We start from the raw sequence: 56,821 nt of genomic DNA on the forward strand, positions 1-56,821 counted from the left end.
AGATGAGGCCGCAGGTGATGAGGCTGCCTACGCGCGCGAGCATCATCGGCTCCCAGATGCCGAGCGAGTTCGCCATACGCAGCGCCACGAAATAGATGCCGAAGCCCGCGCCGCCGAGCAGCGCGAAGGGCATGGTGCCGGGGGAGTCCTTGTGGCCGCTCGCGGCGATCATCCAGATAGCGGCGGCGGCGAGCAGAAAGCCGACAACGCGGACGAGGCCTGGCTTGCCGTCGACGAACACGGAGACGACCGCGGGCAGCGCTGCCGCGAGAACGCCGCTCACGGCGGCCGAGGGGCCCATCGACCCGCGCGCCAGGGCCATGTAGAACGCCGTGACGGCAATGCCTGCCGTGACGCCGGCGCCGAGTCCCCACCAGAGCGGTGCGCCGGAGGGCATGGGCGCGGCGGTGAAGAGCGACATACCGCAAAGGAAGAGGAAACTCATGCCGCTGCCGAGCATGATGATGCGCAGCGCCGCGGCCGTGGATCCGCCGGAGGCCTTGGTGCCCATGCCGCCGGAAAAATCGCCTCCGCCCCAAGAAATAGCGGCCGCCAGGGCGACCGCCATCTGTGTCAGATTCGTGCGAAACACTACGGCTTTACCGCCGCGGGTGCAGGCGTTGGCGTGGGAGCCGGGCGATCGCTCGGCGAAGGATAGTAGCCTTCCTTCGCGATCACGGTCAGGCCGCCGCGCGCCACGCGGACTTCCACTTTGCGGTACTTGCCGTCGAGGATCGGCTCATGCGAGTAGTAGCCGACGGTGTACTGCGTGCGGACTTCCTCGGTGATCTTGGCAAAGCTCTGCTGAATGCCGCGCGGACGGAACTCGGGATCGACCTGCCCACCGGTGGCCGCTGCATATTGCGGCAGGATGTCGTTGCGCATCGTCATCGGAAGGTGAATGCGGTCCAGGAAGCCGACGCCGGGGATCGAGGTGTCGCCAACGATGGTGGCGTAAACAGCGACCTTGTTCGTCTGCAGGTAACGGATGACGTCCTTCATCTTCGCGGTCGAGCCAGACTCCTTGCCGTCGGAGATGACGAAGACGACGCGACGGCGACCACGTCCCGCCTTGGCGGTCTCGCGGGCGGCGGTCAGGATGGCGTCATTGAGGGTGTGGAACTCACGCTCCGGCTTGTCAAAGCCGTGCTTGCCCGCGTAGCTGGCGGTGTTGGGGTCCACGTTCATGTTGTTCTTGAAGTTGGTCTGGGCCAGCGGTCCACCGAGCGGCATCAGCGGCTCACGGCCCGGGCTCTTGGCCTGCTCGAGCTCCTGCGTGAGGCGTGAGCTCTGCGCAGCGGTGAACTGGCCGTTGCCGATCATCTTCACGCTGTTGTTGTAGGTGAAGACGGCGACTTCGTCGTACGGCGTGAATGCTCCCTGCAGGGCGCGGAGCGAATCGTTGATCTTCTCCATCGTCTGGAAGGGCACGCTTTGATCAATGACGATCGCGACCGAAAGCGGGAAGGGGTCGGTGGTGAAGACAACCGGCTTCTGGCGCAGGTTGTTCTCATACACGCTGACATCGCGACCCGTAATGCCCGGGACGAGCGCGCCGTGCGAGTCCTTCACCGTGAAGGGTACTTCGACGAAGTTCACCTGGACGCGCAGGGGCGTCAGCATCGCTTCGGCCTCACCCGCAGCGGGGGTGGGGATGGAATCATCGGTGGCCTGCTGTGCCTGCGGCGTGGGGCTGGGCGTGGACGGCAGCGAAGACGGTACGGAGTCTGCGGTGGTGGCGGGAGCAGCGGGCGCAGGTGCGCTGGGCGCAGCCGGAGCAACGGGGGTGATCGTGTTCAGCGTGGGAAGCGTCTGCGGCTTGGGGCCGTCGGGCAACGCCGTCTGCGAAGACGTGGTCGTCTTCTGGTCCTGCTGCTGTGCCACCGCCATCACGCCGACGGCCATTGCCGCGGCGGCGACCGCTACGCGAACACCCTTGTTGCCTGTGCCAAACTGCATTCGAGTTCCTCTTCTTCTCGGGGAAGTGGCGCCACGGCGCGCAGATATCCCCACAATGAGACTACCAGCGGGTCCACATCTGCCGCTACCACGGAGCGGGCAAAGTGCTGGAAACGGGAAGCCTCACTCCTTCAGACGCAGAGCCCCCCTGTTTCGTTGTGCTGTTCGCAGGCGGTGGCCATTGTCCGTCGCCTAAATCGTCGGCTGTATCGTCTAATCAGATATGCGCCTCCGCCGCTTCCTGCTCGCTTCAGCTCTTGCTGTCTCTGTGATGCCCCTCGCATTTGCGCAGGAGGCCACCTCCACCGATGCTCCTCCGCCGAAGTCCAAGGTGGCTCCACCTCCGCAGGAGGAACTCGACCAGGCGGCGACGCTGCAGGTGAACGTCAACCTCGTGAACGTGTACTTTTCGGTGCGCGACAAGAGCGGCTTCGTCAGCGGTTTGACCATCAACGACTGCCAGCTTGCCGAGAACAACGATCCGCAGACGCTGAAGCGCCTGACGCAGGAAAAGAACCTGCCGCTGACGATCGGCATTCTGCTCGACACCTCTGGCTCGCAGGAGCACGTGCTGCCGCTCGAGCAGGAGTCCGGCGGCCGCTTTCTGCGCGAAGTGCTGCAGAAAAAGGACGAGGCGTTCCTCATCTCCTTCGACGTGAACGTGGACCTGCTCTCCGACTACACGAACAGCCCCAACGAACTGACACGTGCGATCAATAAGGCGAGCATCAACGCAGCTTCCTCGTCGGCGGGTATTCCGGGCATCGGCGGTGGACCGCTGCCGACGAGCAATCCGCGTGGCACGCTGCTTTACGACGCGGTCTATCTGGCCGCGCATGACAAACTGCAGTCGCAAACCGGCCGCAAGATTCTGGTGATCCTGACCGACGGTCAGGACCAGGGTTCGCAGGAGACGATCAAGAGCGCCATCGAAGCGGCGCAGAAGGCGAACACGATCGTCTATCCGATTCTGATTGCCGATCGCGCGGGGTATTTGTCGGCGGGCATGATCTACACGGGCAGCTCGCAGATGCAGCAACTCGCCGAGCAGACCGGTGGCCGCGTGATCAACGTCGGCAACTCCGGCCGCAAGCTCGAGGATGCGTTCGACCAGATCCAGGACGAACTCCGCACGCAATACCTCGCCAGCTACACGCCGAAGAACAAGACGGCGGATGGTAAGTTCCGCAAGATCGACATGGACTGCGGCAAGGGCATGAAGGTGCAGGCGCGCAAGGGCTACTATGCGCTGTCCGGCGATCAGCCGCAGGATTAGCCTTCTGCACGAGTAGAAAAGCCTCGGCCATCGCCGAGGCTTTTCTATTTCCGCATCAGGAACTACTTCACATCCACGGGCTCCATCTTCGCGTCTGTCAGTTTCACCCCCAGAAGCTCTGCGAGCGTCGGAGCGATCTGGCGCATGTCGATCACGCCGACATCTTTGCCAGCCTTCACTCCTTCACCCTTCACCATGAAGGTCGAGCGCATCGCAGGCCGCGTCGGCAGATATCCATGCATGCCGGTGTGCGGCGCGGGGACGACGGACTTACCGGTGAACTCATAGCCCATATCCCAGCCGTCCTTGAAGTCCACCACGAAGGTCGCGTGCGGGAACCCGCCCATCGCCACAGCCTGATCATGCGTCAGCAGGTTGTCGAGGCCAAGCGCGGGGTCAGACTTCCACTTCAGCAGCAGCGCGTGCACCTTCTCCACCATCGCCTTGTCGTTGGGGTTGCGAAGAACGATGGCTACTGATCCGCCTGCGGGCCATGCCTGCGCCTGCCAGCTGGTGATCGTCGGCTTCTTCGAGCCGGGCTTCGGCGCGCCGAGCGTAATCAGGCCCGCATCCACGAAGAGCTTGTTGAGGTTCGTATGTTGATCGACCGGCAGGAAGCCGTGGTCGCTGACGATCGCGATACGCGTGCGCGGATCGGCTGCGTGCGCGGCGTCTTCGATGCGCTTCACCTCGGCATCGATCTTCAGCAGGGCCTCATCGGCTTCTTTGCTGAACGGGCCGTAGCCATGCTGGAAGTGATCGAGTGAAACCAGGTGCACGAGCAGCAGGCCGGGCTTCCACTTCTTCAGGATCGCGATGGACTGCGCGGTCTTGGTCTCATCGCCATTCATCGTCAGGTCCTCGGCGTCCTTCGGAGTGGGAAAGCCGAGCTGCGCGAGGATGTTCGGTGGGTTGTAGCCGGGAATCTTCGAGGCGTCCGTGCGCTCGGACTGGGCGCCCTCTGCAATGTTGTAATCGATCGGCGCGCCGACGGTGACGGGCCAGCTCACCGCGCCGGTCTTGATGCCAGCCTTATCCGCGGCCTGATAGAGCGTCTGTGCCTTCACATAACGGAACTCCCAGTACCACTGGCCCGGGTGCTCGTTCATGGGGTCGAAGGTGGTGTTGTCCTCGACGCCATGCACGAGCGGCGAAACACCGGTGACGAGCGTCGTGTGGCTCGGGTAAGTGACGGTGGGCAGCACGCCTTGCACGCCTTCTGCGTAGGTGCCCTGCGCGAGGAAGCTCTCGAGCTCGGGAAGTTTGAGGCCGTGTTCCTTGGCCCGGGTGACATACTCCGGCTTCATGCCGTCGATCGAAATCAGCACTAACGGCGCGGGCTTTTGCGCCACCGCGGCCACGCCGCAACTCACCAACACACATGCCAAACCACGAAGCTTGTTCATGTGATTATGGTCGCACGCGGGATGCGAGCGAATGTGATCGCACGATTACAGAGCATGATGCAAACGCACGAAAGCCTCAGCAGTGCGCCGAGGCTTTGATGAAAAGTACGTGTGAGCTAAGCCTGCATCGCGCCTGAATACACAGCCATCCCCGCAACAGCATCCACGCCCATCGTATCGAGCTCATCCACCTCGGACTGCTCCTTGATGCCGCCGGCAACGATGAGCTGCTTCGCAGTGGTCGAGCGCAGAATCGCGGCGACCTCGATCGGGAAGCCCTGCATCGTGCCTTCGGTGTCTACGTGTGTGTAGAGGAACGATGAGCAGGAATCTTCGAGCCACGTCACGGCTTCTTCCGGCGTCAGCGAAACGGTGTCCTTCCAGCCCTTCACCGCGACGTTGCCGCCCTTGGTGTCGACCGAGAAGCAGAGCGCGTCTTCGCCGAGCTCTTTCTTCAGGCTCTCTGCAAACTCCAGCTTGATCAGCTTGTGGCGACGCTTCTCGCCTTCTTCTGCGGTGCCGAAGAGCGACGAGCCAAAGATCACGCGTTTGGCGCCGGCATCGAGTAGGCGCTTCGCATCCTCTACGGTGCGGAGACCGCCGCCGACCTGCACCGGCAAGCGCTTGGCGATCATCTCCACGAGCTCGCGGTTGTCGCCCTGGCGCATCGCCGCATCGAGGTCAATCAACTGCACGAGCGGATACTTCGAGAAGCGCTCGATCCAATAATCAAAGTCATCAAACGACAGCTTGAGCTTTTCGCCCTGCACCAACTGGACGATCTTTCCGCCCATCAAATCAATCGAAGGAATCAGCATGTAGGTAGTATCGCAGGAACACCAGAGTGGCGAGAACTACTCTTCCGCAACACGCCACAGCGTGCTTGCCTCTGCCGCGAGGCTTTCCACCGGCAGGCCCTCCAGCACAACGCGCAGATCACGCTTCGCCTCTGCACTGATGGCTCCAGAGGTCTTCATCTCTTCGAGCAGCGTGCAGATCTCGTCCTCATGCTGCGCGAGTTCGCGGATCGTCATGAGCAATGCATGAAGGTGGTAGTACGCGGGTGTCATTCCCTGCGCTACGTTCGTTTCTTCGCAAGCTTTCGCCATCGGTGCCTCCGCAAACTTGGATGCAGAAACGCGAAGGAGGAACACGTGATGTGTTCCTCCTTCGCTTACTTCGTTTGGATCGCTAGCAGGGCAGCCGCATGGCGACGCCGCTACGCGCGACCTCGGCCTTCAAGGCGCGCGAATCCGTCACGCCGAAGTGGAAGATGCTCGCGGCAAGCGCTGCATCAGCCTTTCCACGCGTGTAGACCTCGGCGAAGTGCGCTGCCGAACCCGCGCCGCCCGAGGCGATCACAGGAATCTGCACGGCTTCACTGACCGCCGCCGTGAGTTCGCAATCGAAGCCGTTGCGCATGCCGTCGGTATCCATGCTGGTCAGCAGAATCTCGCCTGCACCGCGCTGCTCGGCTTCCTTCGCCCACTCCACAACGCGTCGACCTGTCGGCTTGCGTCCGCCGCTGACGAAGACTTCTGCTTCACGCGGGTCTTTGCCTTCACGGCGCGCATCGATCGCCACGATCACCGCTTGCGCGCCGAAGTTGCCGCCGATTTCGCCAATCAACTCCGGGCGAACGATCGCGCTGGAGTTGATCGAAACCTTGTCCGCGCCCGCGTCGAAGACAGCTGCTGCATCTTCAGCGGAGCGAATGCCCCCGCCAACGGTGAAGGGCACAAAGAGCTTCTCTGCCGTGCGCTTCACGGTGTCGAGCAGCGTGCCGCGACCTTCGTGCGTCGCGGTGATGTCGAGCAGCACAATCTCATCGGCACCTGCAGCCGCATGGCGATGCGCCAGCTCCGCAGGATCACCCGCGTCGATGATGTCCAAAAACTGAATGCCCTTCACGACGCGGCCCCCGCGCACATCCAGACAAGCGATCACTCTCTTCGTCAGCATTAGAGCTCCAAAAAATTCTTGAGGATGCGCAGGCCAGTCTCAGCGGACTTCTCGGGGTGGAACTGCACGCCCATCACGTTGTCGCGTTCGACCGCAGCGGTGAACTCGCCGCCATAGATCGTTGCGGCAGCGGTGTCGGCGCTCAGCGGCGCGCGCCACGAGTGCGTGTAGTAAACGAAGCTGCCCGGTTCGACACCGCGCATCAGTTTCGAGTCTGCGCGCAGGTTTTCGAGCGAGTTCCAACCGACGTGCGGCGACTTCAACTCTCCGCCTTCGTGCTGGCCAGGGAAGTGCTCGCACATGCCCGCGAAGTGTCCGAAACCCAGTGTCCCGTGCGCTTCCGTGGAGCCTTCATAGAGCCACTGCAGCCCAACACAGATGCCGAAAAACGGCGTACCCTTCACGACGGCTTCGCGTGCGGCGTCGGTGAGGCCGAGGTCGGTGAGCAGTTGCGTGGACTGGAAGTGTCCCACGCCCGGCAGCACAATCTTGTCGGCGCGGAGCACATCCGCGCGATCTTGCGTGACGACGATGTCGTCCGCGCCGAGATGCTTCAGCGCCTTCACGACGCTGGTCAGATTGCCCGCTTTGTAGTCGATGACTGCGATCATGCGCGTTGGGGTCCCTTGGTCCAGTCTTCCAGTTTCAAGTTCTCGATGTTTGCAAACGCCGCGTCATTTGTGACCAGGACGAGGTCGTTTGCTAATGCGTGCGCTGCAATCATCGTGTCAAAGATGCTTAGAGGCTTCCCTTTGCGCTGTTGCTGAGCGTGAAGGGAGGCGTACTGCACCGCGCAGGATGAAGTCCAGGCCAGGATGTCGATGCGCTGGAAAAACTGCTTCACGAGCAGATGAAGTTTTGCCTCGTCCGGCAAGCGTGCCAAGCCGTAGCGCATTTCAGCTTCGGTGATCACCGAGACGACACTGCTCGATTCAAACTGACGAAAGCGATGATCAAGAGCCGTTGAAGAACCCTTGATGAGAAAGCTCGCGATGTTGGTGTCGAGTAAGAATTGCGCCATCTAGAAGAGGTCTCGTTCAGGTGGAAGCGAACGATCACGCTCTGCCATGAAGTCTTCCGCGACGGGGCCGAGCTCATCACGCAGCTGAAAGAACGCGTCCCAGTCGTGTGCCTTGCGTGAAAGCACCACGTCTCCCGTTGCTTCATCTTTGCGAATGAAGACTTCCTCGCCCTCAAAACGAAACTCGCTGGGTAGCCGAACGGCCTGACTGCGGCCGTTTTTGAAGAGCTTTGCGGTCTGAGCCATCGTACGCCTCCATAGATGGTATATACCGGAGTAAATACTCCTACAGCAAGCCTTTCGTGCTGGGCAGCAGGTCCTTCATGCGCTCGTCCTTGGAGCAGGCGCCGCGCATCGCGCGAGCGAAGGCCTTGAAGATCGCCTCGATCTTGTGATGGTTGTTGCGGCCATACATTGTCTTGATGTGGACGTTGGCCTTAGCACCACGCGCGAAGCCGTCGAAGAAGTCGGGCACGAGTTCGGTGACGAGGTCGCCGACGACCGGCGCGGTGAGTTGATCGTCCACCACGCAAGCGACGCGGCCGGAGAGATCGACCGCAGCAACGGCGAGCGTCTCATCCATCGTCATGACGAAGTAGCCTGCGCGCAGGATGCCGCGCTTGTCGCCGAGTGCTTCAGCGAAGGCCTCGCCGAGTGCGATGCCGACGTCTTCAACGGTGTGATGCTGGTCCACGTCGAGGTCGCCGATGCACTTGAGTTCGAGGTCGAAACCGCCGTGCTTGGCGAAGCTCTCGAGCATGTGGTCGAAGAAGCGGATGCCGGTCGAAACCTTGTAAGTGCCCATGCCGTCGACGTTCAGGCGGAGGTTGATGTCCGTCTCGAGGGTCTTGCGATTGACTGTGCCGACGCGCTCCGTGGGCTGCGTGGTGCCGAGTTCTTCGAGCATGTCGCTCATCGTTGTACGTCCTTTGCTTGTCGCTCTTGAGCGACAGCTTTCTTGATTTCGATCCCAGCCATCACTAGAAGTGAAAGCTGTGCGGCGAGCGGGGCGATTATTCGAAACTTGTGGCCTGGCAACAAGATCGGCCAACCCGCAAAGCACGCGGTTAGGGCGCAGTATATTGACGCTTTGCGCCTATGCGGATTGAGCTTTCGCTTATTCATACTCACGCTCTTCGCCGCTGGAGCGGCCCTGCGCGCTGATGCTTTCGGCTGGCGTCCACTGCATTTCGTCGAAGACCGCGCGCAGAGCGTCGAGGCCCTTGGTCACTTGATCGGCCACGCCGACGGTGATGCGCACGTAGCCATCGCAGCCAGGATCGGCTGAGCGATCGCGCAGCAGTACGCCGTGCTCGCGCATGCGCGTGACGAGTTCCTTGTGGCGCGGACCGATGTCCATCAGCACGAAGTTCGACGCGCTGGGCCAGGTGCGGACGCCCCAGGACTTCAGCGACTGCTGAATGCGCTCGCGGCCTTCGTGGATCGCTTTCACATACCCATTGAGATACTCTTCGTCGGCAAGCGCTTCGGGAAGCACCTCGAGCGCAACGCCGTTGACGTTGTAGGGCGAGGCGACCTTTTTCAGGAAGTTGATGAGGCGCGCGTTGCCGGCCAACATGCCGAGGCGAAGGTTCGCAAGGCCATAGGCCTTGGAGAAGGTGCGGCCGATGATGATGTTCTTCACCGCAGGAATGTCGCGCATCACGGTCTCGCCGAAGAAGTGGAAGTACGCTTCATCGACGAAGATGACGGCCTGCGGCGCGGCGGCGGCGATGGCAAGAATGTGCTCTCGGCTCACGGTCGCGCCGGTGGGGTTGTTCGGCGTGGCGAGCAGCACCATCTTCGTCTGCGGCGTCAGCGAGGCCATCATGCGCTCGAAGGGGAAGCTGAGGTCGTCGCCCGACTGCACGCGCACGATCTTTTGCGTCTGCATGCTGCAGCTCACGTCGTACATGAAGAAGCTCGGCGTGTTGATGACGACTTCGTCATGCGCATCGAGGAACGCGCACGCGAGCAGGTGAATGCCTTCGTCCACGCCGTTGGTCAGCAGCACTTCATCAGGCTCGAGGCCGAAGTACGCTGCTGCTGCGGCATCGCCATGTCCGCGCTCGGGGTAGATGGTGAGGCCTTCCGCGGTAAGCGATTGCAGCTTCGCGAGCACGCGCGGGCTCGGCGCAACGGTGTTCTCGTTGAAGTCGAGACGCAGCAGATCGCGGCTCGCGAGCGGCGGATGATACTCAGGCATCGCGAGCACGGAGGCACGCGGCTGCACCTCGAGCGCGCGCGGCAGGTGGCTCAGGCTGTGTGCGAGTTCTGCGGCATCGTGTCCGCCCTGAGCTTGTAGTTCATCGAGCAACGACTGCGGGATGCCTCCCGCGAGCTTGGCTGCAACGCTCATCGCATCTTCACGCGCACGCTTTCGGCGTGTCCTTTCAAGCCTTCTGCTTCGGCCAGCGCGATGGTGTGCGGGCCGACTTCCTGCAACGCAGCCTTGGTGTACTGCTGCACGGTGATGACCTTGACGAAGTCCACCACACTGAGGCCGCCGCGCAGACGACCGTTGCGGCCGGTGGGCAACACGTGGTTCGGGCCGGAGACGTAGTCGCCCATGGACTGCGGCGTGAAGTGGCCGATGAAGACTGAGCCAGCGTTCTTCACCCAGCGCAGATCGCTGCCGCTATCGACGGTGAGGTGCTCGGGCGCGAGGCGGTTGGTGAGTGCCTGCGCTTCTTCGACGGTCTCGGTGACGAAGGCGTAGCCTTGCGCGGCGAGCGAGATGAGTGCGAGTTCGTTGCCCTCGGCCTGGCGCTGCGCTTCGGCGACGACCTGCTCGGCGAGATCGAGCTTCGAGGTGATGAAGATAGGAAGAGCTTCGGGATCGTGCTCGGCCTGCGCGACGAGGTCTGCGCCGATGCCGACTGGGTCGCCGACTTCGCTGGTCACGACGATTTCGGTGGGGCCTGCGGGCATGTCGATGCCGGTGTCTTCGCGTGAGACAGCTTGCTTCGCCGCGGTGACGTAGAGATTGCCGGGGCCGACGATCTTATCGACCGGCGCGATGGTCTCGGTGCCGTAAGCCATCGCGGCGATCGCCTGCGCGCCGCCGACGCGGTAGAACTCGGTGACGCCGGCAAGGTACGCGGCGGCGAGTGTTTCGGTCGCGGGCTTTGGCGAGCAGACGACGATGCGCTCAACGCCTGCAACCTGTGCGGGTGTGGCGGTCATGAAGAGTGTCGAAGGCAGTGGATAGCGTCCGCCGGGGACGTAGCAGCCGACGGCGCTGAGCGGACGAATGATCTGCCCGACCTCCATGCCTTCGGTGGGGCGGAAGCTCCACGACTTGGGCAACTGGCGCTCGGCGAAGCTGCGAATGTTCGCCTGCGCGATGCGCATGGCGGCCTTCAACTCTTCGCTGATGGCTTCCCACGCGGCGGCCATCTCTTCGCGCGTGACCAGCAGCGGCTGGTCCTCGCGAAGACCATCGAACTTGGCGGAAAACTCACGCAGAGCGGCGTCGCCGCGTGTGCGAACGGCGTCGAGGATCTCGCGCACTACGCCGTCGACCTTGGCGGTGTTGGTTGCGCCGCGCATTTCAAGCTCGCGAAGGACGGCTTCGGTTGCTGCTGCGGATTCGCCGGTTGTCTTCAGAATCTTCATCGTTGCTTCCTTGCTGCTGTACTTAGAAACGCTTCGGACGCTTGTTCATGCCCGGAGGCATGTAGCCGCTGGGCATCTGTGCACCGGTGCCGCGACCGGGGTTGCGCATCTGCGCATCCATCGCACGGCGTTCGACGCGGGAGCCTGTGAGCACAGCGCGCTTGGCCGACTCTGCGCTGGCGGGATAGACGCGCTTCGGGTCCTTCGGGTCGATCACGACGGGGATGCGTGCGCCGGGATTCATGTTGGAGCGTGCATCGATGCGTGTGCGCAACGAGACTTCGCGAGCCGCGGTTTCACCGGGCTCCTGCAGACGCAGCGTCACCTTGTTGAGATCGCCTTGCACCTTGCCGAACATCTTCACCGGCTCGACGGAGACGAGCGTCGCGTAGACGACGGTGCCGGTCGCATCGACCTGCTTTTGGCGACGGCGTTCCAGAAAGAAACGTACCACCGTGACGATCGCCACCGCCAGAATGACGTAACCGAGAATTGCGAATGTTAGCTTCATGGAATGACCTCAACTGCTGGGAGAGATCAGAGATAAGAGATCAGAGATTGGCGTGATGCCACAGCTCTTGCGAATCTCTTATCTCTGTTCTCTTATCTCTTGCTTCTTTACAGCACTACCTTGCTTAGCGGGAACTCGACGATACCCGTTCCGCCAGCGGCCTTCAGCTTCGGCACGATATCGCGCACGGTGTGCTGCTCGAGGATCGTGTTCACCGCGACCCAGTTCTTGTCACGCAGTTCGGAGACCGTCGGTGAGTTCAGCGCGGGCAGCACGTCGAGCACGGCGTCGAGGTTCGTCTTCTCCACGTTGAGCATCAGGCCTATCTGGCTCTGTGCGGCCATCGCGCCGTTGAGCATGAGCGAGAGCGTCTCGATCTTCTTACGCTTGAACTCGTCCTGCCATGCCGCCTTGTTCGCGATGAGTTGCGTTTCCGACTCCATCAGCACTTCGATGATGCGCAGGCGGTTCGCGCGTAGCGAACTGCCGGTCTCGGTCACTTCGACGATCGCATCGGCGAGCATCGGCGGCTTCACTTCGGTCGCGCCCCAGCTGAACTCCACCTTCACCGGGATGTTGCGCTCGGCGAAGAAGCGCTTCGAGTACTCCACGAGTTCGGTCGCGATGGTCTTTCCGGCAAGGTCTTCGGCCTTCTGATAGGGCGAGTCTTCGGGCACGGCGAGCACCCACTTCACCTTGGTGCGGCTGGCCTTCGAGTAGGTGAGCGAGGTAACGCGCTCGACGTCAGCGAGGTTCTCGAGGATCCAGTCATTGCCGGTGAGCCCTGCATCCAGAGCGCCGGTCTCGACGTAGCGGGCCATCTCCTGTGCGCGGACGAGCATGCACTCGATCTCGGTGTCGTCGATCGACGGGAAGTACGAGCGGCCGCTCGCGTAGATGTTCCAGCCTGCGCGCGCGAACAGCGCGATCGTTGCGTCCTGCAGACTGCCCTTTGGAATGCCCAGCTTCAGCTTCTTGCTCATGGTGTCCTTTCAAGGGGCGAGCGATTAGAGATAAGAGATCAGAGATTTTCTGATCGTGCCCCTAACGCCTCGCCTTGTTGCTTATCTCTGATCTCTACGCTTTACGCGATCGGCTTCGTGAAGCAGCTCACCGTGCCTTCGTGGCAGACAAGGCCATCGCCTTCGACCTCTACCTTGAAAAGCAGCGCGTCGTTGTCGCAGTCGGTGGCGGTGGAGACGATCTTCAGGCGGTTGCCGCTGGTCTCGCCCTTCATCCAGAGCTTGGAGCGGGTGCGCGACCAGAAGGTGACGAAGCCGGTCTCGAGCGTCTTCTGCCAGCTCACATCGTTGAGGAAGCCGAGCATGAGCACTTCGCCGGTCTTGGCGTCCTGCACGATGCCGGCCACAAGGCCGCCGGCCTTTTCAAAGTCAATCTTCACTGCGGTGTCTACTGCGGTCATCGTCTTTGTCCTTATTCGCTGCGTGGCTTGAGGTGGATGCTTCCGTTTTCAGTCGCCGCGCAGCAAAAAGCCCGCTCGCTGAAAGAATTCGCGGAGGCGGGCTGCTCGGTGTGTGTTGCTAAACCTGTCTGGAGTCTTGAGGCATTTACTTCGCCAGGCCGGACAGTACCGATCGCCCACTCGCGTGGTGATGATGGTGGTGTCCGTGATGGTGGAGGCCAAGGCTCATGACTTACCACTCTAGGCTAGAGCGGATGCGCCCGCGATGTCAATGTCGCCGGTGCGAACTTTTTCCTTGAGAACCGAACTCTGCGTCGAATGCGGATCTCTCGTTGGCGAAACTTCGCTCGGGGGAACTCCGTTGGCCGAGCGTACTGTTCTTTGCACCCTCCCTGGGTGGAGGCATCGGATGCCTGCGATTGAACTTCGCGATGTCTCAGCAGGCAACGTGTTTGCGCGTCAAAAAAAAACGCGCCGGTGGCGGTGAGGTGAAAGCGATCGCGCTCATTCGCGACTCGTACGCTTGCCGGGCGCAAACATTTGCATCTCTCTTCATGAGCGGCCACTGCCGCAGGGAGATTCGGGATGAGCGACTATCGTGTGAGCGCAGGACAGGCGAAGGAAGATCAAGTAACTGCAGCGATTGAAAGCTACACCTCGCAGGTGCCGTCCAGTGCGTACCTCGGCCTGGCGATTGCATCGATCGGTGCGAGCGTGAGCCTGAAGATCGCCAAGAAGGACACGGCTGCCTTGTTCGTCGGTCAGTGGGTGGCTCCATTCTTGCTGCTGGGCATTTACAACAAGCTTGTAAAGCAGCACGGTTCGGACGCAGACAAGCGTTAGTCGGCGATGAGACAAAGAAGCGGGGCGCTTGGATGCGCCCCGCTTTTCTATGCGGTTTTCGTCGCGAGGAATCTTCGACTGAGATAACGGCGAACCGGCTCGTCGAAGAACTTGAGGCAGAGATAAGCGATAGTCATCGCGGCTACGAAGGTCAACGCGGCTACTTCAACCGAGTGAGCGAGCGTCGGCTTCTTTTCGACGACCCACGCCGTGTAGAGGTAAATCAGCGGATAGTGCGTCACGTAGAGCGGGTACGAAAGATCGCCGAAGAAGCGCGCGATGCGGATGGACGAACCGTCGGCGCGTTGGTCACTCGCGCCGATCAGCACGATGATCGGGAAGAGCACGATGATGCACACGGCTTCGTAAAGACCGTTGATCCAGAGATGCGATGTGCCACCGAAGCGCGGCAGCGCTAGTGCAATGACGAGCAGGATGCTGCTTACCGCGAAGGCGTTCGGTGTAGCGATGCGTTTGCCTATGCGCATGAGCAGCACACCTGCGAAGAACGGGAAGAGCACGCGCGCGAAGCCGATGTGAAGTTGCGGCGTGGCGAGCGCCCATCCACCGATGACATCGCCTTCCACGCCGAAGATCGCCAGATGCGCCAGCAAGAGCGCGGCGACGAAGGTGAGCAAGCCGAGCACGCGATTCGATGCCCGGCGCAGACCGAAGGCGTAGAGGATGTTCGCGATGTACTCGAAGAAGAGCGACCACTGCGGGCCGTTGAGCGGATACGTCTCCTGCCATCCGCGAATGTCCATCGAGGTCGGCACGGGGATCATGGTCATGCCGATGAACATGATCAGCAGCGTCATCCACACGGGCGTCTGCGCGATGTGGGGGAAGGTCGTGCCGGCGCCGAAGTAGAAGAACAGTGCGCCGATGATGCTGGCGAGGATCACCATCGGTTGCAGGCGGATGAGGCGGCGCTTGAAGAAACTGCCGACGGTCATGCGCTGCCAGCGGTCGTCGTATGCGTAGGCGATGACGAAGCCCGAGAGCATGAAGAAGAAATCCACCGCCATGTAGCCATGGTTGATGATCTGCTTGAAGCGGCTGCCGCCGTTGTTGGCCTCGCAGAGATGGAAGAGAATCACCACGATCGAGGCCACGCCGCGCAGACCGTCGAGCACGACGTAGTGCGCTTTGCGTGGAGCGATGGCTGTGGTCGAAGTCGCGGCGGAAGCGTTGTCCAAGAAGACCTCAATGCGGAGAAACTGTGGTTCAACGAACCGCGTACTAGCTTAGTGGGCGCAAGACACGAGTGTCATCAACGCGAAGAAAGGCGGCCCGAGAAGAGTCTCGGGCCGCAGGATAGATAAGGCGATTGCGGTGTTTACCAGAGCACGCCGTGAATCGGTTTCTCGGGTGCGGGCACATCGGTTTCGCCGAGGAGCTGGCGCAGGTTGATCTCGATCGTCTTGCAGATCGCGGTCATCGGCACATCGAAGATGGAGTTATCGAAGGGGTCTTCGAGGTCGCGGCCGATCTTGTCGAGCGCGAGGAACATGAAGCCCACCAGCGTCGAGCCGAGCGGCGTGAACCAGCCAAGTTGCTGCACCATGCCCATCGGCAGCACAAGGCAGTAAAGCTGCACGAACAACTGAGGGAAGTAGTCGTACTGCTTGGGTAATGGAGTGTTCTTGATGCGCTCCAGGCCGCCCTGCGCATCGGCAAGGTCGTCGAGGTTGCGGTCCATCGCCTGCCACGCGAGGTGCGAGGTCCAGCCTTTGTCCTTGGCTTCAAGCAACATGCGGCCCATGCGGAGTTGCAGCTCGAGCGGCACGTTGTTGCGCGTCTTCAGATACTCGATCTCATCCTTCGGCAGGATGCGAGCGAGCTCCTCCCACGGCGGAAGCTGGCGGAGATGCTGACGCAGAGCATGCACGTAAGCGATCTGATGATGCGTCAGCGAAACCTGCAGGGCTTCTACTTCAGGAACCTCGTCGGGGTTATTGGCGCGGATGGCCGAGACCACCTGGCGTGCAAACGAGCGTGAGTTATTCACGACCGCGCCCCACAGCGTGCGGCCCTCCCACCAGCGTCCGTAGGCTGAGTTGTTGCGGAAGCCCACGATGACACCGATGGCAGAACCGTACAGGCCGAGCGGCACATGCGGTGAGCCGAGCCAGGTCCAGTGCATCACCTTGAAGCCGAAGACGACCACGAGGTCGTACAGCGCCATCAGCAATACCGGAAGACCCACGTAGGCGACCATGCGCCGCAGTTGCGGCTCACGAGGAACGATCACGCGGTGGCTCCTACTGCTTCGAAGACGCTCGAGCCATCTTCGGCGATGCGGACTTCGCCGGTGCCGAGGTCATAGACCCAGCCGGAGACGGTCAGCTTTTCCTGTGCGAGCGCGCCTGCGACGGACGGATGCGTCTTCAGGTGCTGAAGCTGCAGCAGAACGTTGCGCTCGGTGAGGCGGCGAAGCTTGTCGTGCGCAGTCTCATCGTCCTTCGCCATCATTTCGGCGACGACCGACGCGGCCTGCGCATTACGCAGCCACTGCTTCACGGTCGGCAGCGAGTCGAGCGACGACGGGTTACGCAGAGCCTTCATCGCGCCGCAATCCGAGTGGCCGCAAACGACGATATGCTGCACACCGAGCGCGTTCACCGCGTACTCGATCACCGCCGAGACGCCACCGAGCATTTCGCCATAGGCCGGCACGAGGTTGCCAACGTTGCGCGTGGTGAAGAGCTCGCCGGGAGCGGCGCTGGTGACGGTTTCGATGTCGATGCGCGAATCAGCGCAGGTGATCATCAGCGTGTGCGGCTTCTGCGGAGTGGTCGCGGCGGTCTTGTACTTTTCTGCGTTCTCCGCGTAGGGGCCGCTTTGGAAGCGGCGAATTCCATCCTTCAAACGATCCAGAGCATTTGGCATGGGGGGGAAGCTATCTCCTGGTCTGTGCCACAAAAGTGTGGGCAATTGTTGCAAACGTGGCGCGCAAACCTGCTGCGCAATTCAGCGCGCCAGACAGCGGCGTGCCTTACATAAGGATGCAGCGAGGCCCTGTTTTGTGAGCAAAGCGTGTGGCAATCTTTCTACCGCAACAAAAGATAGGCAGCAATGGGAAAAGATCGCTTTTCAAGCCTTCCACTTAATGCTGCATCCCAAACTGGCACGCTGATCTTCGCTGGGCTTCTCGCCTGCGAGCACTTCGTCCATGGCGCGACGCAGATCTTCGCCGGTCACCAGCACGTTGTTGCCCGAGCCGTCTGCGCGACGAGGGCGGCTGCCGTCCATCTGTCCGCGATAGACGAGCTCCATGTCGGAGTTGAAGAGGAAGAAGTCAGGCGTACATTCGGCACCGTAGCTGCGGGCCACTTCCTGAGCTTCGTCGAGCAGGTAGGGGAAGTTCCAGCCGAGTCGCTGGGCCTGCTCGCGCATGCCGTCCGGGCCATCAGCGGGATACTGCTCCACGTCATTTGGCTGGATGGCGGCGATGGCGATCTTGCCTGCATAGTCACGACCAATGTTGCCGATTTCGACCTCGAGGTGCTTCACGTAGGGGCAGTGCGCGCATACGAACATCACCAACAGTCCGGCATGTAACCCGGGGGTAGCCTTGGACTCGTCCCACGTCGCAGTGAACACGTCATCGCGACTGAGGGCCTTGCCCGAAATCACGTCCACCAGTTCGAAGGCGGGTGCGAGTGTTCCCAGTTGCACCATTTTTGATTCAACCCTTGCCATTGCTTTTGCGTCCTCCGAAAAAGATCATAACTACCTTGTATGAGAGTGATTGCAGCGTGGTCGCGGTTGCCGTACTCTCAGCACAACGTATCTCCTTGCAACCTCGAGGCATTCATGTCGATCCATTCTCTCGTTCGTAGAGCGTCTTTGCTATTTGTTTCCCTTGCAGCGACCGCGGGCCTTGCAGCACAGACCACCGCCTCGTCACTGCTGAAGCCCGTGGCACAGGTTAATCGCGTGGCGGCCAACGCGGACTTCTCCGCGCATGTGCAGATGCAAAACCAGCTGCCCAAGTGGGTCGCGGCAACGTCGCAGACCACCAGTGGCGTAGACCTCTCCGAGCCGATGTCCGTAACGATCGCCCTGCAGCGCTCGGACGCAGCGGAAGCGGCTTTCGAGCAGATGCTGAGCGATCAGCAGAACGCAGCGTCGCCGCTTTACCACCACTGGCTTACGGGTAATGAGATTGGCAAGCTTTACGGCCCGACGGACAGCGATATCGCTGCCGTGGAAGCCTGGGCCGCCTCCGAAGGACTGACAGTCACCTCGGTCGCATCGTCGCGTATCTCCATCGAAGTGACTGGCCGCATGAGCGCCGTCGCGTCGGCGTTCCGCACCTCGTTTGCGAACTTCAACCAGACCAACGGCGCGACGCGCCTCTCGGCTGTTTCGGAGCCTTCGATTCCCGCAGCGCTCTCCGGCGTGATCAGCCACATCAATGGCCTGACCCAGACCGTGCACCACACCTCGCTGCAGAGCCGCCTCGTGCAGGCCACATCGGCCAACACCGGAAGCAACACCACGGTGCAGCCCAACCTGACCTCGTCCAGCGGATCGCACTACGTGACGCCGTCTGACTTCAACACGATTTACGACATTGCGAGCGTTTTGAGCGGGGGTAACACCGGCTCGAAGATCGGTTCCACCACGCAGCGCCTGGCCATCATCGGTCGTTCGCGCGTAGCTACCACCGACATCCAGAACTTCGACAACCTGACCGGCCTGACGTACGTTGCACCCAACGTCATCCTCGCAGGCACCGACCCCGGCACCACGAATGATGGCAACCAGGACGAAGCCACACTCGACGTCAACCGCGTACAGGGCACAGCGACCGGTGTGCAGACGGACCTCGTCATCGCCAAGAGCACGAATACGCAGGACGGTGTATACATCGCTTCCAACTATGTCGTGAACACGCTGAATGCCAGCACGCTGACCGATCAGATCATGAGTCTGTCCTTCGGCCTCTGCGAACTCGAAGGCGGCTCCAGCGATACCGCAACCTATAACAACCTGTTCAAGACGGCGGCAGCGGAAGGTGTTTCGGTGTTCGTTTCCTCCGGCGACTCCGGCGCCAACGGCTGCTACTCGGCTGGCCAGGCTGCGGTGAACGCTTCGGCATCATCGAACGACCTTTGCGGACAATACGTTACCTGCGTCGGTGGTACTCAGTTTGTCGAAGGTAGCGGAACCTCCTACTGGTCGTCGAGCAACACATCGTCGTTGGGTTCGGCCCAGAGCTACATCCCGGAAGGCGTGTGGAACGAGCCGACCTCCACCTCGAACGGCAAGACGAGCTATGTGATGGCAGCGGGGGGCGGTGCGCCATCGATCTACCTAGCCAAACCCTCCTGGCAAACAGGGACGGGCGTTTCATCAAGCCAGCTCTATCGCATGACGCCTGACGTTTCCTTCACCTCGGCGGGCCACGACGGTTACCTCGGTTGCGTTGCGTACGCGTACCCCACCTACAACATCTGCAACGCCTCGCAGGGAACGTACTACTACCTCATCTTCTCGGGTACTTCAGCCGCCGCTCCGTCGATGGCCGCCATCTCGGCGCTCCTCAATACGAAGATGGGCAGCGCGCAGGGCCTGTTGAATCCGATGCTCTACACCGTGGCCAATGGCAGCTACGCCAGCACGGCTGTGCATGATGTGACGCCGACCACTTCGGGTGTCGGCAGCTCCTGCACCGTGAACACGGTTTCCAACTGCAACAACTCCACCCCCTCGAGCTCCGGTCTCACGGTGAGCGCGACCTCCGGCGTGGTGGGTTATGCCGTCACCACCGGCTATGACATGGCGACGGGCATCGGCTCGCTCGATGTGGCGAACTTCCTCACGGCAGCCGTCGCAACGCAGACCATCAGCACCACGCTGAAGGTGACCGCTGCGCCGACGTCGGTGGCCCTTGGTTCGTCGACGACCGTCACGGCGACGTTGACCCCGTCCTCGACCAACAGCACCGCCGCTACGGGCACGGTGACCTTCTCGGCCACGCCCTCCGGCTCCACCACGGCAACGACCATCGGCACGGCCAGCATCTCGTCGAACGCTGCCAAGCTGGTCTGGACGCCGACCGCAGCCGGAACCTACACCGTCACGGCGACCTACGCTGGTGACAGCAACTACAGCACGTCCACCGATTCCACTGGAACGCAGGTCGTGGTCGCCAACGCCTTCACGATTACCGCGGCTGCTACCAGCTTGCCTGCTTCGGGCACGCTGGTTTCGGGCACGTCTGTAACGGACGCGATCACCGTCACCTCGGTCAACTCCTTCGCGGGCACCGTAGCCCTTACCTGCAAGGTCACTGCGGCTTCCACCTCCACGGCTGACACCGCCGCCGCCGCGGGTGCAGGCTGCTCGCTCACGCCGGCTTCGGCTGCGATCACCGGCAGCACCACCGGCGCGTCGGTGCTCACGATCACGAGCACAGCTGGCACCTCCGGCAGCATCAATGTCGTAGTCAGCGGCACGAGCGGAACCAGCACAGGCTCTTCGCCCACCATCACGGTCAAGCTGACCCCGCCAAGCTTCACGGTCACCTCGTCGCCGACCTCGGTAACGGTGATCAGCGGCACGAGCGGAACCTCCACGCTCACGCTCACCTCGGTGAACGGGTTTGCCGGAGCTGTTGGAAGCTTCAGCTGCACCGCGACGAACTCCAGCGGAACGGCTGCGGGCACCTGCTCGGTTTCGCCGAGCTCGGTCACCCTGGCTTCCGGCGGCACAGGCGTAGCGACGGTAACGGTTTCGCCGACGGCTGGCACGACGGGCGCGCTGAACATCGCACTCTCGGCGACGGGAACGACGACCGGCGCATCCACCTCGTACACGGGAACCTGCCTGAGCGCGGGCAACTACTGCCTCACCGTCACGGTGAGCCCGACGCTGACGATCGCTGCTAACCCGACCTCGCTCGCCTTCACCTCAGGAGCGACCTCAGGTAACACGAGCCTCATCACTCTGCAGACTGCAACCGGCGTGAGTGGAACGGCCTCGGTGAGCTGCACGCTCAGCGGCTCTTCACCTGCATATCCTCCGACCTGCTCGCTCTCGTCCACTTCGGTGACGCTGGCCTCGGCAGGCTCGGGAACGACGACCCTCACGATCGGTTCTACGACCGCTGTGACAGCTGCTTCGAAGTCACTCGCTGGCTTCAGCGGCTGGCGCGTAGGAGCGCTGGCCTTCGGCCTGGCAACGCTGTTTGCCTTCCGTCGCCGTCGCTCGGTCGCATCGCTCGCAGCGTTCGGTCTGCTGTTGCTCGGTCTCACCACGATGACGGGATGCGGTGGAGACACCGCGCCGAAGTCCACGAAGTCCTCGTCGGGAAGCTACACCGCAACCGTAACGGCGACGCTGAACGGACAGTCCGTGAGCACCACGGTCGCGGTCACGATCAACTAACCCTTCAACCCCACATTGATCAAGGCCGGCGCTGATACAGCGCCGGTCTTGATCGTTTATGGCAGCATTTTCCGGTGGTTTCGGCATCCAAATGCGTAGGGAGTTCCGTCATGCGCATACTCACTTCATTCTTTCTCGCGGCTCTTACCGCTTCGGTCGCGGTTGCTCAACAGCAACAGCCCGCACAACCACCACCGCCGCCTGCTCAGCCCGCAGCACCCAACACGGGCCGTAGCCCTGGGGGCGACGTGGGCTCCGGCGCAGGCGACGTCGGCAAAGGCACGGCTGCGGGCGCTGGACGCGTCGGCGAAGGCGTGGGCAAGGGAGCGGGCGATCTGGTCACCTTGCATCCCGTGGCGGGGGCCGAGAACGTGGGCAAAGGCGCCGCAGTGGGAGGCAAGGACATCGGCGTCGGGGCCGCGAAGGGTACCGGCAAGATGGCCAAAGGTGCGGGGCGCGGTATCGGCAAAGGCGTGAAAAAGATCTTCTGATCGGATTTGTTTTGTGCAGCTTAGGGTGGATGTTTTCAGATTTCCGCGGCGGCGCAGCAACATTTCGCGTGACACCGGTGTCTCAGAAAACGTGCTGGCGTTCCCATAACGCAGCAGAAGGAGATGCACCATGAAGAAGACGTTTCTCGCTACCGTTCTCGGAGTCGGTTTGCTCGCGGGTGGCACGCTTGCTGCCGATGCGCAGATCGCTGTTCGTATCGGACCGCCGCCACCTCGTCGTGAAGTGATCCCTCCGCCGCGCCCGGGCTACGTCTGGCACCCCGGCTATCACCGTTGGGACGGTGGCCGCTATGTCTGGGTCCCGGGTGAATATGCCGTTCCGCCGCGCCCCGGCGCCTACTGGGTTCCGGGTCACTGGGCGCATCGCCCCGGCGGTTACGTCTGGATCGAAGGCCACTATCGCTAGACTCCAGTGCGGTACAGTACGAAGGCCGCAGAGCACCCTGCTCTGCGGCTTTCGTTTGCGTTGAGGCTGCATATCGCGAAACACTGGAGGCGATATGAGTGAACTGACCGCACAAGACCGCGCTCGCCGCATCAAGGTACTGCTTTTCGACGTCGATGGCGTCCTCACCAACGGCGACATTACGATCGTCCCCTCGCCGGACGGCGACCGCTCCAAGGCGGTCGAGGTCAAAGGCTTCTCCGCGCATGACGGCATGGGCATCTCCATCGCCCGGCTCGCTGGGCTGAAGGTTGGCTTCGTCACCAAGCGCGAGTCGCAGGTGGTGGCCATCCGCGCCAAGGACCTCAAGATCGACCATCTGTATCAGGGCCAGTCGAACAAGCGCGAAGCTTTCGACAAGGTACTTGCAGACGAGGGCGTGACGGCGGATGAAGTCGCCTTCGTCGGCGACGACATCATCGACCTGCCCGCGCTGCGCGTTGCCGGACTGGCGATCGCCGTTGCCAATGCGCGTCCGCAGGTGAAGGCGATGGCGCACTGGACGACGACGCAGGTCGGCGGACAGGGTGCTGGCCGCGATGCCATCGACTTCATCCTCGAGGCCCAGGGCGTGCTGGATTCGACGATCGAGGCATACCTTGATCCGAGCAATCCTGCGGCGAAAAAAGCGGATATCGGCACAGGGAAAATGTAGCTCGCGCGGCGCAGGTGGTTTCTGCTGAAACACTTGCGCCGCATCAAATCTTCAGGCGAAGACCAGGCGAATCCTGCGCTAGAATGAGCCATGATTTCCGGGCCCACTCCGAGCACTGATGCGCCGCTGACGCACGCCGATCTCGCGTGGGCGCATCCGCTCGTGCAGGAGTGGTTTCTCGGCCGCTTCGGCTCGCCGACCGAGCCGCAGATTGCGGGCTGGCCGGCAATCCTGCGCGGCGAAGCGACGCTGATCTCTGCGCCGACGGGCTCGGGTAAGACGCTCGCTGCATTCCTTGTGTGTATCGACAAGCTGCTGCGCCTCGCCCTCGAAGGAGCGCTGACGCCGCACACGCATGTCGTGTATGTGTCGCCGCTCAAGGCGCTCTCCAACGACGTGCAGAAGAACCTCGACGGACCGCTCGCGGAGATTCGCGAGCTTGCGCTGCAGCGCGGCTATCTCTGTCCGGAGATCCGCACCGGTGTGCGCACCGGCGACACGCTGCAGAAGGAACGCACGGCGATGCTCAAGCAGCCGCCGCACATTCTCGTTACCACCCCGGAGTCGCTGTACATCCTGCTCACGGCAGGCAAGCCGCGCGAGAATCTGCGCCGCGTGCAGACGGTCATCGTCGATGAAATTCATGCGATCGCGGACGACAAGCGCGGTGCGCATCTGGCGCTGACGCTGGAGCGCCTCGACGCGCTCGTGTGCGGAGAGAACCGGCTCGCGCCCGGCGCGATGCTCACCGGCATGAGCACAGCCCCGCAGCGCATCGGGCTAAGCGCCACGCAGAACCCCATTGAACTCGTTGCTGACTTCCTCGTAGGCGGATGCGACGATCACGCACCGCGTGCGCGCGCGACGATTGTGCAGGTAGGGCAGCGCCGCAAGCTCGATCTTGCGATTGAAGTGCCGAGCGATGAACTCGGCTCAATCACCTCGACCGCGATGCGTGAGGAGATGTTCTCGAAGCTTGCGGAGTTTGCAATGGCGCACCGCTCGACGCTCGTCTTCGTCAACACGCGTGCCCTTGTCGAGAAGATCAGCTTTGAACTCGCCGAACGCCTCGGCGCGGACGCTGTCGCCGCGCATCATGGCTCACTGTCACGCGCGCTGCGTCTTGATGCCGAGCAGCGGTTGAAGAATGGTGAGATTCGCATTCTTGTCGCGACGGCATCGCTCGAACTCGGCATCGACATTGGCAACGTTGACCTCGTCTGCCAGATTGCGACGACTCGTTCGGTCGCCGTGGCGATGCAGCGCGTTGGCCGCGCGGGGCATTGGCGCGGCGCGGTGCCGAAGGGCCGTTTTTTTGCGCTCACTCGCGACGATCTGATGGAGCAGGCCGCTCTGCTGCGCAAAATGGTTGCTGGCGAGCTTGATCTGCTTGAAGTGCCTCCTGCGCCGGTCGATGTGTTGATGCAGCAACTCGTCGCGATGTGCGGCGCGGAGAGCTGGAACGAAGATCAACTCTTCGACATCGTGCGTCGTGCGCATCCGTATCGCAACCTCACGCTCGGTGAGTTCGATGAGCTGCTCGCGCTGCTGCATAACGGCATCGAAAACTCGCGTGGCCGCTACGGTGCCTACGTGTTGCGCGATCGCGTACAAGGCCAGGTGCATGCACGCCGTGGATCGCGCATGATTGCGATCTCCAACGGTGGCGCGATCCCCGATACCTCGCTTTTCAGCGTGATGCTGCAGCCGGAGAATGTGCAGATCGCTACGCTCGACGAGCACTTTGCCGTGGACTCTTCGCCGGGCGACGTCGTGCTGCTCGGCAACACGAGCTGGCGCATTCAGCGCATCGATCCTGCGGGCAAGGTGCTGGTCGAAGACGCGCACGGCGCACCGCCCAGCATCCCTTTCTGGGAAGGCGAAGCCCCACAGCGCACCGGCGTACTGAGCGATGCGGTGAGCGATCTGCGCGAGGAGATCGACCAGCGGACACGCAATACGAAGCCAAGTGAAGTGAGTGCCTCTCACGAAGAAGTGGCCGCGTGCATCGCGTGGATGAAGGAGCAATGCTTCGTCAACGATTCCGCTGCGCTGCAGCTCATCAGCTACGTTGTGGCTGGTCGCGCGGTGCTGGGTGCCGTGCCGACGAAGAAGCGCATCATCGCGGAGCGCTTCTTCGATGAAGGCGGCGGGCAACAGCTTATTCTGCATGCGCCTTTCGGCGGACGCTTGAATAAGGCGTGGGGGCTCGCGCTGCGCAAGCGCTTCTGTCGCGGCTTCAACTTCGAGTTGCAGGCTGCGGCGACCGACAACGGCATCAACATCTCGCTTGCCGAGCAGCATAGTTTTCCGCTGGCAGAGGTCTTTCAGTTTCTCTCGACCAACACCGCGCGAGGTCTGCTGGAGCAAGCGGCGATTCCTTCGCCGCTCTTTAAGAACCGTTGGCGCTGGGCGGCGGGGCGTTCGCTGCAACTGCTGCGCATGCAGAAGGGCAAGCGCGTTGCGCCGCAGATTCAGCGCTCGCGTTCGGATGATCTGCTCGCGTCGGTGTTCCCACATGCTTCTGCGTGTCCGGAGACGATGACCGGCGACATTGAAATTCCTGATCATCCGCTGGTCAACGAAGTGATGCGCGACACGCTCTGCGAAGGCATGGACATCTATGGCCTTGAGGAGTTGTTGCAGGCGATTGCGGCAGGCGAGATCGAGTGCCTTGCCGTGGACACGCCTGTGCCGTCGCAGTTTGCGCATGAGCTGGTGAACGCGATGCCGTATGCGTTCCTTGATCCTGAGGATGCGGCGGCGCGTCGTACGCGTGCTGTGTCGCTGCGGCGTTCGTTGCCCGACTCTGTGTCCGATGGTGCAGGCAGGCTCGACCAGGCGGCGATTGATGCTGTGCGCGCGCAGCTTTGGCCGGATGTTCGCAACGAGCACGAGTTGCATGACCTGCTGCTGCAGCTTGTGGCATTACCGGTTGCGTTCCTCGCCGAGCATTGTGACGACAAAGCCAGAGCGATGCAGCATTGGCCGCTGCATTTTGCAAAGCTACATCAGGCAGGCCGCGCGTTTGAGCTTGAGGTTGCGGGCGAGCGCATGTGGTTTGCGGCCGAGCGGCTCGATGACGCGCGCACGCTGTGGCCCGAGGCTGCGTTCCCGGAAGTGAGCGTCGATGTCAGCAAGCGTGAGTTTGTGATCGGCGGCACGGAAGATCGTCCGGCGCAAACGCTCTCGGCGCGCGATGCTGCCACGCTTGCGCTCACGCAGGGATGGTTGCAGATGCTTGGTCCGGTCACGGCATCATCGCTCGGCGCGAGGCTCCATCTCGCGCCGCGATCACTGCATCAGGCTTTCCTCGCGATGGAACTGCAGGGGCTGGCGATGCGCGGCGTCTTCGAGCATCCGCGACCGAGCGACGAGGAGCCGATGCGCATCGAGTGGTGCGAACGACGCATCCTGCAGCGCATTCATCGCCTTACGTTGCGCTCATTGCGGGAGCAGATTGAGCCTGTAACGGCGCAGGTTTTCATGCGCTGGTTATTGGACTGGCAGCACATCGCATCGGAGGAACAACTCAGCGGTGAAGAGGGTGTGCTCGCTGTGCTCGAACAGCTTGAGGGCTTTGAAGCGCCGGCCTGCGAGTGGGAGCGCAACATTCTGCCGCGCCGTGTGAAGGATTATGATCCTCGCTTTCTCGACAATCTTTGCCTCGCAGGGATTGTGGGCTGGGGGCGTTTCTCGCCGCATCCTGCGTGGACGGAAGAGGCTGGCAACGCGCCGCGTCGCGTCATTCCCACCTCGGCTGCGCCCATCACGTTTTATCTGCGCGAGTCTGCGGAGTGGCTGCCGGAGGCGCTTGCGGCAAAGTCAATTAATGAAGAATTGCTCGCGCGTTCGCTCTCTGCGGAGGCGCAGCAGATGCGTGCACTGCTAGCCGAGCGCGGCGCGGCGTTCAGCGCTGATCTGCAGCAGGCAAGCGGCCTCACGAAACAGCAGGTGATGAGCGGGCTGTGGGAGCTGGCGACCGCGGGGCTTGCGTCAGCCGATGGATTCGATCCGCTGCGTGCAATGATGGATCCGCGTCGCAAGTCGATGGCCGTGGAGCAGAAGTCCGCGGTGAGTTTGCGCAAGCGTGCGGCTGCGCGCACGACGACGGGGCGCTGGTCGTTGCTCTTTGCGCCTGTGGTGGAAGTGATGAAGGCAACGCGACGTTCGCTTGAAGCCGCGGACGATGAGCAGCGCGCCACGATGATTGCGAAGGCGAAGCAGCATGAGGCAGCACTTGATGCGCAGGCGCGCATTCTGCTCTGCCGCTATGGCGTGCTCTTCCGCGACCTGCTCGCGCGCGAATCGAATGCGCCGAAGTGGCGCGATCTTGTGCCGGTGTTGCGGCGGCTTGAAGCGCGTGGGGAGATCCGTGGCGGGCGCTTTGTTTCGGGCGCATTTGGTGAACAGTTTGCGTTGCCGGAGGCGGTCGATGCGTTGCGTGCAGCGCGTCGCAAGCATGAGGCGCGTAAGGATGAAGAGGCGATGACGATCTGCGCAGCTGATCCGCTGAATCTCGTAGACGTGATCGTGCCCGGCGTGCGCGAAGCGGCGATCCCTGGGCGCGAAGTGTCATTGCAGAACGGCATGCCACCGCAGCCCGAAGTGGAGGCGGTGGCTATCGCAAAGCCGCGGCGGAGATCGCTCGTAGATGTGGTGCGTGCTGACCTGAACAAAATGCCGATGCCGCGCAGCGAACCGCAAACCAATCTGGGGCTCTTCTCATGAGCGATGAGTTGAAGCCCGCCGCAGCCGCAGAGCCGATGGAGATCGAAGACGGTGACATCTACTTCGAGAACGGCTTCATGGTCTTCACGGAGCAGTATCATCTGCGCCGTGGGTACTGCTGCGGATCGGGATGCAGGCACTGCCCATATCGCGAAGATGAAAGTGAAACCGGGCTCTAAGAGCCCGGTGTGTTTGCGGTGGGTGTTGGCTGAGTTGCAGGCGCTGGCGCGCTTGGCAACGTTGGTGATGCGACAACGCGCAAAGCCATGCGCGGGAAGCTGAAGCTGCCCCCGGCGTCATCGACGACGTTGACCTGGCAGATGTAGTTGCCGGGCTTCAGTTGCGTTGCGGGCACATCGAACTGAAACGCGACGGCGTTGCGTTCCGGGATGTTGACGCGCTCGGCGGTGACTGTGGGTGTCTCAAAGACCTTCGCGCCATTCGACAGGAACTCGATCGATGTGAGCAGCTTCGTCGCGCCACCGTCGTGGCTCTTCATGCCTGCGGGCAGAGGAGCCTGTTTCGCATCTTTCGGCGCGGTGGGGTCATACACCTCATAGAGGAAGTAGAGGTGCTGGTCCTGCCGCACGATGTGCGACACATTGGGCACCCACTCGACGCCGTCACGCACCAGCAGGCTCTGTGTGTGACGCTGCGTGTTGGGCTGGTGCTGCGTGCTGAAGATCACGGAACTCAGCTTCAGCGGGGTGCGCTTCAAATCCGGCACGTTGAGGTCGGTCTCAAACGATCCCATGCTGCCCGTCTCGTTTTCACGGACGACGAACTTCACGTGATAGTGACCGGGCGCGAGCAGGAAACCTGTCGAGTACTGGATATTCTTGCGCGCGGCCTGTTGGTCCTGGTTCACGGCAAGCTTCACGGTGTCGCGCACGTTGCCGAAGTCCACGCCAGAGGCGGAGCCTTCGCTCGCCTTCACCTGACCCATGATGTCGATGCTCGCCTTGTCCGCGTTGCCGTTTTTCACGAAGGGAATGGCTGAGCCCGGCACGAGCAACGTGACCGGAACGTAGAAGTGACCGTCCTGTTCGCGGAGATACGCGGCCTGCAGATATACCGGCAGGTCTGTGGCGGGCAGGTCGCTGCGCATCGCTTCCTTCAGCGCGAGCTCACGGTCTTCCGTGCGTTGATGTGTGAAGTCAGACGGCGCATAGTAGCCGGGGCGATACTCCAGCTTCACGCCTTTGCGGTTGACCGTGACGGTCAGGTGGCGATAGGTGCCGTCCTGTTTCTGGTTGGTCGCGCGGAAGCCCAGGATGTAATACGCCTCGGTGTCGTGCTGCACTTGTTGGAAGGCCGGCGCGAAGTTGTTGGAGTCGAAGAACGCCTTGCCGCCTGTGTCGGTGCTGAGATTGCTCAGCGTGTCCTGCGACGCGAAGTTCGCATTGAACTGGCTGCGAACGGCGGAACCGGTATAAGCCGCAGTGCCGCGCAAGCTGCCCTTGGTGGCATCGCCAACGGGCGGCAACGCCTGCAGGCCGCGAGCGTCGACGCTGTAGATGGCCATGTTCGAGCGTGCGGCGGCGTTTGTGGCAGCGCGCAGACTTGCCTGGTTTTCGATGCCGTTACGTGTGATGCCGCCGGAGAAGAAGAGCATCGACTTGCGCTGCTCGACGCGCTCGAGACTCTTGGCAATCGTGCGAATGGCGAAGAGTTCGCGGTCGGTGTTCAGCGAGTTGAACTCGCTGTCGTCGGCGGCGAAGGAGGAGCCATCATCGCTGGTGCCATCGGTGGAACCCGTGGTGCCGTTCGCAAAACCCTGGTCTTCGCTGCCGTCGTACTTCGAAAGGACACGCAGCAGCGCCTCCTTGTTGCTCGTGAAGTCCTGATCCATCGAGAGCGACGTGGAGAGCGAGACCATGGCGACGAGGTCGGCGGGCTGCATCTGCTTGTTCACGTAGTCACGCGCGGAGGCGACAGCGCGATCAATGTCGTCGTCCTGCATGGTGCTCATGTCGAAGAACATGACGATGAGACGATGGTCCTTGAGCGCCTTTGCGTCCGCGCCGAGATCGTTGTTGAGCAGGTCGGCGATCTTCGCTTGTCCGCTCACCGTCGACGCTTCGTTGAGGATGGCTGCAGCGTCGACGTTCTGGAAGTCGAAGCTCGAGATCTTCTGCGGCTTCTTGTCTTCGCTGATGGTGAAGTCGGCGGCGGTAAGGCCCTTCACGACTTCGCCGGTCTTCGCATCCCGCACGACCACATTGGTCAGCACCATGTTGCTGTTGATCTTCAGCGTATATCCGCCGTTGGCTTGCGGTGCGGCTTCCTGCGCGGCTTCCTGCGCTGTCGCGGCGAGCGTCATCGCGCAGCATAGCGCGGCGGACATCGCCTTCTTGCCGAGGTTGTATCGTGTCTCTCGCATCGTTCGTCTCACTGTGTCCTAGAAGCGGTAGCGTGCGGTGAAGGTGATCTTGCGCATCGAAGCCGCGCCGGTGACCTGGCCGAAGTTGGCTGAGCCGAGCGACGTATTGATGCTGCTGTATTGCACCGTGTTGAAGACGTTGCTGGCAGTCATGCGGGCCTCGAAGGAACGCGTGCTGCCGAGCTGCACATTGCGCGAGAGCGAAGCGTCTGCGGCGACCGTGCCGGGGCCTTCGATGGAGTAGCGCGACGCGGAGCCGTACGTGCCTGTCGGATACACGAACGCAGCCGTGTTGAAGTACGTGGCGTTCGGGTTCTGCGGTCGAGCGGCCTGTCCCGTGCCTTGAACCGGCTGCGAGAAGACGCGGTCCGGACGCAGCGTGTACGTGCCACCCGCCGAGACCTGCGCGGCGGTCGACTGCACGGTGGGCGTGTAGTACGTGCCGGACTGGAAGGTGAAATCGCCGCTCAGCAGGAAGCCGTCGAGGATCTTCGACATGACGCCGCCCTTGTTCAGGAACAGGCGGTTCGGGCCGAACGGCGCTTCGAGCACCCAGTTGCCGGTGAGCTTGTGGCGAACGTCGAAGCTGGAGTTGCCGCGCTCGGCGTGCAGGTCGTTGTCGTTCTGAATGGAGCTTGTGGAGGTCGAGCCGCCGATCGATGACGCATCATCGATCGAGTGCGCGTACTGATACGTGGCGCCGAGCGAGACGCCGTGCTGCATACGTTTCTGCGCGCTCACCGTGAATGCATTGAAGGTGGACTCACCTGTGGAGTCGCGATACGTAAACGCCACGGCGTTTGGCGTGGTGACCGTGTTGACGTTGTGGTTCGGTGCGCGCGTCACATCGAGGTTTGAGCCATGCGAGCCGTTGTAGCCAATGTTGAGCACGATCTGCATGGGCAGCGTCTTCTGAATGTCGGCGTTGTAAACCTGCACCATGCCGAGGCGGTAGTTCGGATTTACAGCGAAGGAGTTCTGGTAGAGCTTGTTGGAGCATCCATAGGGGTTTGCCAGCGTGAGGTTGCTGATGGAGCAACCCGTCGCGTTCGTGGCGGTCGCGAGCACGTTGCTCTGCGTCACGGCGAACGGCGGCTGATAGCTCATCAACTTCGCGAAGGTCGCAAATTGCGCCGTGTTGAAGTTGAGGCCATAGCCCGCGCGCAGTACCGTCTGCTTCAGCCACTTGGGATGCCAGGCCACGCCGAAGCGCGGCGCCACCATGGTGTGGTCGGGGAAGATCAGCGAACCGGTCGGGCCAACGCCGCACTGCAGCGCGCCTGCGGTCACGCCGTTCGGCGTCACGCAACCAACGCTTGTGGTCTGCGAAGAGACGCCGGTCAGGTTGACGAGTCGGCCATTCTTCTCGGTGAAGGGTGCGAAGTATTCGTAGCGAATGCCGTAGTTCAGCGTGATGTTGTCGGTCACGCGGTAGTCGTCCTGGCCGTACAGGTCGAAGACGTTTTCGCGGAGATAGATCTTGTTCGTGCCTGCCTGGATGGTGCTCTGTTGCGGCAGACCGAGCAGGAAGTCAGCGAACGAAGCATAGCCGTTCGTTGTCGTCGACGCGCTGGATGTGCCGGAGGTGTTGATGCCCGTGAAGGTCAGCGTGCCGAGCGCGTTGGAGCCGCCGAGCGAATCCTGATGCAGGCGGCGGATGTCGAAGCCGAAGCGCATGTTGTGCTTCTTCTTGCGCCAGCTCACGCCGTCAGAAAACGAGATCGTCTGCGAGATCGAATCGTTGGGCTGCGTGTTGCTCAGGCCTTGAAAACGCGAGATCGAAATGCCGACAAGGCCGTTGTAGAAATCAGGACGGAAGCCGACCGCGCCGGTGCTGGGCGAGGTGATGCCGGACTGCAGCGTGGGATTCGTGTTCGTATCGGTGAAGTAGTTGCGCGTGAGCGCGTGCGAGCGGTTCCAGGTGACGGTAGCGGTGTTGCTGAGCTTGCCGTAGCTGAGCGTGTGTCCGGCGCTCACGTTGTAGCCATCGCTGAACGTAGTTCCACCCAGCGGCAGGAAGACGTTGCGCTGATCGGATGCGCTGTGCGAGTAGCTGAAGCCGACGTTGATGTTCTGCCGCAGCGTTGCGGGGCCGTTCTGTTGGCGACGCATGCCGGCGAAGGGATTACCCGCGTCCTGGCCGAGGTTGCGCACGTAGCGCATGTTGACGTTTTCGGTGTTCGTGCCTGCGGTGGTCACGGTCTGGTAGTTGTACGCCGTCGAAGGCAGCGTTTCGCAGCCCGCCAGGTTGCAGGCCGGGTAGTAGTTCGCCAGAATTTGTTGCGCCTGCAGCGTGATGCAGCCCGTCTGGCCGGTTGTGGTGCAGGTAGGGATCTTGTTGCCAACGAAGGGCAGGCCCGTGTACGGGTTGTAGATGGTGACGCCGGTTTGCGAGAAGTCACCCGAGCGCAGCAGCGAGGTTGGCACCGTCGCCGTATAGACGGTTGGCGTCGTGTTGCGCACACCCGAGAAGTTGCCGAAGACGAACTGCTTGGTGCTCGGCTTCGTCAGGCCGGGGATGTACGGCGAACCCATGAAGCTCGCACCGTAGGAGTTCTTGTTGTAGCTCGGCTTGTTCACCGCGGTGTACGTCGCAGACCACGGTGCAGAGTCCAGCCCTGAGTACTCGCCGGTGTAGTAGAAGCTGCCGTGCGGCTGCGTGGGGTTGAAGTTGCGGAAGCCGCCCATGCCGCCGCCGCGCGAGCCGCCGCCTCCACGGCCGCCACCGCCAGGCCCGCCACCGCCGGGCCCCATGCCGCCCATCATGGGGCCCAGCACGCTGACGATCGCATTCACGTTGCCGTCGTTGCCGCTCATGCGGCCTTCGGAGCGTGCGCGCTCCATCGCATCCTGCACGCGCTGCTTAATGTCGTCTTCGCTGAAGTTCGCGAGGCCATTCATCTGTGCGCTTTGTCCGCTGACGGAGATGGACTCCGTCGCCACTGAGGCCGACTCATCGAGTGAGCCGAGGGAAGGCATCGAAACACCGCTGTTGCCGGTGCCGGAGGCGCTCGCCGCCGAGGTCGAGCTGTCGTTGCCGCTGAGGCTCAGGCCCTGCAGGCCGCGCGCGAGCTGCGTCGACACGCTGGCCGTTGTGGCGCTCGTGGTGGCGGCTTCCTGCGCGGCTGCGCGGCTGGCAAGCTCCAGCGCGAAGTTGGTGGCGTTCGCAGTAGCTGTGGCGTGGTCCCCACCGAAGACGACCTCGGCGGTGGAGAGCGCGAATCCCATGAACTCGGCGCGAATCACATAGCGGCCATTCTTCGGGATCGCGATCGCGTAGTTGCCGTCGATGTCGGTCGCCGCAGTGTACTTGCGGCCGGTAAGCGTGTTCGTAGCGGTAACGGCGACACCGGGCAGCGGAGTCGCTGCGCCCTTGCCGAGCGCGGCTGCGGTCACGGTGCCGCGAATCGTGCCGCCCTGCGCATCTGCAGGAGCGGTCGTGGCGGTTACGTTCGCCGGTGCGGCAGGAGCGGGTGTGGCGGACTGGGCCGCTGCGTTGGGTGCGATGGCCAGCAGCCACGAGGCTGCGACGGCCAGGGCGGACACGGATCGCGTCGCGCTACTGCGCGTGTGGTTTTGCATCTTCACGTCGAGGTTCGTTCCTTTGCGGCGCGTTTACTTATATTCAGGAGCGCCGGGCATGTTGGGGCGATCTCCGTGCGGAGGGGGCGTCATCACGGTCAGCTCGGCCGGCACAAACGTTCCACCCTTGAGCTGTCCTTTGCCGCTCACGTTGTCGCCGACCTTCACATCGGCGAGCGTGATGCTTTCAAACGTCGGCTGTTGCGGTGTTCCACCACCGGCGCCGCCGCTCATGCGCATGCGCTGCCCACGGCGAAACGAAGTCGACTCATCGAAGAGAATCGTCTGCTCGACACCGTCGCTGCGCTTCACGGTCATCTTCGCGTTGTCGAGGTCCACGGACTGCACTTTGCCGACGATGTACGTCTTGCCGAGGTTGGCCTTCATCGCGGCGAGCGCCGCACCGTCCACGTCCATCACAAACATGGCGTGCAGGGCTTTGTGGTCATCGAACTGACCCGCCGCGGTGATGCCGTCGCCGGGTTTCAGGTCTGTGAGTGTGGCCTGTTGCATGTTGCCGCGCATACCGCCGCCGCCCGGGCCCATGCCGCCGCCACCCATCATGCCAGCACCGCTGCCGCGCATGATGCGCGTGTTGTCGGTGGTGACGATCAGCACCTTGGAGCCGTCCTGTTCCTTCACCGTCAGCGTCTTGCCGTCCACGGCCACCAGTTCGCCCTGCGCGCGCTGCATTCCCGCAAACATCCCACCACCACGCTGGCCCGCAGGCGGTGCATCCTGAGCGCGTATGGCTGCAGGTACGGCAGAACAGAGCAGGGCAATGGACAGAGTCGGCAACAAGGCTACTCGTGGGAACATAGGGAACCTCCAGGAACGGCAACGCAATGGTTTCTAGATTGTAGAGACGTAAGCCTCGTCGAGAAGACGCGGCAGGAGCGATTTTTTCTATCTCTTTTACCGAACGCTTGTACGCTTGTGGAGTCGCTCGCCCGGAACTTCGCATCCAAAGCTGCAAGAGTTTCTACACGCCACCCACAGCCTCAGGAGAAGCGCGCATGTTGACGGAACCCACCCTCGCCCAATCCATTCGTGAGCGTTTCATCGCCGTGCGTGGAGCCACGATGCGCTTCATGGCGCCGCTCACAGCCGAGGACATGATGGTGCAATCCTGCGCAGAGGCCTCGCCGCTCAAGTGGCACATTGCGCACACCACCTGGTTCTTCGAGACCTTCGTCTTGAGCGAGTTTGCCGAGAACTACCAGGAGTTTCATCCTGATTTTCGTTGGCTCTTCAACAGCTACTACAAGTCGCTTGGCGATATGCCTGAGAAGAAGCTGCGTGCTTCGTTTTCGCGTCCGCCGCTGGACCAGATTCTCGAGTATCGCGGTCACGTCGACGCCGCGATCAACAACCTGCTGACCTCTTCGGTGAACGAAGAGGCGTTGCGCCGCATCGTGCTGGGGCTCCAGCATGAGCAGCAGCACCTGGAACTCGCGGCCACTGACATCAAGCATGCGTTCTTCACGAACCCGCTGCATCCCGCGTACACCGAACGCGACCTGATCACCACCGAAGCCATCGCACCGCCGCTTGAATGGATCACCTTCTCGCCGCCTGCGCCGGGAGTCGTGGAGTTCGGCGTCACGCCGCGCGCGGAAGAGGTCGAGGAGTTTGCCTTCGACAACGAAACACCTGCGCACAAACGCTTCCTCGCGCCGTATCGCCTGGCGTCGCGCCTTGTCACCTGTAGTGAGTACCTGGCGTTTATGGACGACGACGCGTATCGCCGCCCGGAGCTCTGGCTCTCTGAAGGCTGGGACCGCATGCGCGAGGAAGGCTGGGAAGCGCCGCTCTACTGGCGTCGCGACACGTCCGCGAGCTCGGGGTGGACCGTCTTCACGTTGGAGGGTTGGCGTCCGCTCGAGACGCTCTCGGAAACTCCGGTGTGCCATCTCAGTTTCTTTGAAGCCGACGCTTTTGCGCGGTGGTCCGGGCATCGTCTGCCTACGGAGTTTGAGTGGGAGTATGCCGCCGTGGTCGCGAACCCCGCCGAAGGAAACTGGCTGGAGGATGGCATCCTGCATCCGGCGGTTGCGCAAGGCGGCGTGGGCGTCGAGCAGCTCTACGGCGATGTGTGGGAGTGGACGCAATCGCCGTACTCGGGGTATCCCGGCTATGCACCGTTGCCCGGTGCGCTGGGCGAGTACAACGGCAAGTTCATGAGCTCGCAGATGGTGCTGCGCGGCGGCTCCTGCGTCACGCCGGAGGCCCACATCCGTGCGACGTACCGCAACTTCTTTGCTCCCGGCACGCGCTGGCAGTTCTCCGGTTTGCGGCTCGCTCGCGACGGAGCCGAGTAACCAAGCGCGCCCTTGGCTGCATCACATCCCTGACGCCTTTCAAACGTTCGCATCGTGAAGGATGGATCCGTTGATCGAAGCACCTGAAGCCCTCGAAGCTCCCACAACCTCGTCCGCCGTTTGCGAGGCTGTCCAGGCCGGCCTGAACGCTACTCCGAAGACCCTGCCCGCGTGGCTCTTTTACGACGAACACGGCTCGCAACTCTTCGAACGCATCACCGAGCTGCCCGAGTACTACCTCACGCGCACCGAGCGCCATCTCTTCGTGGAGATGGCGCCCACGCTCGCCGAGCATGTCGGCACGCCGCTCACGGTGATGGAGCTTGGTGCGGGCACGGCCTCGAAGACAGGCGTGCTGCTCACAGCACTGGCTCAACATCAGACACCCCTGCTCTACCAGCCGATCGACGTCTCGGCGAGCGCGACAGAAGAGGCGGCGAACGTACTCACACGGCTCGTTCCGCAGCTGCAGGTGCAGCCGCAGATCGCGAACTACATCACCGAACGCTACGATGTGGAGCGTCCTGCGAACGCGCGCGTACTTGCGCTGTACATCGGCTCGTCTATCGGAAACTTTTCGCCGGCAGAACAGCAGAACATCCTGCGGAATCTTCGCTCGCACCTCGAGCCGCGCGACACGTTGCTGCTGGGGCTTGATCTCGCACCGGGCGATGCGAAGTCCCACGATGCGTTGCAAAAGGCCTATGACGATGACGCAGGCGTCACCGCGGCCTTCAACAAGAATGTCCTTACGCGTCTCAATCGAGAGATCGACGCCGACTTCAAGCTCGATCAGTTTGCGCATCGTGCGTGTTGGAACGCATCGGAGTCGCGTATCGAGATGCATCTGGAGAGTCTGGTCTCGCAGACCGTGAATGTGTGCGGCGATGCGATCACTCTTTCCAAGGGCGAGACGATTCACACCGAGAACAGCTACAAGTTCACCGACGCTGCGATCAACACGCTGTTGCAGGACTCGGGCTTCAGCATGAATCGCACACTTACCGACGAAAACGGCTGGTATGCCGTGGTGATGGCCGACGCGGTGTAAGCTACGCTCTGCATGTGTGGCCGATACATTCGCCGATCCGACAAGCAGCGCATCACCGAGCACTTTCGCCTGCACGGCGAGCCGCCCTTTCCGCTGCCGCCGGACTTCAACATTGCCCCGACGACCTTCCAGCCGGTGATCCGGCTGCAACGTGACACGCACGAGCGCGAAGCGCTGCTGATGCGCTGGGGCATCGTGCCCTTCACAGCGAAGTCGCTCGATGAGTACAAGGGCATTTCGACGATCAACGCTCGTGCTGAGAGCATTCAAAGTGGCATATGGAAGCGGCTATTTGAGCGGCAGCGCTGCCTGATTCCCGCCGATGGCTTCTACGAGTGGGACACGATTCTGCCGTCGCGATTGAGCGGCCCCAAGAGCACCAAACCTCGCAAGAAGCCCATGCGTTTCTGGCTGAAGAACGACCCTGTCTTCGCCTTCGCAGGGCTTTGGGATGCGTGGCGCAACCCCGACACCGGTGAGTGGTTGCAGAGCTTCGCGATCATCACCACTGAGGCGAACGATCTGCTCGCGAGCATCCACACGCGGATGCCGGTCATTCTGCACCCGCGCGATTATGCACGCTGGATCGATCGCTCTGGCGACAGCCCATTGCCGCTGGATTTGCTGAAGCCGTTCGACGCAGCCGAGATGCAGGCTGCTGAGGCAAACCCGAAGGTGAACAACGCACGCAACAACGGCGAAGAGCTTCTCGATAAGCCAGACGACGAACCGGAGGAAGGGCAGATGTTGTTCTAGCTGCTAGAGCTCGCGTCGATACTCGCCGCTCTTGCCGCCTCGTTTCTCCAGCAGCACGACTTCGCGAATGCGGATGCCTTTGTCGAGCGCCTTGGTCATGTCATAGACCGTCAGTGCCGCAATCGAGGCTGCGGTCATGGCCTCCATCTCGACGCCCGTGCCGGCCACCGTCGCTGCGGTCGCGCGAATTTCCACGCCGCCTGCAACGACCTCTGCGGTGACGTCGACGAAGCTCAGCATCAGCGGATGGCACATGGGAATCAGCTCACTGGTGCGCTTCGCCGCCTGGATGCCTGCAAAGCGTGCAACCTCCAACGGATTGCCCTTCGGGTTCTGCGGTAGTGCGGCCAGCACGGCGTCGTTCAGCTCGACGAATGCGCCGGCGACGGCCTCACGCTTGCTGTTGCTCTTCGCGGAGACATCGACCATGTGCGCTGTACCGGCGTCGTCAAAGTGGGAAAGCTTCTCGCTCACAAATACTCCTTATCGCAACAATACGCGCGCGGTGGCTCCGCGTCCGATCCCTGTTGGGCCCACCACGCAGTAGCAGTTCGCGCGCGCGTTCGCTGCTGTATCGCCTGAGCCCTGCCACTCGACCGGGAAGACACGCACGCCGTTCACGCCGCCTTCAAGGCGCGCAGGGAGGAAGCGCAGCAGTTCGGGCTTGCCTGCGAAAGCGGCTCCTGTAGTGGCTTCGACGAAACACGGCGTCAGCTCGCGGCTTCCTCGCAGAGCGCGCAGTAACGGCGCAACGAAGAGCCGAAAGCAGACGTCTGTGGAGACAGGATTTCCCGGCAAGCCGAAGAAGTATTGCCAACCGCCATGCTGGCGCGGGCGCCGGCCAAAGACCACAGGTTTGCCAGGCTGAATGCGCGCGCCGACGAAGAAGAACTCCGCGCCTGTCGCAGCCAGGGCGTCTTCCACAAAATCGTATTTGCCTGCGGAGACGCCGCCGCTCATCAGCAGCAAATCGCTCAATGCCGCTTCGTCCAGTCGCGCCTTCAGATCGGCCAGCGTGTCGCGCGCGATGGGCAACCGCGTGGCGATCGCCCCTTCTGCTTCCGCGAGGGCGGCCAGTGAGTAGCTGTTGGAGTTGTAAATCTCCCACGGCTGTGGCGCCTGCGCGTTGCCGAGTTCGACAAGTTCATCTCCAGTGGCAATGATCGCCACGGTCGGCTGCGCAAAGACGGTGACGGTGGCCGCACCGCATCCGGCAGCAAGCGCAACGGTGGCCGCATCGACGACTTCACCTGCTGCCAGCACGGTGTCGCCCGCGTGGGCCTCTGAGCCGCGTGGTACGACGTTCGCCCCTGCGGCGATCTCGCGCCCTGCAGTGAGCGTGATGGTGCCGTCTACCGCGTGCACGTGCTCAAGCATCACCACGGCATCCGCCCCGGCGGGCAGGGGAGCGCCGGTCATCAGTTCAATAGCCTCGCCCGCAGCAAGCGACGGGCCTTGCCAGCTTTCGCCAGCCCGCACCTGTCCTACGACTCGCAACCTCGCACCCATATCTGCGGCGCGCAGCGCGTAGCCATCGCGCGTGGAGCGATCGAACGGAGGCAGGTCGCGTGGCGTGCAGATGGGCGCAGCGAGCACGCGGCCCCGCGCCTGCGCGAGAGGCACCTGCTCTGCGCGCTGCGTCGGCGTAAGCGACTGGGCCTCACGCAGAACCACTGCGAGCGCTTCTTCAAAGCTAAGAACCTGCGACACTCTGTTGCTCCTTCTCTTCATTCAACCAGAAAGCAAAAGCCCCGACGCTGTGCGTCGAGGCTTTGCCTTGGTGCCGGAGCGAGCTTACTTCTTCGCGCCTGCGCGGTAGTGCGTCTGGATCTTAATGTTGAGCGATGCCAGCACTTCCTTGACGCTCGCTGCGAACTTTCCGTCCGGAGCCAGGTCGAGGTACTTCTGGTACGCATCTTCGCAACCTGCAGGGAGAACAACCTTCTGCGTCTTCGGGTCCACCGTCGCCTTCTGCAGCAGCATCTGGCCCTTCACGTAGTAGGGATCAGGACGGTTCGGATCGGCAGCAATCGCCTTCTCCGCCGCAGTGAGTGCCGCATCGGCGAGCGAGCTGTCCGACTGGCTGGCGTTGAAGAGCACCGCAGCCTGGTTGCCATAGTACTGGCCAGCGTTTGCAGGCATCAGCTTTACAGCGGACTCATACGAAGCCTGCGCTTCCTGTACCTTGCCCGCGCGAGCCAGCGCGTTGCCCATCTGGTTGTAGGCGGTGGCCTGGTCCAGCGGCGACGGCTTCTTCGAAGCTGCGTTCAGCTCGATGCCCTTCTTGTACGCGGAGACGGCATCGGCGTACTCCTGCTGCACGTCGGCATCAGCCATGGGCGGCTTGCCCTGCGCGCGCAGCGCCTTCGCTGCAGCATCGGCCTTTCCCGTCAGCGCGTCGGCGTAGGTCATCCAGAGGATGCTTTCTTCCGGCTTCTGCGTCGTCGCCTGCTTCATGTCGGCAACGTCCTTGTCCCAGTTCGGGGTCGGAGCATGCATATCGTCGCGCACAGCCTTCAGCGTCGCGTTCAGGTTGTTGATCACCGCGTTACCGGCCACCACCGAAGCGTTCTTCGCCTTGAACTCTTCAATCGCCTTACGCTCTTCCGGCGTGAGCTGCTTCATGTACTCTTCGCGGGTCATGTCGAAGTCCAGCGTGAGGTCGCCGTTCGGCGTTACCTTCAACTGCTGGCGATCCGCGAACTTGTCGCCCTGCACGACGTACACGACGTAGTCACCGGGAGCGATGCCCGTGGCGGAGTATGTGCCGTCGGCGCCCAGAGGGGCCTTGTTCAGCATCTTCGCTTCTTTGCCTGCGGCCGTTACGTCCTTGGTGAACTCCACGTCACCCGTGGTGATCGGCTGTCCAGCAGCGTTGATCACCTTACCGTGAACCTTTGCTGCGTCCTGCTGAGCCATTGCCAGCGTGCCGGTGGTCAACGTGGCCGTCAGGGCCAGCGTCATCATCTTCGCGTTCCAGTTTGTCATGTGTCCTTTGTCCTCTTCGGGCATTGATCGCATTCGCCCGGCAGCATCGCTTAAGTTACTCCACCAGATCGGAGTCGGCAACATGCTCGCCTGCGAGTTCGGCGGCGGTGACCTCTTCCAAAGACGCATCCTGCGCGCCGAGCACTTCGAGCGCGGCGGCTTCATCTTCAGCGCGTACCAGCAGCCGAGCGGTGAAGGCTACAGGAATCAGGCCATTCGCATTCTCGCCCTGTAGAAATCCACTGATGCCCGCTGCTTCCAGAGCAGACAAAGCTACCTGGGCCGAAGCCGGTTCAGGATACGTCGCCACCGTTACAAGGTTGTTGCCCGTTGTTTCGCTCATCGCACTTCCACCTTTCGCGACGCCACTGATTTCTAGCGGAAATCCACCGACTGCAGGTGGAACGTAATCGTTCCCCAGAACAGGCGGGCCTGAACCTGTACCGGCAGATGACGCGCATCGTCGGTGTACCAGATCCAGATGGAGCCGCGGTTTTTCACCACGCCTTCATCAGCGGTCGCTTGAACTTTGACGGTCTGAAAGGTGCCAGCGGGTGTCTTGATTTCTTCCTTAGCTTCAACTTTCATGCCGACCGTTACGGTGCGCATGGAGTCCGCGAGCGGGAAGCTCACTGTCTGCCCCACCACCAGCGGCTGCGACTGCGTATAGAACATCGCGCTCAAAGAGTCGGTCACGCACGCCGGAATGTTGGCTTCCTTGTGCGTCGCGGTGCCCTTTACGAGATTGCGCTCGTTCTGCGTCTGCTTGCCGTGGGGATAGTCGAAGGCCAGTTCGCTGGCGATCTTGCGACGGCCTTCCTGGATCTGTTTGTTGAAGCCGGTCGAGCAGCCCGTCCTGGGATCGAGACCGGCCTGGAAGCGATCGACGACAGGGAAGAGCATGTTGACCGCACCCGTGGAATCACCGGTCGCCGTGATCTTCAACATGCCGTTCTGCTGGTCCAGATGAAAGATAGCGGTGCCGGCCTGGAAGACGCGCCAGTCCACGCTGAAGGTCAACGTCTGGTGCGCGGGCCAGCTGAAGCCGGGCATCGGCGGCTGCAGGGTAGGAATGGGCTTCTGCGCGACCGGCGGCTTGGCGCCGAAGACCTGCGCCGACGCGGCGAGCGAACATCCGAAAAACAGGCAGAAGGTGGCCGCTCGAGCCAGCACGCGAAGATTCAACAGAGTCCTTCTCCCGTCGCGGAGGTATGGTTTAGAGACGCCCGCGGAGCAGCAGCATCCGCAGCACTAGCAGCGCGTAAATCGCCGCTGCGCCCATGGCAGCATTGTACTCGCGATGATGCAGGTACCGCTCCCGCGAGAAGGCGCCGGCACCGGTGTCCTGGCCTTCGAAACGGGCTGCGGTGAAGCGGGGCAGCAGACGTGGCACGCGGCGGGCATAGTCGTCGAAGCCCGCAAAGTGCTCGCGCAGAAAGGCTTCCTCCGACAGAATCGTCGGCAGGTAGATCATCAGAAACAGCCCGACCAGCAACGCCGCCAGCCACCAGCGACCAGCCGCGATCGCAATGCCGAAGGCGATGCCCATGCTACCAAGGTAAAGAGGATTGCGCGTGTAAGCGTAGGGGCCGGTGCGCGTGAGCTCGGCGTTCTTCTTCACATAACCTGCGGCGTATCCACGCAGCCAGAGTCCCGGCAGCACCAGCACCAGTCCGGCGGCGAGCAGCGGCCACGTAGGACGCGCGAAGATCAGGAAGAGCACGGCCGTGACAAAGCCCAGGGGCACGCGAATCCGTCGCGCGATCTTCTGCCATCCTGTCCGTTGCACTGCAGCCATCTGGCTATTGTCTCAAAGGATCGGCGATCCGGCTTGCCGCATCTGGGTTCACTGCAGTCATCACGTCTTCGACGCTGATGCTCGCGAGCCCCGCCTCGGTTTCGGCGGTGCGCTTGTACGTGGTTTGCGAAAGCGGTCTACGCAGCACGACGCTCGGCCCCGGCCCCCAGGGCCCATTGCGCTCCGGCGAAGTGGGGCCGAAGAGCGCTACCGTTGGCACGGCCAGCGTGGCGGCCAGGTGCATTGGCCCCGAGTCATTGCCCACGCACAGATCGACGCGTCGCATCAGCGCCACCAGCCCGGCCACGTTGCATACCACCATCCGCGCTGCGCCCTCGCTTGCTGCGATCACCTCGAGAGCATCGGGCGCGTCCTTCTTGGCGGCATTCACCACGACGTCGTAGCCGGCTTCGCGCAACTGCGTGGCGAGCGCACCGAACTTTGCGTTCGGCCAACTCTTCGCGCCCCAGCCGCCTCCGGCTGCAAGCAACGCCAGCGGACGTCGCAACACGGCCTCGCGTTCAGCCCATTCCTCGGCCCAGCCGATGCGCGGCAACGCCACGCCCTTCGCCAGCACTGACTCAAGCTCCACGCCCACGGCATCGCCCAGCAGCGACAGACCCTGATCCACCACATGCGTCCCACGCCGCACGCACTTGCGGCCATAGAGGTTTGCCGCAAACCCCTCGCGCGGATCGCTGTACCCAGCCAGCGTCTTTCCGCCAGCCAGTCGCCCGATCAGCGCCGAGCGCAGGGTTCCCTGCATGTCGACGACGAGGTCATACTGCCCGCGCAACTTGCGGAACGCCAGCAACGACGCCAGCGTCTCGCGCGAGAACGGCTTCTGCTTCCACTTGCGGATGGGCACCGCGAAGCTGCGGTCAACGACCGGGCCCGGCTCATCCCAGTTCGTCAGCAGCGGCTGCCATCGTTCATCGATGACCCAGTCGATGCGCGTCTCTGGCCTCATTCGCTTGAGCGCCGCAGCGGCAGGCAGCGCGTGGAGCACATCGCCCATCGCGCCCACGCGCACGATCAACACCTTCATCGCAGACGCTCCTTCAAGTCGTGCAATACCTGGGCCTCGTCCACGAACGAAACGCGCAACTTCGCCACCATCAGCGGACCAAACGCACTCAGCCGCTCGCGCATAGGCGCGGTCAGTTTCACCGCATCTTTTTCCGTCGTCACGAAGCCTGAAGCTCGCAGCTTCTCTGCGGTGGCGATGATCTCGTCCATGTTGCCGAGCGTGTAGGCGTGATGATCGGCAAACGCGATCGTGTCGATGATGCCGCAGCCTGCACTCAGCACGCTCTTTGCAAAGTCCACCGGGCGAGCGATCGCGCAGAAGCCGAGGGGGCGCAGTCCTGCGCCAAGAACTCGTAGCGGTCCATCGAAGTGCAGGTTACGACGAATGCTCCAGAGCTTCGCGTCGGTGCGCATGGCTCGACGCACTCTCGCTTCCACGAACTCACGCTCGTCTTCGCGCACCACGACGACGTCCGCACGTCGTAGCGCGGCCAGGGACTCGCGCAGATTGCCCGCTGGCAGCAGCGCATCGTCAAGATCTTCGCGCGTGAGGAGCACGGCATCGAGCGAACGCGCCAACCGCACATGCTGAAAGCCGTCGTCGAGCAAGTGAATCCGTCGCGCGTTCGTTTCGTTGAGCTCGGTGGCGTCCTCTGCGGCAAGTCCGGCGAGAAAGCGATCGCTGTTGACCCACACTGCTGCTCCGGTGGCCTGTGCCATCATCACAGGCTCGTCACCAAACCACTGCGCATCGACAGCGATATCGCCGCCGCGCTCCGCTGTCAGCAGCTTTACCTGCTCAACACCATCGCCGAGCCGTCGATAGCCGCGCGTCAGCACGTCGACCTCCCAGCCTTCCTGCTGCAGCAGGCGCGCGAGCGCAATCACCACAGGCGTCTTGCCCGCACCCCCTGCGGAGAGGCTGCCCACGCTGAGCACCGGCCAGAAAAGGCTGCGCTGTTGGCTCAGCTTCACCGCCTGCGACATGCGCGACAGGCCGGCATAGATCGGCACGAGCGGCCATGCCCAAGGACGCCGCGCGCTCATGCCTGCACCGCTTTCACGATCTCTGCGACAGCCCGCGCGGTCGCGCCCTGTTGCGACTCGAAGACCGCCCGCCCACGTTCACCCATGGCGCGTGTTTCGTCTGGGCGCGAGAGCATCTCGCGAATCATAGTGATCGCCGCGTGAGACAACGCACTGGGGACATCTTTGGGCGAGATTTGTCTGACTTCTATGTCGGTGGGTACGATGCGAATTGCGTTGGCCTCTTGCATCGCGTTGACGACTCCGCGGAAGTTTTCAAAGGACGGCCCCATGAGAACCGGCACGCCAAACTGCGCGGGCTCCAGTGGATTGTGTCCACCACGCTTTACCAGCGAGCCACCCACGAAAGCCAGATCCGCAACCGCGTACAGAGCCGCGAGATCCCCGATCGTGTCCAGCACTACGATTTGCGTGTTGTCGTCGAATGATCCGCCTTTGATCTCCGTCGCACGTAGCACAGGCTGGTGCTTTGCGATGTTGTAGGCCGCCTCAAAATTCTCAGGATGGCGAGGGGCCAGGACGAGCAGCGGTCTGTCGTCCACGGGAAACGAATTGATGGCTTCGACCATCGTTACATCTTCGGAAGGGTTCTCGCCGAGCGTGCTGCCTGCCACCAGGATGCGGCGACCATGTGCGAGCGCGAGTATTCGATCGGCGAGCGCTGAGTTCTTTGGCGGACGCACGTCGTACTTCAGGTTGCCAGCCGCCTTGGCGTTCGCTGCACCAAGCTCCTGCAGTCGTCGCGCGTCTTCCTCGCTCTGCGCGAGGAACACCGACACCTTCGCCAACACATGCTTCCAAAGCCAGCGCACCTTGAGCGCGCGTCTGTAAGAGCGATCACTTACGCGCGCATTCGCCACGATACGCGGTATACCACGGCGTTGTGCTTCGTGCAGCAGACGCGGCCAAAGCTCACTCTCCATCAGCACAAGAGCTGCGGGCTCCAGTGCGTTGAGATACGCCCGCACCGTCCACGCAAAATCAAGCGGCATGTAGAAGACGCGTTCGGCGCCAAAGCGTTCGCGTGCCAGCGCCTGTCCGGTTCGCGTCGTGGTGGAGATCACCACGCGCCAGCCATCGCCCAGCGCGGCCTCTAACTCGCTGACCAGACGCGTGGCTGCCAGCGTTTCGCCGACGCTCACCGCATGGACCCACACCACACGCCTGCCCGCCACGTAGCTTTGCAGCGCCCGCGGCACCGCTCCCAGGCGCTGCTGCAGGCCTTCGCGATAGCGTGCAGTCGTGGCCATGCGCAGCAGCCACCACGGCGCGCTCACAAGCAGCCCCACCGCCAGCAGCAAGCTGTAGACGAGCATCAACCTCGGCCTCGCACGCCGTAGACCTTCACCGGTTTTGCCTCGTCCATCACAGGGAGAGGATAATCAATCGTGATGCGTCTCCGCACTCTTTCGACGATTCTCGTGCTCGCCACCGCAACTTCGCTGGCCCACGCCGACAAGCCGCGCAAGCCCAAAGCTCCTCTGCCTGCGGCGCAATACGCCATGCACGACGAGCATAAGCAGGAGCACGTCACCATCGCGGCCGAGCCGGGGGACAACAAAGAGACGCGACCCGACACGCGGCTCGATTATCTCGGCCACCAGATGATGCCGATTCGCGTGATCGTCACCAACGACTCGGAGAAGCCCATCACGCTCTCCGATGCACGCATCGACTTCATCACCGGCGACAGCACGAAGGTGCTCGCGGCCACGCCTGATGACCTGAACCGCCGCTTCTTCGAGATGAAGCAGGCCGGGCCGAAGAAGATTCCGCTGCCCGGTCCGCTGCCTTCGATCACGTATCACAAGAAGCCGATCGACACGAAGATCCTCGCCGATGACGCGGACTTCGGCTTCAAGACCACCACCGTGAAGCCGCACGAAACCGTTGCCGGTTACCTCTTCTACGACATGCAGGGGCTCGACACGCCGGTGCTGAAAAACGCCACGCTGGAGCTGCGCAAGGTGCGTTGGGTGAGCGGTGAAAATCAGCAGGGCGACGCGCTCGACAGCTTCGAAATTCCACTGACAGGCACGAAGTAACGATGAGTTTGCAGATCCGCTGGGCAACGCCCGCTGACGTTCCCACGATCCTCGGTTTCATCCGCGAGCTCGCCGAGTATGAGCGTGAACCCGACGCTGTGCTCGCTACAGAAGCTGACCTGCTGCGCGACGGCTTTACCGAGCCGCGGCGCTTTCGCTGCTTCATTGCGCAGTTCGACGGCGCACCCGCAGGCTTTGCGCTCTTCTTCACCAGTTACTCGACGTGGCGCGGTCATCATGGCATTCGCCTCGAAGACCTCTACATAACGCCGTCGCTGCGAAGTCGCGGCATCGGGAAGGCGCTGCTCGCCTCTGTGGCGAAGATCGCCGTGGACGAAGGCTGCCCACGCCTGGAGTGGGACGTGCTCGCGTGGAATGAGCCTGCGATTCGCGTTTACGAACGCATCGGTGCGCACACGCAGACCGAGTGGCGCATCATGCGCATCGCGGACGAAAAGCTGCATGCGCTTGCCGGACAAGCGCCATCGGTCGCAGAAGCATAAACTTAAGAGCGATGAAGAAGATTCACGTTATCGGCGGCGGCCTCGCAGGCCCCGAAGCCGCATTGCAGGCGGCATCCTTCGGTTGCCAGGTTGTCCTCAGCGAGATGCGCCCCATCCGCTCCACCGAAGCGCACCTTACCAGCGACTTCGCGGAACTCGTCTGCTCCAACTCGCTGAAGAGCGAGAGCGAGAACTCTGCGCCCTGGCTGCTGAAGCAGGAGATGCGCCGCGCGAACTCGTTTCTGCTGAAGGCTGCCGATGAATCCAGCGTGCCCGCAGGCCATGCGCTTGCGGTGGACCGCGAAGTCTTCTCGGCGAAGGTTGCCGCCATGATCGAAGCGCACCCGAACATCGAAGTGCGCCGCGAAGAAGTCACCACGCTCATCGAAGTCGACGCGGACACGATCACGATCCTTGCCAGCGGGCCGCTGACTTCTTCGCCGCTCGCGAAGGAGTTGCAGCGCATCACCGGCGCGGACCACCTCGCGTTCTACGATTCCATCGCACCCATCGTGGACGCGAGCTCCATCGACATGGAGAAGGTTTACTTCGCTGCGCGCTGGGACAAGGGCACCGCCGATTACATCAACTGCCCGTTCACGAAGGAAGAGTACGAAGCCTTCATCGACGCGCTCGCGAACGCGGAGAAGATCGAGCACAAGTCGTGGGAGCAGATTCCCGACGTGGACGATGTCGCCGCGAAGGCTGCGGCGGAGAAGGTCAACTACTTTGAAGGCTGCCTGCCCATCGAAGAGATCGCGCGTCGCGGCAAGGACACGCTGCGCTTCGGCCCGATGAAGCCTGCGGGGCTCACGAACCCGCGCACTGGGCGTTGGCCGTATGCCGCTGTGCAGTTGCGACAGGAGAATCTGCGTGCCGACAGCTACAACCTCGTCGGCTTTCAGAACTCGCTGAAGTACGGCGAGCAGGCGCGCATTCTGCGCATGATCCCTGGCCTCGAGAATGCGAAGTTCCTGCGCTACGGCCAGATCCACCGCAACACGTATATTCACGCGCCTTCGTTGCTTACCGAGACGCTGCAGTTGCGTGAGCATCCGAACGTGATGATTGCGGGCCAGCTATCGGGTGTTGAAGGCTATACGGAGTCGATCGCTTCCGGTCTACTCGCTGGCCGTTATGCTGCTGCGCTCGCGCAGGGCAAGCAGCCCACGCCGGCCCCGCGACTCACGGCAAACGGCTCGCTCTCGCACTACATCACGCACGCCGACACCAAGCGCTTCCAACCCGCGAACATTACCTTCGATTTGCTGGTGCCGCTGGAGGAAGAACTGCGCAAGAAGATCCGCGATAAGAAAGAGCGTCACCGCATCCAGTGTGAGCGCGCGCTTGAAGCGTGGGACGCGTGGATGCAGAATTCATAGGCTCGTGGCGCGAGGCGTGATACTCTCCTCGCACCAAACCCATGAGAAGCCTCGGTCCTGTTGACGCTATTTCGCCCGCCTTGGAGCGCACGAAACTTGTGCTTTTTGCTCCATTTCGTTTCGGCCGCACCTGGAAAATTTCAGCCACCGCCTACGCGGCGATGCTTGGATTGATCTTCTTTCCGTGGCCGCTGGTGTACTTCCTCGCCTGGTCGCGCTTCCTCCCACATACCGCCGTCTTCACGATGAAGCCATTCCTCATGGGAGTGATGCTGGTCGCGCTCGTGCTCTTTACGTGGCTCTTCATGCTCTGCTCGAAGCTGCGCTTCGCGGTCTTCGGCATGGTGCTGGATCGTGAGCCGTTTGTGCGCAATGCTTGGCGTACCTATGGCGGCGCTGCGCTACCGTGGACCCTCTTCAAAATGGTCGTCGGCAGCATCGTTACGCTGCTTGTGGCGATCCCTTTCATGAAGATGATGGTAGCGATGATGCCGGTGATCGCGATGTCGCAGCCCAAGCCCGGACAACCGTTCAATCCTGAACAGTTCCATGCGTTGATGCTGGTGTACGCCTCATTCTTCGGGCTCTATCTCGGCTTCGGCGTCTTCATGTGGCTGCTCTCGCTGGTGGAGGATTTCGTTGCCCCCTCGATCATCCTCGAGCGGGTGACGCTTCGTGAGGGCTTCCGTCGCTTCTTCGCACTCGTCAGGCAGGAGCCCAGCCAGATGCTCGGGTACGCTCTGATGAAGCCGTTGCTGGCAGTGGCGTTCAGCTTCGCGGCGCTGATCGCGTTCTACATCGCTTTCATCATCGTGATGCTTGTGGTCGTCATCGTTGGCGCGCTGGTCGGCTTCCTACTGCATCTGCTGCACATCCCCGGATGGCTGTTAGTCGTACTCGCCGGCATCGTGCTGGTCCCGGTGTATCTCTTCGGGTGCTTCTACCTGATGTTCGTCCCGATGGGCGCGGTGAAGGTTTTCCTCGAAGCGTACTCGCAATACTTTCTCGGTGGCCGCTATCCGTTGCTTGGTGACGCGCTGGACCGCAGCACGCCACCGCCGGCCCTGCCGCACTACTACGCACCAGCCGCGTTTACGCCGCCACCGCCTCCGTTGGTGTGAGCGGTGCCATGAGAAACGGCGCGTGATCGACTCACGCGCCGTTTTCTTTTGTGCCTGAAGCTATTCCTTTTCTTTCTTCTTCTTGTTGCGCGCCTTCACCTTGAACCAGATGGGTGAGCCGATGAACTTGAACGCATCGCGCACTTCGTTGGCGAGGAAGCGTTCGTAGCTGAAGTGCAGCTTCACATCGCGATCGGTGAAGAGTACAAACGTCGGCGGAGCCACTGCGGCCTGCGTCATGTAGTAGATCTTCACGCGCTTGTTCATCGGGACGCTCGCGCGCTGGAAGTCGACGGAGTCGAGGAAGCGGTTCATGTTGCCGGTGGAAATGCGCTTGCGGCGTTCGCGTGCCACGAGTTGCGTCTTCTTGAAGACCTCTTCCACGTTCAGCTCTTCGAGCGCGGAGATGAAGATCAGCGGCGCGTAGTCGAGATACTTCAGCGCGTGGCGCACCTGTTCTTCATAGGCCTTGCGGTCAGCTGGCGGCTTGCCGTCATACAGCGTCAGCCCATCGGGTCCGACCTTCGTCACCGCATCCCACTTGTTCACCAGGATGATGACGCTGCGACCGCTCTCGTGCGCGTAGCCGCCGATGTTCGCGTCCAGCGCCGTTACACCCTCGGTCGCATCGATGATCAGCAGCGCTACGTCGGCATCTTCCAAATGCTTGCGGCTCATGATGACCGAAAGCTTTTCCGCCATCTCGGTCGTCTTGCCCTTGCGGCGAATACCTGCCGTGTCGATGAAGCGGAAGCTGTGTCCATCGCGTTCGACGACTTCGTCCACCGCATCGCGCGTGGTGCCTGCGATCGGCGAAACGATAGCGCGTTCGGTGCCCGTAAGCGCGTTCAGCAGCGTGGACTTGCCGACGTTCGGGCGGCCGATGATGGCAACCTTGGTCTCGCGAAGCACATGCTCGCCGTGCGATCGCAGCTTGCGCTCACGCGGCGCTTCTTCGTCGTCTTCGTCAGGCTCTTGCGCGCCGGGCAGCGACTGCGGACCGTAGGAGTCTTCATCAAACTCGTCGTCCTCGCCTTCCTGATTCTCTTCCGGCTCTTCGGCGACAAACTCCGGCGGCAACGCAGCCCACACGGCATCGAGCAGATCGCCGATGTTGGAGTTGTGTTCGGCCGAGATCGGCATCACTTCCTTGAAGCCGAGCGTACGGAAGTTCTCCGCACCTGCTTCGAGCTGCGCGGTGTCCATCTTGTTCACCGCAAGGAAGAGCGGCTTGCCGCCGCGCTGCAATAGTCGCGCAAGCTCGATGTCCGGCGACGTGATCTCGGTGCGGCCGTCGATCACCATGATGATCGCGTCGGCTTCTTCCAGACCCACCTTCGCCTGGCGGAAAATCTCGCTCGGAATCAGCGCTTCGTCGTCAGGCACAACGCCGCCGGTGTCCACTAGGCGGACGTTGCGGCCAGCCCACTCGACCTCGCCGTAGATGCGGTCGCGCGTGATGCCGGGCTCATCGCCCACGATGGAGCGGCGCGTGCCGGTCAGGCGATTGAAGAGCGTCGACTTGCCCACGTTCGGGCGTCCGCAGATCGCCACAAGCGGCAGGCGGTCCGGCGTGCGGCCGGCGTTCGCAGCCAGCGCGATCTCGTCGGCGACCTTCTCAAGCTCACGCTGCTCGCGCTCTGCGTGCGAGGAGCCTGCGCCGCCGAGGCGGAACTTCTTCGGACGACCGACAATGTAGCGGTCTTCCTCGTTCTGCTGCAGCGTCACCTTGTGTTCGAACTCAGGCGATTTCTTCGGTGTGCGGGCTGCGGCCTTCTTCGCCGTGCTCTTCGCGGAAATTTCTTTACGCTTCTTCGGCGCAACGCCGGCTATCTGCGCGCCAGTGCGCGGAGCCTTGCCTTGCTTGGGTCGTGTTGTCGCGGAGCGGTGTTTCTTGCCCAGTCGCTTCTTCTGTTCGCGCTTCGGTGCCATAAATCCTCGTCTCTTTTATGGTCGCACGGATGTCGAGGCGAAGAAACGGCGACTATCATAGGAACTGGATGCCTCTGGTCAATCACATCGAAAAGCTGCACGAGCAACGCGCCTCGGATGCGCCATTGCCGTCGCTCTACGAATTCTTCCGCCAGGGCGGCATCCTCGCGCAATCGTCGCTGAACTACGAGCAGCGTCCGGGGCAGTACCAGATGGCCCAGACCATCGAGCAATGCTTCGCCGACAAGCGCCACGCCATCGTGGAGGCAGGCACCGGAACCGGAAAAACGCTGGCATATTTGCTGCCTGCGTTACGTCGCGCGCGCGAGCATAAGCAGCGCATCATCATCTCCACCGGCACCAAAAACCTGCAGGAGCAGCTCTTTTTCAAGGACATTCCGTTCCTCGAATCGCTGCTCGGACCGCTGCGCGTTTGCTACATGAAGGGCCGCGCGAACTACCTCTGCAAGCAGAAGCTCTATGCGCTGCGCGACAATCCCCTGCTGAGCGGGCTCGAAGAAATCGAGCAGTTTCATAACATCGCGCGCTGGGAACGCACCACCGAAACCGGCGACCGAGCCGAGGTGGAGGGCCTGCCCGAGCATTCGCCGCTGTGGCACAAACTCGACGCGCGCAGCGAAGTCTGTCTCGGCCAGACCTGCCCGAACTGGGAGCAATGCTTCATCACGACGATGCGACGCAAGGCGCTTGAAAGCGATCTGGTCATCGTCAATCACCATCTTTTCTTCGCGGATCTGTCCATCAAGATGCAGGCCGCGGACGCGCCTGATGCGGGCATTCTGCCGGAGGCCGCAGCGGTGGTCTTCGACGAAGCGCATGAGCTGGAAGATGTCGCCTCGCAGTACTTCGGCGTGGCGCTGACAAACTCGCGCTTCGACGAACTCGCGCGCGACACCGAAGGTTTGCTGCGAGCGAAGGGCGTGAGCAGCTCCGCGCTGGAGAACGCAACGGCCAACGTGCGTGATCGTGCGCGCATGTTCTTCGGCGCGCTGCCGGTGGGGCCATCCCATCTCGGGCGCCTGGAGTTCACCGACCGCAGCGACTTCCTTGAGCACTCCGGCGATGCGTACCTCGGCGCTTCAAACGCCTTGCTGCGGCTTGAGGGCGAGCTTGAGCGGCTCCGTGAGGTAGAAGAAGCTTCGGGCCTGCGTCGACGCACGGCGGATATTCGCCACCATCTTAAGTTCCTGCTCGAAGGCGACACGCAGAACAACGTTTACTGGATCGAACGTCGTGCGAGCTCGAACCTTCGCAACGCAGCGCGTAATCAGCCGCGCGGCGTGCTGCAGGTGAACGATCCGCTACTCGCGAACGGACAGATCGCAGCGCAGGCTTCGGCGAACATCGCCGCGCGTGTGGCAGAGGCGCAGCTGTTCACCAGCTTCACCACGCACCTGCAGGCCACGCCGATCGACGTCTCCACGCTGCTGCAGCAGACGCTCTTTGAGCGCTACCCGACGGTCGTACTTACGTCCGCGACGATGACTGTGGCCGATTCCACCGGCCAACCTAGCTTCGAGCATCTGAAGAAGCGCCTCGGCATTCCGTTCCCGAAGGAACTCGTCGTCGCCTCGCACTTCGACTACGCGAAGCAGGCGCTGCTTTACCTGCCGCCGACGATGCCTGAGCCGCGCCACCCGGACTTCGTCGCGCAGGCCACCGAGAAGATTCGCCGCGTACTCGAGATCTCGCAGGGCCGCGCGTTCTGCCTCTTCACCAGCTATGCGCAGATGCGTGAGCTGCACGACCGCCTGCTGAGCGAGGTGCCGTATCCGCTGCTGATGCAGGGAACTGCGCCGCGCCATGCGTTGCTGCAGCAGTTCCGCGAGACGCCGAACGCTGTGCTCTTCGGCACGTCGTCGTTCTGGCAGGGCATCGATGTGCAGGGCGAGCAGTTGAGCTGCGTCATCATCGACAAACTGCCCTTCGCCGTACCGTCGGACCCCATCCTGAAAGCGCGCACCGACGCCATCACCGCTGCCGGTGGCAATGCGTTCGCGGAACTGCAGATACCGCAGGCGGTCATCGCACTCAAGCAGGGCTTCGGCCGCCTCATCCGTTCGCTCACTGACCGCGGCGTGCTCATGCTGCTGGACCCGCGCATCCGCACCACGCGCTACGGCAGCATCTTTCTGGACTCGCTGCCGGCCTACCAGCGCACGAACGATATTCGCGATGTAGAGCTCTTCTTCGAAGGGCCGCCCGCGTCCAAGCGCGTAAACTAGAACGAGCGATGGGACGCAATCTTTACATCCTGGCTGCAACGCTCGGCGTGCTTGCATTGGTTTGCGGCGGGCTGTCGTTGGTGCACGTCGCGCAGGGCCCCGGTTCTCCCGGCGATGCCGCGCTGTGGCGCACTACGGGCATCGTTCTCTTCCTCATCGCGATGGTGGTTGGCCTTGGCGGCACGCTCTCTGCGTTGTTTGAACAAGCCGAGCGTCGCCATGAACAGCAACGCGAAGCCGAACGTCGTGCGCGCCGCGAAGGCGCTCGCTAAGGTCACGAAAAAACACCATGTACGAAGTCACCGTCGAAGCTCACTTCTCGTCCGGCCACTACTTGCGCAACTACTACGGCAAGTGCGAGAACCCGCATGGCCACAACTATCGCGTGCTCGTCACGCTGGCGGGTGAAGAGCTCGACGAGACCGGCCTGCTGCTCGACTTCAAGCTGCTCAAGCAGGTGCTTCGCCCCACGGTCGATTACCTCGATCACCAGATGATCAACGATCTGGAGCCGTTCACTACGCTCAATCCTTCGGCGGAAAATCTCGCGCGCTACTTCTTCGACAAGGTGGCCGATGAGGTGCTCCGCGTCAGCGAAGGTCGTGTGCGTGTGAAGGACTGCACGGTCTTCGAGACGAACACCAGCTACGCGCGTTACTCGGCGTAAGAGCGTGTCGCGCGAGGCGATGGCCTGAAGAGCTTCGTGCGCAGCCATACGCTGCCTTCCAGCACGAGCAGTACAGCGACTCCCAACGGATGCATCACCGCAGACCACCACGGCTGCTTGAAGCGGTACGCCGCCCAGAGCCGTGGCACCAGCGCGCAGATGATCGCGATCGCCATCAACAGGCCGCCAAAGAACATCGTGTCGATGTCGAGGTTCTTCGAGCCGTGCAGCAGATCGCTGAAGTCGACGATCGCCGCATAGAGAAGCCAGCCCAGCACGACAGCAGGCGCCAGCTGTGCGAGCTTCAGCAGCGTCGTCACCCAGAACGGCTTGCCCGACATCTCGAAGGTGTCGGCGATGCGTCGGCTCAGGCTGGCCCACGTGGCCCCCGGCGAACGCCGCAGATGCACGCTTGCCAGCTTCGTGAGGTCGACGACGTCGGTGAAGTAACCATGCTCGCGGAAGACGCGAGCGAGCAGCACACCATCGTCGGCGACACCGCGAATCGCCGCGTGGCCACCGCTGGCGAAGTACGCACCACGCTCCACCAGCATCAGCTTGCTCGAGGCCACGCTGTAGCGCTCGTCGGTGGACTCCTGCATCTTGCGCAGCGGCATGTAGGTCAGCAGGAAGAACTGCATCAGCGGTAGCAGCAGCGCGTCGAGAAAGCCCTCATACTCGGTGCGGAGAAAGCCTGAAAGCAGCGAAACGTCCCAGCGTCGCAGCGCCGCAACAGCGCGCGCGATCGCCCAAGGATGCACGCGCACATCGGCGTCCAGGAACAGCAGTAACGGCGCATGAATCGCTTCGCGGGCGAGCTTCCAGCAAGCGTGTTGCTTGCCTTTCCAGCCGCGAATCATCTCGGGGGAGTGGAGCAGGTGCACGCGCTCGTCGGCCTCGCTCATAGCGCGGACGATATGTGTCGTCGCGTCGCTCGAGCCGTCATCGCACACCCAGACTTCCACGGCAACATCTTCGCTGGCGAGCACCGCTTCCACGCATGACTTGATGTTGCGCGCCTCGTTGCGCGCCGGGATCAGCACCGCGACGTACTCGTTCTCCACGTAGCCAAAACGTGGCGACACATACCGCCGCAGGTTGATGATGAACATCGCCGCGGGCACGGCCGCACACAGTGCCATCAGACCCAGCAACAACAGGGCAATCATGTTGTCACCTCCGTGTGGGGTTGGCGGCAGACGTGCATGGCATCATCTTCGCACTCAGCAGGGCGAAGAGCGGAGAAGAAATTTTCCTCGGAAACAGCGTCGGCAACAGGCGTTAGAGCGTGCGTTCGCGCTCCACAAGCTGCTTCCACACCACTTCGGCCTGCGCGCGCAACGCTTCCACGGTGCTGTCGTTGTGAATCACCAGGCACTCGTGTTCGTGTTCGGCATTGGCCTTCTGCTGCGCCAGACGTGCGCGGCCATCGGCCTCGAACGCCGCACGCTCGTCGGCGGAAAGCTCACGTCCGCCGCTGGCACGCGTGACGAAACGGGCGATCTTCACCTCGGTGGGAGCGGTCACCATCACCACCGCATCGAAGCGGTCCTGCCAGCGTTCGCCGGCGCCGGACTTCGCCGAGAAGATCAGCGCAGACTCCACCACCGCGATGGCATGGGGCTTCTCCGCGCGCAGTTGTGCGACGCGCTTGGCCTGCTCGGCCAGCACCGCAGGATGCACCAGCGCGTTCAGCTCCTCGATGCGCGGGTTCTTCGCGTCGAAGGCGATCGCTGCCAGCGTGCGGCGATCCAGTCGGCCGTCGGCGGTCACAATCTCTTTGCCAAAGCGCGCCACGATCTCGTCAAAGACCGCGTGGCCCGGCTCCATCACGGCGCGGCCCATCTCATCGCTGGCGAAGAGGTGCGCGCCGTGTTCACGAAAAACCTCGGCTACGGTCGATTTGCCGCTGCCGAGGTCGCCTGTGAGTCCTACTCGAAGCATTCGTTTACTTTCCGCGCCGCATACGTGCGGCCTTCACGGTGTTGGACATCAGCATCGCGATCGTCAGCGCGCCAACGCCGCCCGGGACCGGCGTATACGCGCCGCTCTTGAGGAACGCTGCAGGCTCAATGTCGCCGATCACCGTCGAGTTGCGCTTGGCAAAACCTTCCAGGCGCGTCTCGCGGTCAGGGTGTCCTTCAGGGAAGAATTGGTGCACTTCGGCATCGTCTGTCAGACGGTTGATGCCAACGTCGATCAGCGTC

Annotated in this window: 53 protein-coding genes (2 of these 53 cut by a window edge); 18 read left to right on the plus strand and 35 right to left on the minus strand. The window is 62.3% G+C overall.

Annotated elements, in window-relative coordinates:
- Together OHL11_RS04475 and OHL11_RS04480 are read right to left on the minus strand one after the other, a co-directional pair.
- Positions 1-592: the 5' portion of a DMT family transporter gene (locus OHL11_RS04475; RefSeq protein WP_263370270.1), read on the minus strand. Its footprint begins 284 nt before the window's first position; 592 of the gene's 876 nt are visible here — the first part of the coding sequence; the start codon lies at positions 590-592; the stop codon falls past the left edge of the window.
- On the minus strand, positions 592-1,959 hold the full coding sequence (locus tag OHL11_RS04480) for a VWA domain-containing protein (RefSeq protein ID WP_263370271.1): 1,368 nt from the start codon (positions 1,957-1,959) through the stop codon (positions 592-594). Before OHL11_RS04480 ends, OHL11_RS04475 begins: the two co-directional genes overlap by 1 nt.
- Positions 1,960-2,182: 223 nt before the next feature.
- Between OHL11_RS04480 and OHL11_RS04485 the strand changes: the two genes are divergently transcribed.
- Entirely contained in the window at positions 2,183-3,235 is a 1,053-nt protein-coding gene (locus OHL11_RS04485; RefSeq protein ID WP_263370272.1) for a VWA domain-containing protein, read from the plus strand.
- A gap of 62 nt (positions 3,236-3,297) precedes the next feature.
- Here the strand turns inward: OHL11_RS04485 and OHL11_RS04490 are convergent, their stop codons facing one another.
- From OHL11_RS04490 to hisI, 13 genes are all read right to left on the minus strand, one after another.
- Complete coding sequence (locus tag OHL11_RS04490; RefSeq protein WP_263370273.1) at positions 3,298-4,641, minus strand: alkaline phosphatase family protein; 1,344 nt, start codon at positions 4,639-4,641, stop codon at positions 3,298-3,300.
- 116 nt (positions 4,642-4,757) lie between these two features.
- Positions 4,758-5,459 carry a 1-(5-phosphoribosyl)-5-[(5-phosphoribosylamino)methylideneamino]imidazole-4-carboxamide isomerase gene (locus tag OHL11_RS04495; protein ID WP_263370274.1) on the minus strand — a complete coding sequence of 234 codons (702 nt, stop codon included), beginning with the start codon at positions 5,457-5,459 and terminating at the stop codon, positions 4,758-4,760.
- A gap of 36 nt (positions 5,460-5,495) precedes the next feature.
- The gene (locus OHL11_RS04500; RefSeq protein ID WP_263370275.1) at positions 5,496-5,750 is read right to left on the minus strand and encodes a hypothetical protein; all 255 of its coding nucleotides are present in this window, start codon (positions 5,748-5,750) and stop codon (positions 5,496-5,498) included.
- A gap of 82 nt (positions 5,751-5,832) precedes the next feature.
- A complete protein-coding gene (gene hisF / locus OHL11_RS04505; RefSeq protein WP_263370276.1) occupies positions 5,833-6,603 on the minus strand; it encodes an imidazole glycerol phosphate synthase subunit HisF in 771 nt (256 codons plus the stop codon).
- Positions 6,603-7,214: an imidazole glycerol phosphate synthase subunit HisH gene (gene hisH / locus OHL11_RS04510; protein ID WP_263370277.1), complete on the minus strand. Its 612-nt coding sequence runs from the start codon at positions 7,212-7,214 to the stop codon at positions 6,603-6,605. The genes hisF and hisH overlap by 1 nt, the downstream gene beginning before the upstream one ends.
- The gene (locus tag OHL11_RS04515) at positions 7,211-7,624 is read right to left on the minus strand and encodes a type II toxin-antitoxin system VapC family toxin (protein WP_263370278.1); all 414 of its coding nucleotides are present in this window, start codon (positions 7,622-7,624) and stop codon (positions 7,211-7,213) included. The genes hisH and OHL11_RS04515 overlap by 4 nt, the downstream gene beginning before the upstream one ends.
- Entirely contained in the window at positions 7,625-7,870 is a 246-nt protein-coding gene (locus OHL11_RS04520) for an antitoxin (protein ID WP_263370279.1), read from the minus strand.
- A gap of 40 nt (positions 7,871-7,910) precedes the next feature.
- Positions 7,911-8,540 (minus strand): imidazoleglycerol-phosphate dehydratase HisB, encoded by a 630-nt coding sequence (gene hisB, locus OHL11_RS04525; RefSeq protein WP_263370280.1) that lies wholly within the window; start codon positions 8,538-8,540, stop codon positions 7,911-7,913.
- Positions 8,541-8,741: 201 nt separating this feature from the next.
- Entirely contained in the window at positions 8,742-9,983 is a 1,242-nt protein-coding gene (locus OHL11_RS04530) for a pyridoxal phosphate-dependent aminotransferase (RefSeq protein ID WP_263370281.1), read from the minus strand.
- On the minus strand, positions 9,980-11,242 hold the full coding sequence (gene hisD / locus OHL11_RS04535) for a histidinol dehydrogenase (protein WP_263370282.1): 1,263 nt from the start codon (positions 11,240-11,242) through the stop codon (positions 9,980-9,982). Before hisD ends, OHL11_RS04530 begins: the two co-directional genes overlap by 4 nt.
- A 22-nt stretch (positions 11,243-11,264) precedes the next feature.
- Positions 11,265-11,753 carry a hypothetical protein gene (locus tag OHL11_RS04540; protein WP_263370283.1) on the minus strand — a complete coding sequence of 163 codons (489 nt, stop codon included), beginning with the start codon at positions 11,751-11,753 and terminating at the stop codon, positions 11,265-11,267.
- Between the two features lie 107 nt (positions 11,754-11,860).
- A complete protein-coding gene (gene hisG, locus OHL11_RS04545) occupies positions 11,861-12,736 on the minus strand; it encodes an ATP phosphoribosyltransferase (RefSeq protein ID WP_263370284.1) in 876 nt (291 codons plus the stop codon).
- Positions 12,737-12,837: 101 nt separating this feature from the next.
- Positions 12,838-13,176 (minus strand): phosphoribosyl-AMP cyclohydrolase, encoded by a 339-nt coding sequence (gene hisI, locus OHL11_RS04550; RefSeq protein WP_263370285.1) that lies wholly within the window; start codon positions 13,174-13,176, stop codon positions 12,838-12,840.
- Between the two features lie 585 nt (positions 13,177-13,761).
- Between hisI and OHL11_RS04555 the strand changes: the two genes are divergently transcribed.
- Positions 13,762-14,019: a hypothetical protein gene (locus OHL11_RS04555; protein WP_263370286.1), complete on the plus strand. Its 258-nt coding sequence runs from the start codon at positions 13,762-13,764 to the stop codon at positions 14,017-14,019.
- A gap of 47 nt (positions 14,020-14,066) precedes the next feature.
- On the opposite strand, the gene OHL11_RS04560 is transcribed toward OHL11_RS04555, so the two are convergent.
- From OHL11_RS04560 to OHL11_RS04575, 4 genes are all read right to left on the minus strand, one after another.
- Complete coding sequence (locus OHL11_RS04560) at positions 14,067-15,218, minus strand: acyltransferase family protein (RefSeq protein WP_263370287.1); 1,152 nt, start codon at positions 15,216-15,218, stop codon at positions 14,067-14,069.
- A gap of 140 nt (positions 15,219-15,358) precedes the next feature.
- A complete protein-coding gene (locus OHL11_RS04565; RefSeq protein ID WP_263370288.1) occupies positions 15,359-16,273 on the minus strand; it encodes a bestrophin family protein in 915 nt (304 codons plus the stop codon).
- Positions 16,270-16,911: a carbonic anhydrase gene (locus tag OHL11_RS04570; RefSeq protein ID WP_263370290.1), complete on the minus strand. Its 642-nt coding sequence runs from the start codon at positions 16,909-16,911 to the stop codon at positions 16,270-16,272. Before OHL11_RS04570 ends, OHL11_RS04565 begins: the two co-directional genes overlap by 4 nt.
- A gap of 204 nt (positions 16,912-17,115) precedes the next feature.
- Positions 17,116-17,724 (minus strand): thioredoxin family protein, encoded by a 609-nt coding sequence (locus OHL11_RS04575; protein WP_263370291.1) that lies wholly within the window; start codon positions 17,722-17,724, stop codon positions 17,116-17,118.
- A 147-nt stretch (positions 17,725-17,871) separates the two neighbouring features.
- On the opposite strand from OHL11_RS04575, the gene OHL11_RS04580 reads away from it, so the two are divergent.
- The 6 genes from OHL11_RS04580 (at position 17,872) to OHL11_RS04605 (ending at position 27,942) form a co-directional block, all read left to right on the plus strand.
- Positions 17,872-21,420: a protease pro-enzyme activation domain-containing protein gene (locus OHL11_RS04580; RefSeq protein WP_263370292.1), complete on the plus strand. Its 3,549-nt coding sequence runs from the start codon at positions 17,872-17,874 to the stop codon at positions 21,418-21,420.
- 110 nt (positions 21,421-21,530) lie between these two features.
- Entirely contained in the window at positions 21,531-21,911 is a 381-nt protein-coding gene (locus tag OHL11_RS04585; RefSeq protein WP_263370293.1) for a hypothetical protein, read from the plus strand.
- A 130-nt stretch (positions 21,912-22,041) separates the two neighbouring features.
- The gene (locus tag OHL11_RS04590; protein WP_263370294.1) at positions 22,042-22,338 is read left to right on the plus strand and encodes a YXWGXW repeat-containing protein; all 297 of its coding nucleotides are present in this window, start codon (positions 22,042-22,044) and stop codon (positions 22,336-22,338) included.
- A gap of 94 nt (positions 22,339-22,432) precedes the next feature.
- Positions 22,433-23,032: a KdsC family phosphatase gene (locus OHL11_RS04595; protein WP_263370295.1), complete on the plus strand. Its 600-nt coding sequence runs from the start codon at positions 22,433-22,435 to the stop codon at positions 23,030-23,032.
- Positions 23,033-23,122: 90 nt separating this feature from the next.
- Positions 23,123-27,763: a DEAD/DEAH box helicase gene (locus OHL11_RS04600; RefSeq protein WP_263370296.1), complete on the plus strand. Its 4,641-nt coding sequence runs from the start codon at positions 23,123-23,125 to the stop codon at positions 27,761-27,763.
- Entirely contained in the window at positions 27,760-27,942 is a 183-nt protein-coding gene (locus OHL11_RS04605) for a DUF5522 domain-containing protein (protein WP_263370297.1), read from the plus strand. Before OHL11_RS04600 ends, OHL11_RS04605 begins: the two co-directional genes overlap by 4 nt.
- On the opposite strand, the gene OHL11_RS04610 is transcribed toward OHL11_RS04605, so the two are convergent.
- From OHL11_RS04610 to OHL11_RS04620, 3 genes are read right to left on the minus strand one after another with little or no spacing between them, the layout of a single operon-like run.
- Positions 27,939-30,146, minus strand: a complete 2,208-nt coding sequence (locus OHL11_RS04610) for a VWA domain-containing protein (RefSeq protein WP_263370298.1) — start codon at positions 30,144-30,146, stop codon at positions 27,939-27,941. The two genes, OHL11_RS04605 and OHL11_RS04610, sit on opposite strands and share 4 nt — an antisense overlap.
- An 18-nt stretch (positions 30,147-30,164) precedes the next feature.
- On the minus strand, positions 30,165-33,728 hold the full coding sequence (locus OHL11_RS04615) for a TonB-dependent receptor (RefSeq protein WP_263370482.1): 3,564 nt from the start codon (positions 33,726-33,728) through the stop codon (positions 30,165-30,167).
- Positions 33,729-33,761: 33 nt separating this feature from the next.
- A complete protein-coding gene (locus OHL11_RS04620; protein ID WP_263370299.1) occupies positions 33,762-34,526 on the minus strand; it encodes a hypothetical protein in 765 nt (254 codons plus the stop codon).
- A 218-nt stretch (positions 34,527-34,744) separates the two neighbouring features.
- Between OHL11_RS04620 and egtB the strand changes: the two genes are divergently transcribed.
- From egtB to OHL11_RS04635, 3 genes are all read left to right on the plus strand, one after another.
- Positions 34,745-36,049, plus strand: a complete 1,305-nt coding sequence (gene egtB / locus OHL11_RS04625; protein ID WP_263370300.1) for an ergothioneine biosynthesis protein EgtB — start codon at positions 34,745-34,747, stop codon at positions 36,047-36,049.
- A gap of 61 nt (positions 36,050-36,110) precedes the next feature.
- Positions 36,111-37,100 (plus strand): L-histidine N(alpha)-methyltransferase, encoded by a 990-nt coding sequence (gene egtD, locus OHL11_RS04630; protein ID WP_390235611.1) that lies wholly within the window; start codon positions 36,111-36,113, stop codon positions 37,098-37,100.
- A 12-nt stretch (positions 37,101-37,112) separates the two neighbouring features.
- Positions 37,113-37,856 (plus strand): SOS response-associated peptidase, encoded by a 744-nt coding sequence (locus tag OHL11_RS04635; protein ID WP_263370302.1) that lies wholly within the window; start codon positions 37,113-37,115, stop codon positions 37,854-37,856.
- Positions 37,857-37,859: 3 nt separating this feature from the next.
- Here OHL11_RS04635 and moaC read toward each other — a convergent pair whose 3' ends face one another.
- From moaC to OHL11_RS04680, 9 genes are all read right to left on the minus strand, one after another.
- Entirely contained in the window at positions 37,860-38,330 is a 471-nt protein-coding gene (gene moaC / locus OHL11_RS04640) for a cyclic pyranopterin monophosphate synthase MoaC (protein WP_263370303.1), read from the minus strand.
- A gap of 9 nt (positions 38,331-38,339) precedes the next feature.
- The gene (locus tag OHL11_RS04645) at positions 38,340-39,566 is read right to left on the minus strand and encodes a molybdopterin molybdotransferase MoeA (RefSeq protein WP_263370304.1); all 1,227 of its coding nucleotides are present in this window, start codon (positions 39,564-39,566) and stop codon (positions 38,340-38,342) included.
- 84 nt (positions 39,567-39,650) lie between these two features.
- Positions 39,651-40,844 (minus strand): carboxypeptidase-like regulatory domain-containing protein, encoded by a 1,194-nt coding sequence (locus OHL11_RS04650; protein ID WP_263370305.1) that lies wholly within the window; start codon positions 40,842-40,844, stop codon positions 39,651-39,653.
- 55 nt (positions 40,845-40,899) lie between these two features.
- Positions 40,900-41,187, minus strand: coding sequence for a putative signal transducing protein (locus OHL11_RS04655; protein ID WP_263370306.1), 288 nt, complete (start codon positions 41,185-41,187; stop codon positions 40,900-40,902).
- Between the two features lie 32 nt (positions 41,188-41,219).
- The gene (locus OHL11_RS04660) at positions 41,220-42,029 is read right to left on the minus strand and encodes a DUF3108 domain-containing protein (RefSeq protein WP_263370307.1); all 810 of its coding nucleotides are present in this window, start codon (positions 42,027-42,029) and stop codon (positions 41,220-41,222) included.
- Between the two features lie 31 nt (positions 42,030-42,060).
- Positions 42,061-42,642: a methyltransferase family protein gene (locus OHL11_RS04665; protein WP_263370308.1), complete on the minus strand. Its 582-nt coding sequence runs from the start codon at positions 42,640-42,642 to the stop codon at positions 42,061-42,063.
- A 4-nt stretch (positions 42,643-42,646) separates the two neighbouring features.
- Complete coding sequence (locus tag OHL11_RS04670) at positions 42,647-43,690, minus strand: glycosyltransferase family 9 protein (RefSeq protein ID WP_263370309.1); 1,044 nt, start codon at positions 43,688-43,690, stop codon at positions 42,647-42,649.
- The gene (gene lpxK, locus OHL11_RS04675; RefSeq protein ID WP_263370310.1) at positions 43,687-44,718 is read right to left on the minus strand and encodes a tetraacyldisaccharide 4'-kinase; all 1,032 of its coding nucleotides are present in this window, start codon (positions 44,716-44,718) and stop codon (positions 43,687-43,689) included. Before lpxK ends, OHL11_RS04670 begins: the two co-directional genes overlap by 4 nt.
- Positions 44,715-46,034: a 3-deoxy-D-manno-octulosonic acid transferase gene (locus tag OHL11_RS04680; protein ID WP_263370311.1), complete on the minus strand. Its 1,320-nt coding sequence runs from the start codon at positions 46,032-46,034 to the stop codon at positions 44,715-44,717. Before OHL11_RS04680 ends, lpxK begins: the two co-directional genes overlap by 4 nt.
- A 75-nt stretch (positions 46,035-46,109) precedes the next feature.
- On the opposite strand from OHL11_RS04680, the gene OHL11_RS04685 reads away from it, so the two are divergent.
- From OHL11_RS04685 to OHL11_RS04700, 4 genes are read left to right on the plus strand one after another with little or no spacing between them, the layout of a single operon-like run.
- On the plus strand, positions 46,110-46,763 hold the full coding sequence (locus tag OHL11_RS04685) for a hypothetical protein (protein WP_263370312.1): 654 nt from the start codon (positions 46,110-46,112) through the stop codon (positions 46,761-46,763).
- Between the two features lie 2 nt (positions 46,764-46,765).
- A complete protein-coding gene (locus tag OHL11_RS04690; RefSeq protein ID WP_263370313.1) occupies positions 46,766-47,266 on the plus strand; it encodes a GNAT family N-acetyltransferase in 501 nt (166 codons plus the stop codon).
- 11 nt (positions 47,267-47,277) lie between these two features.
- Positions 47,278-48,648, plus strand: coding sequence for a methylenetetrahydrofolate--tRNA-(uracil(54)-C(5))-methyltransferase (FADH(2)-oxidizing) TrmFO (gene trmFO, locus OHL11_RS04695; RefSeq protein ID WP_263370314.1), 1,371 nt, complete (start codon positions 47,278-47,280; stop codon positions 48,646-48,648).
- A 41-nt stretch (positions 48,649-48,689) separates the two neighbouring features.
- Entirely contained in the window at positions 48,690-49,769 is a 1,080-nt protein-coding gene (locus OHL11_RS04700) for a DUF7544 domain-containing protein (RefSeq protein ID WP_449555724.1), read from the plus strand.
- A gap of 60 nt (positions 49,770-49,829) precedes the next feature.
- On the opposite strand, the gene der is transcribed toward OHL11_RS04700, so the two are convergent.
- Complete coding sequence (gene der, locus OHL11_RS04705) at positions 49,830-51,701, minus strand: ribosome biogenesis GTPase Der (protein ID WP_263370316.1); 1,872 nt, start codon at positions 51,699-51,701, stop codon at positions 49,830-49,832.
- A 68-nt stretch (positions 51,702-51,769) separates the two neighbouring features.
- Here der and OHL11_RS04710 point away from each other — a divergent pair, with 68 nt between their 5' ends.
- The 3 genes from OHL11_RS04710 to queD are packed head-to-tail and all read left to right on the plus strand — an operon-like array spanning position 51,770 to position 54,614.
- Positions 51,770-53,947: an ATP-dependent DNA helicase gene (locus OHL11_RS04710; RefSeq protein WP_263370317.1), complete on the plus strand. Its 2,178-nt coding sequence runs from the start codon at positions 51,770-51,772 to the stop codon at positions 53,945-53,947.
- An 8-nt stretch (positions 53,948-53,955) separates the two neighbouring features.
- Positions 53,956-54,219: a hypothetical protein gene (locus tag OHL11_RS04715; protein ID WP_263370318.1), complete on the plus strand. Its 264-nt coding sequence runs from the start codon at positions 53,956-53,958 to the stop codon at positions 54,217-54,219.
- Between the two features lie 17 nt (positions 54,220-54,236).
- The gene (gene queD / locus OHL11_RS04720; protein WP_263370319.1) at positions 54,237-54,614 is read left to right on the plus strand and encodes a 6-carboxytetrahydropterin synthase QueD; all 378 of its coding nucleotides are present in this window, start codon (positions 54,237-54,239) and stop codon (positions 54,612-54,614) included.
- Here queD and OHL11_RS04725 read toward each other — a convergent pair.
- From OHL11_RS04725 to OHL11_RS04735, 3 genes are all read right to left on the minus strand, one after another.
- Positions 54,602-55,783 carry a glycosyltransferase family 2 protein gene (locus tag OHL11_RS04725; protein ID WP_263370320.1) on the minus strand — a complete coding sequence of 394 codons (1,182 nt, stop codon included), beginning with the start codon at positions 55,781-55,783 and terminating at the stop codon, positions 54,602-54,604. The two genes, queD and OHL11_RS04725, sit on opposite strands and share 13 nt — an antisense overlap.
- A 112-nt stretch (positions 55,784-55,895) precedes the next feature.
- Positions 55,896-56,558, minus strand: a complete 663-nt coding sequence (gene coaE, locus OHL11_RS04730) for a dephospho-CoA kinase (protein ID WP_263370321.1) — start codon at positions 56,556-56,558, stop codon at positions 55,896-55,898.
- A 4-nt stretch (positions 56,559-56,562) separates the two neighbouring features.
- On the minus strand, positions 56,563-56,821 hold the end of the coding sequence (locus OHL11_RS04735) for a bifunctional 5,10-methylenetetrahydrofolate dehydrogenase/5,10-methenyltetrahydrofolate cyclohydrolase (protein ID WP_263370322.1). 725 nt of this gene lie beyond the right edge of the window; only the last 259 of its 984 coding nucleotides appear in the window; the start codon falls outside the window, past its right edge; the stop codon is at positions 56,563-56,565.

Source organism: Granulicella cerasi, from assembly GCF_025685575.1.
Classification (GTDB): domain Bacteria; phylum Acidobacteriota; class Terriglobia; order Terriglobales; family Acidobacteriaceae; genus Granulicella; species Granulicella cerasi.

Excerpts from the sequence above, each read along its gene's own strand:
- hisH (WP_263370277.1), bottom strand. The coding sequence starts at position 7,214 with ATGATCGCAGTCATCGACTACAAAGCGGGCAATCTGACCAGCGTCGTG.
- OHL11_RS04520 (WP_263370279.1), bottom strand. The coding sequence starts at position 7,870 with ATGGCTCAGACCGCAAAGCTCTTCAAAAACGGCCGCAGTCAGGCCGTT.
- OHL11_RS04715 (WP_263370318.1), top strand. The coding sequence starts at position 53,956 with ATGGGACGCAATCTTTACATCCTGGCTGCAACGCTCGGCGTGCTTGCA.
- OHL11_RS04605 (WP_263370297.1), top strand. The coding sequence starts at position 27,760 with ATGAGCGATGAGTTGAAGCCCGCCGCAGCCGCAGAGCCGATGGAGATC.
- OHL11_RS04500 (WP_263370275.1), bottom strand. The coding sequence starts at position 5,750 with ATGGCGAAAGCTTGCGAAGAAACGAACGTAGCGCAGGGAATGACACCC.
- OHL11_RS04485 (WP_263370272.1), top strand. The coding sequence starts at position 2,183 with ATGCGCCTCCGCCGCTTCCTGCTCGCTTCAGCTCTTGCTGTCTCTGTG.
- hisB (WP_263370280.1), bottom strand. The coding sequence starts at position 8,540 with ATGAGCGACATGCTCGAAGAACTCGGCACCACGCAGCCCACGGAGCGC.
- OHL11_RS04610 (WP_263370298.1), bottom strand. The coding sequence starts at position 30,146 with ATGCGAGAGACACGATACAACCTCGGCAAGAAGGCGATGTCCGCCGCG.
- OHL11_RS04530 (WP_263370281.1), bottom strand. The coding sequence starts at position 9,983 with ATGAGCGTTGCAGCCAAGCTCGCGGGAGGCATCCCGCAGTCGTTGCTC.
- OHL11_RS04650 (WP_263370305.1), bottom strand. The coding sequence starts at position 40,844 with ATGACAAACTGGAACGCGAAGATGATGACGCTGGCCCTGACGGCCACG.
- OHL11_RS04480 (WP_263370271.1), bottom strand. The coding sequence starts at position 1,959 with ATGCAGTTTGGCACAGGCAACAAGGGTGTTCGCGTAGCGGTCGCCGCC.
- OHL11_RS04540 (WP_263370283.1), bottom strand. The coding sequence starts at position 11,753 with ATGAAGCTAACATTCGCAATTCTCGGTTACGTCATTCTGGCGGTGGCG.
- OHL11_RS04690 (WP_263370313.1), top strand. The coding sequence starts at position 46,766 with ATGAGTTTGCAGATCCGCTGGGCAACGCCCGCTGACGTTCCCACGATC.
- OHL11_RS04590 (WP_263370294.1), top strand. The coding sequence starts at position 22,042 with ATGAAGAAGACGTTTCTCGCTACCGTTCTCGGAGTCGGTTTGCTCGCG.
- der (WP_263370316.1), bottom strand. The coding sequence starts at position 51,701 with ATGGCACCGAAGCGCGAACAGAAGAAGCGACTGGGCAAGAAACACCGC.
- trmFO (WP_263370314.1), top strand. The coding sequence starts at position 47,278 with ATGAAGAAGATTCACGTTATCGGCGGCGGCCTCGCAGGCCCCGAAGCC.
- egtB (WP_263370300.1), top strand. The coding sequence starts at position 34,745 with ATGTTGACGGAACCCACCCTCGCCCAATCCATTCGTGAGCGTTTCATC.
- hisF (WP_263370276.1), bottom strand. The coding sequence starts at position 6,603 with ATGCTGACGAAGAGAGTGATCGCTTGTCTGGATGTGCGCGGGGGCCGC.
- OHL11_RS04490 (WP_263370273.1), bottom strand. The coding sequence starts at position 4,641 with ATGAACAAGCTTCGTGGTTTGGCATGTGTGTTGGTGAGTTGCGGCGTG.
- OHL11_RS04680 (WP_263370311.1), bottom strand. The coding sequence starts at position 46,034 with ATGCTCGTCTACAGCTTGCTGCTGGCGGTGGGGCTGCTTGTGAGCGCG.
- OHL11_RS04515 (WP_263370278.1), bottom strand. The coding sequence starts at position 7,624 with ATGGCGCAATTCTTACTCGACACCAACATCGCGAGCTTTCTCATCAAG.
- egtD (WP_390235611.1), top strand. The coding sequence starts at position 36,111 with ATGGATCCGTTGATCGAAGCACCTGAAGCCCTCGAAGCTCCCACAACC.
- hisI (WP_263370285.1), bottom strand. The coding sequence starts at position 13,176 with ATGACCGCAGTAGACACCGCAGTGAAGATTGACTTTGAAAAGGCCGGC.
- OHL11_RS04570 (WP_263370290.1), bottom strand. The coding sequence starts at position 16,911 with ATGCCAAATGCTCTGGATCGTTTGAAGGATGGAATTCGCCGCTTCCAA.
- OHL11_RS04555 (WP_263370286.1), top strand. The coding sequence starts at position 13,762 with ATGAGCGACTATCGTGTGAGCGCAGGACAGGCGAAGGAAGATCAAGTA.
- OHL11_RS04595 (WP_263370295.1), top strand. The coding sequence starts at position 22,433 with ATGAGTGAACTGACCGCACAAGACCGCGCTCGCCGCATCAAGGTACTG.
- queD (WP_263370319.1), top strand. The coding sequence starts at position 54,237 with ATGTACGAAGTCACCGTCGAAGCTCACTTCTCGTCCGGCCACTACTTG.
- hisD (WP_263370282.1), bottom strand. The coding sequence starts at position 11,242 with ATGAAGATTCTGAAGACAACCGGCGAATCCGCAGCAGCAACCGAAGCC.
- OHL11_RS04615 (WP_263370482.1), bottom strand. The coding sequence starts at position 33,728 with ATGCAAAACCACACGCGCAGTAGCGCGACGCGATCCGTGTCCGCCCTG.
- OHL11_RS04495 (WP_263370274.1), bottom strand. The coding sequence starts at position 5,459 with ATGCTGATTCCTTCGATTGATTTGATGGGCGGAAAGATCGTCCAGTTG.
- OHL11_RS04725 (WP_263370320.1), bottom strand. The coding sequence starts at position 55,783 with ATGATTGCCCTGTTGTTGCTGGGTCTGATGGCACTGTGTGCGGCCGTG.
- hisG (WP_263370284.1), bottom strand. The coding sequence starts at position 12,736 with ATGAGCAAGAAGCTGAAGCTGGGCATTCCAAAGGGCAGTCTGCAGGAC.
- coaE (WP_263370321.1), bottom strand. The coding sequence starts at position 56,558 with ATGCTTCGAGTAGGACTCACAGGCGACCTCGGCAGCGGCAAATCGACC.
- OHL11_RS04665 (WP_263370308.1), bottom strand. The coding sequence starts at position 42,642 with ATGGCTGCAGTGCAACGGACAGGATGGCAGAAGATCGCGCGACGGATT.
- OHL11_RS04710 (WP_263370317.1), top strand. The coding sequence starts at position 51,770 with ATGCCTCTGGTCAATCACATCGAAAAGCTGCACGAGCAACGCGCCTCG.
- OHL11_RS04585 (WP_263370293.1), top strand. The coding sequence starts at position 21,531 with ATGCGCATACTCACTTCATTCTTTCTCGCGGCTCTTACCGCTTCGGTC.
- lpxK (WP_263370310.1), bottom strand. The coding sequence starts at position 44,718 with ATGAGCGCGCGGCGTCCTTGGGCATGGCCGCTCGTGCCGATCTATGCC.
- OHL11_RS04600 (WP_263370296.1), top strand. The coding sequence starts at position 23,123 with ATGATTTCCGGGCCCACTCCGAGCACTGATGCGCCGCTGACGCACGCC.
- OHL11_RS04655 (WP_263370306.1), bottom strand. The coding sequence starts at position 41,187 with ATGAGCGAAACAACGGGCAACAACCTTGTAACGGTGGCGACGTATCCT.
- OHL11_RS04575 (WP_263370291.1), bottom strand. The coding sequence starts at position 17,724 with ATGGCAAGGGTTGAATCAAAAATGGTGCAACTGGGAACACTCGCACCC.
- OHL11_RS04685 (WP_263370312.1), top strand. The coding sequence starts at position 46,110 with ATGCGTCTCCGCACTCTTTCGACGATTCTCGTGCTCGCCACCGCAACT.
- OHL11_RS04670 (WP_263370309.1), bottom strand. The coding sequence starts at position 43,690 with ATGAAGGTGTTGATCGTGCGCGTGGGCGCGATGGGCGATGTGCTCCAC.
- OHL11_RS04635 (WP_263370302.1), top strand. The coding sequence starts at position 37,113 with ATGTGTGGCCGATACATTCGCCGATCCGACAAGCAGCGCATCACCGAG.
- OHL11_RS04700 (WP_449555724.1), top strand. The coding sequence starts at position 48,690 with ATGAGAAGCCTCGGTCCTGTTGACGCTATTTCGCCCGCCTTGGAGCGC.